The 56250-nt window shown below is 65.6% G+C and carries 56 protein-coding genes (2 of these 56 running past the window's edge); 26 read left to right on the top strand and 30 right to left on the bottom strand.

From position 1 onward, the window contains the following. The 6 genes from XI05_RS38690 to XI05_RS38665 all read right to left on the bottom strand — a co-directional run. On the bottom strand, positions 1-300 hold the beginning of the coding sequence (locus XI05_RS38690; protein WP_025035388.1) for a branched-chain amino acid ABC transporter permease. The gene continues 573 nt to the left of window position 1, outside the view; 300 of the gene's 873 nt are visible here — the first part of the coding sequence; the start codon lies at positions 298-300; the stop codon falls past the left edge of the window. 282 nt (positions 301-582) lie between these two features. Further along, positions 583-1737, bottom strand: a complete 1155-nt coding sequence (locus XI05_RS38685) for an ABC transporter substrate-binding protein (RefSeq protein ID WP_271511719.1) — start codon at positions 1735-1737, stop codon at positions 583-585. Positions 1738-1812: 75 nt separating this feature from the next. Then, positions 1813-3012, bottom strand: coding sequence for a xanthine dehydrogenase family Fe-S subunit (locus XI05_RS38680; protein ID WP_271511717.1), 1200 nt, complete (start codon positions 3010-3012; stop codon positions 1813-1815). Continuing rightward, the gene (locus XI05_RS38675; protein ID WP_271511716.1) at positions 3009-3845 is read right to left on the bottom strand and encodes an FAD binding domain-containing protein; all 837 of its coding nucleotides are present in this window, start codon (positions 3843-3845) and stop codon (positions 3009-3011) included. Before XI05_RS38675 ends, XI05_RS38680 begins: the two co-directional genes overlap by 4 nt. Further along, a complete protein-coding gene (locus tag XI05_RS38670; protein WP_271511714.1) occupies positions 3842-6235 on the bottom strand; it encodes a xanthine dehydrogenase family protein molybdopterin-binding subunit in 2394 nt (797 codons plus the stop codon). Before XI05_RS38670 ends, XI05_RS38675 begins: the two co-directional genes overlap by 4 nt. A 9-nt stretch (positions 6236-6244) precedes the next feature. After that, positions 6245-7522, bottom strand: coding sequence for an amidohydrolase/deacetylase family metallohydrolase (locus tag XI05_RS38665; protein WP_271511712.1), 1278 nt, complete (start codon positions 7520-7522; stop codon positions 6245-6247). Positions 7523-7681: 159 nt separating this feature from the next. Between XI05_RS38665 and XI05_RS38660 the strand changes: the two genes are divergently transcribed. Then, positions 7682-8176, top strand: coding sequence for a MarR family winged helix-turn-helix transcriptional regulator (locus XI05_RS38660; RefSeq protein ID WP_260375869.1), 495 nt, complete (start codon positions 7682-7684; stop codon positions 8174-8176). A gap of 265 nt (positions 8177-8441) precedes the next feature. After that, on the top strand, positions 8442-9860 hold the full coding sequence (locus tag XI05_RS38655) for a cytosine permease (RefSeq protein ID WP_271511711.1): 1419 nt from the start codon (positions 8442-8444) through the stop codon (positions 9858-9860). 20 nt (positions 9861-9880) lie between these two features. Here the strand turns inward: XI05_RS38655 and treZ are convergent, their stop codons facing one another. Beyond that, a complete protein-coding gene (gene treZ / locus XI05_RS38650) occupies positions 9881-11692 on the bottom strand; it encodes a malto-oligosyltrehalose trehalohydrolase (protein WP_271511709.1) in 1812 nt (603 codons plus the stop codon). A gap of 200 nt (positions 11693-11892) precedes the next feature. On the opposite strand from treZ, the gene XI05_RS38645 reads away from it, so the two are divergent. Both XI05_RS38645 and glgX read left to right on the top strand, forming a co-directional pair. Then, positions 11893-12126, top strand: a complete 234-nt coding sequence (locus XI05_RS38645; RefSeq protein ID WP_271511707.1) for a hypothetical protein — start codon at positions 11893-11895, stop codon at positions 12124-12126. A 19-nt stretch (positions 12127-12145) separates the two neighbouring features. Further along, complete coding sequence (glgX, locus tag XI05_RS38640) at positions 12146-14383, top strand: glycogen debranching protein GlgX (protein ID WP_271511705.1); 2238 nt, start codon at positions 12146-12148, stop codon at positions 14381-14383. A 21-nt stretch (positions 14384-14404) separates the two neighbouring features. Here the strand turns inward: glgX and XI05_RS38635 are convergent, their stop codons facing one another. Continuing rightward, positions 14405-14563 (bottom strand): hypothetical protein, encoded by a 159-nt coding sequence (locus XI05_RS38635; protein WP_271511969.1) that lies wholly within the window; start codon positions 14561-14563, stop codon positions 14405-14407. A gap of 110 nt (positions 14564-14673) precedes the next feature. On the opposite strand from XI05_RS38635, the gene XI05_RS38630 reads away from it, so the two are divergent. Then, entirely contained in the window at positions 14674-15684 is a 1011-nt protein-coding gene (locus tag XI05_RS38630) for a patatin-like phospholipase family protein (RefSeq protein ID WP_271511702.1), read from the top strand. A gap of 419 nt (positions 15685-16103) precedes the next feature. Here XI05_RS38630 and XI05_RS38625 read toward each other — a convergent pair whose 3' ends face one another. Beyond that, on the bottom strand, positions 16104-16541 hold the full coding sequence (locus tag XI05_RS38625; protein ID WP_271511699.1) for an NUDIX hydrolase: 438 nt from the start codon (positions 16539-16541) through the stop codon (positions 16104-16106). Positions 16542-16868: 327 nt separating this feature from the next. On the opposite strand from XI05_RS38625, the gene XI05_RS38620 reads away from it, so the two are divergent. After that, positions 16869-17051 carry a hypothetical protein gene (locus tag XI05_RS38620; protein ID WP_212256679.1) on the top strand — a complete coding sequence of 61 codons (183 nt, stop codon included), beginning with the start codon at positions 16869-16871 and terminating at the stop codon, positions 17049-17051. A gap of 42 nt (positions 17052-17093) precedes the next feature. Here the strand turns inward: XI05_RS38620 and XI05_RS38615 are convergent, their stop codons facing one another. The 6 genes from XI05_RS38615 to XI05_RS38590 all read right to left on the bottom strand — a co-directional run bounded on the left by XI05_RS38615 (position 17094) and on the right by XI05_RS38590 (position 21211). Further along, positions 17094-17564 carry a metallophosphoesterase family protein gene (locus XI05_RS38615; protein WP_271511697.1) on the bottom strand — a complete coding sequence of 157 codons (471 nt, stop codon included), beginning with the start codon at positions 17562-17564 and terminating at the stop codon, positions 17094-17096. 14 nt (positions 17565-17578) lie between these two features. After that, complete coding sequence (locus XI05_RS38610) at positions 17579-17797, bottom strand: DUF6894 family protein (protein ID WP_271511693.1); 219 nt, start codon at positions 17795-17797, stop codon at positions 17579-17581. A gap of 190 nt (positions 17798-17987) precedes the next feature. Continuing rightward, positions 17988-19757, bottom strand: a complete 1770-nt coding sequence (locus XI05_RS38605; protein WP_271511687.1) for an SDR family oxidoreductase — start codon at positions 19755-19757, stop codon at positions 17988-17990. Between the two features lie 88 nt (positions 19758-19845). Next, positions 19846-20766, bottom strand: coding sequence for a hypothetical protein (locus XI05_RS38600; protein ID WP_271511685.1), 921 nt, complete (start codon positions 20764-20766; stop codon positions 19846-19848). A gap of 12 nt (positions 20767-20778) precedes the next feature. Further along, positions 20779-21066: a hypothetical protein gene (locus XI05_RS38595; RefSeq protein WP_271511682.1), complete on the bottom strand. Its 288-nt coding sequence runs from the start codon at positions 21064-21066 to the stop codon at positions 20779-20781. Position 21067: 1 nt separating this feature from the next. Beyond that, positions 21068-21211, bottom strand: coding sequence for a hypothetical protein (locus XI05_RS38590; protein WP_271511679.1), 144 nt, complete (start codon positions 21209-21211; stop codon positions 21068-21070). A gap of 194 nt (positions 21212-21405) precedes the next feature. On the opposite strand from XI05_RS38590, the gene XI05_RS38585 reads away from it, so the two are divergent. From XI05_RS38585 to XI05_RS38515, 15 genes are all read left to right on the top strand, one after another. Next, the gene (locus XI05_RS38585; RefSeq protein ID WP_271511676.1) at positions 21406-22506 is read left to right on the top strand and encodes an inositol-3-phosphate synthase; all 1101 of its coding nucleotides are present in this window, start codon (positions 21406-21408) and stop codon (positions 22504-22506) included. Continuing rightward, positions 22506-23102: a histidine phosphatase family protein gene (locus XI05_RS38580; RefSeq protein WP_271511674.1), complete on the top strand. Its 597-nt coding sequence runs from the start codon at positions 22506-22508 to the stop codon at positions 23100-23102. The genes XI05_RS38585 and XI05_RS38580 overlap by 1 nt, the downstream gene beginning before the upstream one ends. Then, complete coding sequence (locus XI05_RS38575; protein ID WP_271511672.1) at positions 23099-24202, top strand: CgeB family protein; 1104 nt, start codon at positions 23099-23101, stop codon at positions 24200-24202. Before XI05_RS38580 ends, XI05_RS38575 begins: the two co-directional genes overlap by 4 nt. A gap of 2 nt (positions 24203-24204) precedes the next feature. After that, the gene (locus tag XI05_RS38570; RefSeq protein ID WP_271511668.1) at positions 24205-25005 is read left to right on the top strand and encodes a nucleotidyltransferase family protein; all 801 of its coding nucleotides are present in this window, start codon (positions 24205-24207) and stop codon (positions 25003-25005) included. Further along, positions 25002-25769 carry a TIGR04290 family methyltransferase gene (locus XI05_RS38565; RefSeq protein ID WP_271511665.1) on the top strand — a complete coding sequence of 256 codons (768 nt, stop codon included), beginning with the start codon at positions 25002-25004 and terminating at the stop codon, positions 25767-25769. Before XI05_RS38570 ends, XI05_RS38565 begins: the two co-directional genes overlap by 4 nt. Next, positions 25766-26716, top strand: coding sequence for a beta-xylosidase (locus tag XI05_RS38560; RefSeq protein ID WP_271511662.1), 951 nt, complete (start codon positions 25766-25768; stop codon positions 26714-26716). The genes XI05_RS38565 and XI05_RS38560 overlap by 4 nt, the downstream gene beginning before the upstream one ends. Continuing rightward, entirely contained in the window at positions 26704-27909 is a 1206-nt protein-coding gene (locus tag XI05_RS38555; protein ID WP_271511660.1) for a phosphopentomutase, read from the top strand. Before XI05_RS38560 ends, XI05_RS38555 begins: the two co-directional genes overlap by 13 nt. A 195-nt stretch (positions 27910-28104) precedes the next feature. Further along, positions 28105-29217, top strand: coding sequence for an SDR family NAD(P)-dependent oxidoreductase (locus XI05_RS38550; protein ID WP_271511657.1), 1113 nt, complete (start codon positions 28105-28107; stop codon positions 29215-29217). After that, complete coding sequence (locus XI05_RS38545; RefSeq protein ID WP_271511654.1) at positions 29217-30278, top strand: SDR family NAD(P)-dependent oxidoreductase; 1062 nt, start codon at positions 29217-29219, stop codon at positions 30276-30278. The genes XI05_RS38550 and XI05_RS38545 overlap by 1 nt, the downstream gene beginning before the upstream one ends. After that, positions 30275-31561 carry a TIGR04295 family B12-binding domain-containing radical SAM protein gene (locus XI05_RS38540; RefSeq protein WP_271511652.1) on the top strand — a complete coding sequence of 429 codons (1287 nt, stop codon included), beginning with the start codon at positions 30275-30277 and terminating at the stop codon, positions 31559-31561. Before XI05_RS38545 ends, XI05_RS38540 begins: the two co-directional genes overlap by 4 nt. After that, complete coding sequence (locus tag XI05_RS38535) at positions 31558-32670, top strand: glycosyltransferase family 4 protein (RefSeq protein WP_271511649.1); 1113 nt, start codon at positions 31558-31560, stop codon at positions 32668-32670. Before XI05_RS38540 ends, XI05_RS38535 begins: the two co-directional genes overlap by 4 nt. Next, the gene (locus XI05_RS38530; protein ID WP_271511646.1) at positions 32667-33797 is read left to right on the top strand and encodes a CgeB family protein; all 1131 of its coding nucleotides are present in this window, start codon (positions 32667-32669) and stop codon (positions 33795-33797) included. Before XI05_RS38535 ends, XI05_RS38530 begins: the two co-directional genes overlap by 4 nt. Then, positions 33794-34882: a CgeB family protein gene (locus tag XI05_RS38525; RefSeq protein WP_271511642.1), complete on the top strand. Its 1089-nt coding sequence runs from the start codon at positions 33794-33796 to the stop codon at positions 34880-34882. Before XI05_RS38530 ends, XI05_RS38525 begins: the two co-directional genes overlap by 4 nt. Continuing rightward, the gene (locus tag XI05_RS38520; RefSeq protein WP_271511640.1) at positions 34879-36003 is read left to right on the top strand and encodes a CgeB family protein; all 1125 of its coding nucleotides are present in this window, start codon (positions 34879-34881) and stop codon (positions 36001-36003) included. The genes XI05_RS38525 and XI05_RS38520 overlap by 4 nt, the downstream gene beginning before the upstream one ends. 11 nt (positions 36004-36014) lie before the next feature. After that, positions 36015-37079, top strand: a complete 1065-nt coding sequence (locus XI05_RS38515; RefSeq protein WP_271511637.1) for a UDP-glucuronic acid decarboxylase family protein — start codon at positions 36015-36017, stop codon at positions 37077-37079. A 44-nt stretch (positions 37080-37123) separates the two neighbouring features. Here the strand turns inward: XI05_RS38515 and XI05_RS38510 are convergent, their stop codons facing one another. Continuing rightward, on the bottom strand, positions 37124-39436 hold the full coding sequence (locus XI05_RS38510) for a TonB-dependent receptor (protein ID WP_271511634.1): 2313 nt from the start codon (positions 39434-39436) through the stop codon (positions 37124-37126). Next, on the bottom strand, positions 39417-40481 hold the full coding sequence (locus XI05_RS38505) for a HoxN/HupN/NixA family nickel/cobalt transporter (RefSeq protein ID WP_271511631.1): 1065 nt from the start codon (positions 40479-40481) through the stop codon (positions 39417-39419). Before XI05_RS38505 ends, XI05_RS38510 begins: the two co-directional genes overlap by 20 nt. Before the next feature lie 268 nt (positions 40482-40749). Here XI05_RS38505 and XI05_RS38500 point away from each other — a divergent pair, with 268 nt between their 5' ends. After that, positions 40750-40953 (top strand): hypothetical protein, encoded by a 204-nt coding sequence (locus XI05_RS38500; protein ID WP_271511629.1) that lies wholly within the window; start codon positions 40750-40752, stop codon positions 40951-40953. Between the two features lie 27 nt (positions 40954-40980). On the opposite strand, the gene XI05_RS38495 is transcribed toward XI05_RS38500, so the two are convergent. The 10 genes from XI05_RS38495 to XI05_RS38450 form a co-directional block, all read right to left on the bottom strand. Continuing rightward, positions 40981-41982, bottom strand: coding sequence for a formate dehydrogenase subunit gamma (locus XI05_RS38495; protein WP_271511626.1), 1002 nt, complete (start codon positions 41980-41982; stop codon positions 40981-40983). 39 nt (positions 41983-42021) lie between these two features. After that, the gene (fdh3B, locus tag XI05_RS38490; protein ID WP_027571966.1) at positions 42022-42618 is read right to left on the bottom strand and encodes a formate dehydrogenase FDH3 subunit beta; all 597 of its coding nucleotides are present in this window, start codon (positions 42616-42618) and stop codon (positions 42022-42024) included. 13 nt (positions 42619-42631) lie between these two features. Continuing rightward, positions 42632-45574: a formate dehydrogenase subunit alpha gene (locus tag XI05_RS38485; RefSeq protein ID WP_271511621.1), complete on the bottom strand. Its 2943-nt coding sequence runs from the start codon at positions 45572-45574 to the stop codon at positions 42632-42634. Positions 45575-45589: 15 nt separating this feature from the next. Beyond that, entirely contained in the window at positions 45590-45799 is a 210-nt protein-coding gene (locus XI05_RS38480; protein ID WP_271511618.1) for a twin-arginine translocation signal domain-containing protein, read from the bottom strand. Between the two features lie 29 nt (positions 45800-45828). Then, positions 45829-46608, bottom strand: a complete 780-nt coding sequence (locus XI05_RS38475) for a molecular chaperone TorD family protein (RefSeq protein ID WP_271511616.1) — start codon at positions 46606-46608, stop codon at positions 45829-45831. A 129-nt stretch (positions 46609-46737) separates the two neighbouring features. Next, complete coding sequence (locus XI05_RS38470; RefSeq protein WP_271511613.1) at positions 46738-47349, bottom strand: DUF3306 domain-containing protein; 612 nt, start codon at positions 47347-47349, stop codon at positions 46738-46740. Then, positions 47346-47861, bottom strand: coding sequence for a DUF3305 domain-containing protein (locus tag XI05_RS38465; RefSeq protein WP_172784435.1), 516 nt, complete (start codon positions 47859-47861; stop codon positions 47346-47348). The genes XI05_RS38470 and XI05_RS38465 overlap by 4 nt, the downstream gene beginning before the upstream one ends. Next, positions 47858-48865 (bottom strand): DUF6352 family protein, encoded by a 1008-nt coding sequence (locus XI05_RS38460; protein WP_271511610.1) that lies wholly within the window; start codon positions 48863-48865, stop codon positions 47858-47860. Before XI05_RS38460 ends, XI05_RS38465 begins: the two co-directional genes overlap by 4 nt. Continuing rightward, on the bottom strand, positions 48862-49401 hold the full coding sequence (locus XI05_RS38455; protein ID WP_271511607.1) for a DUF6505 family protein: 540 nt from the start codon (positions 49399-49401) through the stop codon (positions 48862-48864). Before XI05_RS38455 ends, XI05_RS38460 begins: the two co-directional genes overlap by 4 nt. Continuing rightward, positions 49398-50138 carry a biotin/lipoate--protein ligase family protein gene (locus XI05_RS38450; RefSeq protein ID WP_271511605.1) on the bottom strand — a complete coding sequence of 247 codons (741 nt, stop codon included), beginning with the start codon at positions 50136-50138 and terminating at the stop codon, positions 49398-49400. The genes XI05_RS38455 and XI05_RS38450 overlap by 4 nt, the downstream gene beginning before the upstream one ends. Before the next feature lie 164 nt (positions 50139-50302). Here XI05_RS38450 and XI05_RS38445 point away from each other — a divergent pair, with 164 nt between their 5' ends. After that, positions 50303-52273 (top strand): 4Fe-4S binding protein, encoded by a 1971-nt coding sequence (locus XI05_RS38445; RefSeq protein ID WP_271511601.1) that lies wholly within the window; start codon positions 50303-50305, stop codon positions 52271-52273. Between the two features lie 49 nt (positions 52274-52322). Beyond that, a complete protein-coding gene (locus XI05_RS38440; protein WP_271511597.1) occupies positions 52323-52622 on the top strand; it encodes a hypothetical protein in 300 nt (99 codons plus the stop codon). A gap of 7 nt (positions 52623-52629) precedes the next feature. Here XI05_RS38440 and XI05_RS38435 read toward each other — a convergent pair whose 3' ends face one another. Beyond that, complete coding sequence (locus tag XI05_RS38435; RefSeq protein WP_271511594.1) at positions 52630-53919, bottom strand: c-type cytochrome; 1290 nt, start codon at positions 53917-53919, stop codon at positions 52630-52632. A gap of 74 nt (positions 53920-53993) precedes the next feature. Continuing rightward, the gene (locus XI05_RS38430; protein WP_271511591.1) at positions 53994-54254 is read right to left on the bottom strand and encodes a hypothetical protein; all 261 of its coding nucleotides are present in this window, start codon (positions 54252-54254) and stop codon (positions 53994-53996) included. Positions 54255-54436: 182 nt separating this feature from the next. On the opposite strand from XI05_RS38430, the gene XI05_RS38425 reads away from it, so the two are divergent. Together XI05_RS38425 and XI05_RS38420 are read left to right on the top strand one after the other, a co-directional pair. Continuing rightward, complete coding sequence (locus XI05_RS38425) at positions 54437-54559, top strand: hypothetical protein (protein WP_271511588.1); 123 nt, start codon at positions 54437-54439, stop codon at positions 54557-54559. Positions 54560-54734: 175 nt separating this feature from the next. After that, on the top strand, positions 54735-55871 hold the full coding sequence (locus tag XI05_RS38420; protein WP_271511580.1) for a GNAT family N-acetyltransferase: 1137 nt from the start codon (positions 54735-54737) through the stop codon (positions 55869-55871). Between the two features lie 18 nt (positions 55872-55889). Here the strand turns inward: XI05_RS38420 and XI05_RS38415 are convergent, their stop codons facing one another. Continuing rightward, positions 55890-56250, bottom strand: partial view of an FAD-dependent oxidoreductase gene (locus tag XI05_RS38415; protein WP_271511577.1) — the 3' end only. It continues 857 nt past the right edge of the window; only the last 361 of its 1218 coding nucleotides appear in the window; the start codon falls outside the window, past its right edge — the gene reads right to left on this strand; it ends in the stop codon at positions 55890-55892.

Raw genomic sequence — 56250 nt, 5'->3', positions numbered from 1 at the left:
GATCATCACCAGCATGGTGGTGTCGATGTCGGAGCCGCGCAGCGGACGCAGCAAGGTCAATTCGATGGCCGCACCGAGCAGCCATCCGGCCAGCACGGCCACGGGCAATGCGAGAAAGAAGTTGAGCCCGAGCTGCTGCACCACGATGAACATGATGTAGGCGCCGAACGTGTAGAGCACGCCATGTGTGAAGTTCACGACGTTCATGATGCCGAAGATCAAGGTCAGCCCGATGCCCAGCAGCGCGTAGGTGCCGCCGAGCACGAGCATGTTGATCAGATGCTGGAGGAATTCGCTCAAGGCTGGTCCCGGATATCCTGGATGGCGGCGAGGGCCGCGGTGTGTCGCCCTCGCCCAGGATTGACTGATGTTAAAAGCGGAATGGCTTTAGGTCGGATCGATGACCGCGGCGGCTCGTTCACCTCTCCCGCTTGCGGGAGAGGTCGGCGCGAAGCGCCGGGTGAGGGCTTTCTCCTCTTGGCGACTGTCCCATTGCGGAGACACCCTCTCCCCAGCCCTCTCCCGCAAGCGGGCGAGGGAGCGCACCTCCTTCGTTGCTGCATCGAACCTGATCTCATCGCTCTAGAGCGTCTTCATCTCGACCTTGCCCTCGTTGATCTCGATGAGATAGACGTTCGGCTGGCTCTGACCGCTCTCCTTGCCTTCGGGGCCCGACTTGCGGAACACGATGTCGCCGTTCAGCCCCTTGATGTTGATGTTCCAGAGCGCCGCCTTGATCGCGGCGGGCTCGGCCTTGCCGGCCTTCTCGATCGCGGCAGCCACGGTGCGGATGCCGTCATAGCCGCGAAAGCTCTCGGTGCAGCCCGCGAACTCGAAGCCGCGCTTCTTCCATTCCGCGATGAAATAATTGGTGGCTTCCGGGTTCGGCGTCTTGTCCGGGAACCAGGGCAGGAACGTGGTGAGGTGCATGGTGCCGTTGGCGGCCGCTCCTGCTTGCGCGATGATCTGGTCCGGGTTCTGCGAGCCGCCGGTGGTGATGATGCGCTTTTTCAGGCCCAATGCCGCGGCCTGCTTGAAGATCAGGGTCAGCTGATCGACCGCGGTGGTGACGATGACGGTCTCGGAATCCGAGCTCTTGATCTTGGACAGCTGCGCGCTCATGTCCTGCGCGCCCTGATCCATGGTTTCGACGAGGCCAATGGTGATGCCCTTGTCCTTCATCATCTTGCTGAAGTCCTCGGCGGTGCCGCGGCCCCAATCGTTGTTGATGACGAGGAAGTCGACCTTCTTCAGCGCGAGCTTGTCGACGATGCCCTTGAACGCGGCCGCCTCCACCGCCGACGGCGGCGAGATGCGGAAGATGAAGGGATTGCCCGTCGTGGTGATCTTGCCGGAGGACGAGGTCTCCACCACCATCGGCGTCTCGTATTCCATCAGCTTCGGCATCACCGCGAGCGTCAGGCTCGAGCCCCAGGCGCCCATCAGGACCGGCACCTTGTCGCTGGTGATGAGTTTTTCGGCAACGGCGGCGGCCTCCGTCGGGTTGCTCTTGTTGTCCTCGATAACGAGCTCGATCTTCTTGCCGAGCACGCCGCCCTTGGCGTTGATCTCGTCGGCGGCGATCTTGGCACCGTTGACGACGTAAGTGCCGGACGCGGCGAAAGCGCCGGTGAGCGGCTCGTTGACGCCGATCTTGATGGTCTGCGCCCCCGCGGCGCCGCCGAACAAGGCCGTCGCCAGCGCGATAGCCGGAACCAGTCCGAGTGTTCGTGTCATGCTGTCTCTCCAAATTCCACGCTGTTGATGTCTAGGCAGTCCAGGCTTCGTCACTCCGCGGCGCCGGCGCGCCGGTCATTCCGCGCCACCTTTTCGGTTGAAGGCGCGGCCAAACATGCGTGCGAGCCGGGCTCGCAAAACATCCGAGACAATCGACCAGCCACTGAGCTCTGCCGCGGCCGCCTGCCCGGACGGCATGCCGGACATGTGGCGGTCGAGATTGGCGGCGAAGTCCGCGACCAGGCGTCGGGCGAGATCGCGCACCAAGCCGGGGCGGCCGACCTGGGCCAGCATTCCCGTGAGTGTGTAGCCGATCGACAGCTCGACGGCCGTCGCCGCGCCGCCTTCGAGCGGCAGCAGGCGATAGCGGATCTCACCTTGCGTTGCCGAATGGCTGCGCTGGTCGGTGCCGATGCCGACGATGCGGCCAGACAGCGTTGCGGGATCGCGCTCGACGCGAGCGGCGCCCTCGAAGCTTGCTGCGATCGGCCCGAGCCTGACGCGGATCAAGCCTTCCACGCGCTCCGGCCTTGGCAGCGATTTCAGCGATACGCCGGGCAGGCAGGCCGCGATGCCTGCGATGTCGTCGAACATCGCGAACACCTTGGCCGGCGGATGCGGCAGCGTGAAACGCTGATCGAGAACGGTCGCCGGCGTGAAGACGGGGATGCTGCCCGGCGCGGCACTCTCCAATGCCGTAACCGGCGCCTGCCGCGCAGGCCGCAGCTCGCTTTTGCTGGATGCCGCTCGCCCCGAGCCGGCAGGACCAAGGACTGTCCGGCCGCCATCCGCCACCGGCGCGATGTCGCGCGCGCGCCTCGCTTCGATCACGGCCTGCACCGCACGCACGATTCCGACATAGCCGGTGCAGCGGCAGAGATTGCCGCTGAGGCCGACGCGGATGCGGCGCTCGTCGGCGTCGGACAGACGCAGCACCAGGTCGCGCGCCGAGACCAGCATGCCGGGCGTGCAATAGCCGCATTGCAGGGCATGCTCGCGGGTGAAGGCGGCACGCAGCTCGGTCGTGACCTCGTCCTCGTCGAGACCTTCGATGGTGGTGACATCGGCGCCCTCGCAGGCTGCCGCATAGGTGATGCAGGAGCGCGCCGGCACGCCGTCGAGCAGCACGGTGCAGGCGCCGCAGACCCCGTGCTCGCAGCCGAGATGCGTGCCGGTGAGATCGAGCTTGTCGCGGACGAAATCAGCCAAGCTGGTGCGCGGCTCGGCGGACAGCTCCACCGCGCGGCGATTGACCTGAAGCGCGATCGTGGTCATGCCGCGGCCTCCTGGACAGCGCGCTTGAGCACGCTGACATGGATGTGGCGCTGCGCGGCGTCATCTATGCCGGCGCTTGCGAGCAGGACATCGGCGGCACGGACATCGAAACGCTGCTTGTAGTCGGTGGCGATCCGGCCGCCGAACAGCTCCGCGGCATCGGTGACCACGAGGGGGGCGGTATCGATCGCACCGATCACGACACGAGCGGTTGCGCCGGCTGGATCGACCAGCACCGCGCCGATGGCATGGGCGAATTCGCCGGTCTTGCGGCAGCTCTTGGCATAGCCCCAATGCGCCGAGGCCGATCGCGCCGGCACATGGATCGCCTCCACGATTTCGCCGGCATGCAGCGCAGATTCCAGCGCACCGACCACAAACGCTTCGACGGCCATCGATCGCGCGCCAACAAGGCTGCGCAGCGTCACGCGCGCGCCCAGGGCCGCCAGCGCCGAAATCCAGTCCGCGGCGGGATCGGCATGGCTGAGCGAGCCGCCGATGGTGCCGCGGTTGCGCACGGCGCGATAGGCGATGTTGGCAGCGACGGCCCGCATGGCGCCGCGGGTCACGTCGGCGGTGCGGCCGTCCTCGATGTCCGCATGGGTGACCAAGGCGCCGAGCACGAGCTCATCGCCAGAGACCTCTGCGCGCTTGAGCTCGGCCAGGCCCGAGATGTCGATGATCAGCTCCGGCTGCACCAGCCGCAGATTGAGCATGGGACCGAGCGACTGTCCGCCCGCGATGATTTTGGCCGATCCATTGCTTGCGGCCAGCATCGACAGCGCGGCTCCGAGATCGCGCGGGCGTTCGTAAGCGAAGGGCGCCGGTTTCATGCCGTGCTCCTTTCCGTCGCGCGCGCGGCCAGCACCGCCGCGACGATGCGATGCGGCGTGATCGGCGACTGCATCAGCTCGACGCCGAGCGGGCGCAGCGCGTCGTTGACGGCGTTGGCGATCGCGGCCGGCGGCGCGATCGCACCGCCCTCGCCGATGCCCTTCACGCCGAACTGCGTATAGGGCGACGGCGTCTCCATGTGGTCGAGGCGCGCGGCCGGAACTTCCGTCGGTCCCGGCAGCAGATAATCGGCGAGCGTCGTCGCCAGCGGCTGGCCGGAGGCGTCGAACGGCATTTCCTCGTAGAGCGCGGTGCCGATGCCCTGGGCGAGGCCGCCATAGATCTGGCCGTCGACGACCAGCGGATTGACCAGCACGCCGCCGTCCTCGACGATCACATAGTCGAGAATTTCCACCTCGCCGAGATCAGGTTCGACCGCAACCACGGCCGCATGCGCGGCGTAGCTGAAGGTGCCGCTGTCGCGTACCGGCTTGTAGCCTTGCGTCACCTCCAGCCCGCCGGGATCGACATCGGCGGGCAGGTCCTGCGGACGGCGGTACCAGGTGTGGGCGATCGCCTTCACGCTGACGCTGCCATTGACGCCGCGCACCTCGCCGTTCTGCAACACCACGGCGGCCGGATCGTGTTGCAACAGTTTTGCGCCGATGCGCCTGGCACGCTCGCCGAGCTCGCGGCAGGCGGTAGCGACCGCGCCGCCCGCCATCACCATCGAGCGCGAGCCCCAGGTGCCGGTCGAATAGGGCGTCATGGCGGTGTCGCCGAGGATGATGCGGACCTTGGCAACATCCACGCCGAGGATCTCGTGCGCGACCTGGGCGAGCGTGGTCTCCATGCCCTGCCCGTGCGAATGCACGCCGACGCGCAGTTCGAGGCCGCCGTCCGGCGTCAGGCGCGCCGAGGCCTGCTCGTGGCCCGGCACCATCGGGATGCCCCAGCCGGAATAGACCGAGGTGCCGTGCGCGGCCTGCTCGCAATAGATGGAAACGCCGACGCCGATGCGGCGGCCGTCAGCCTCGCCCTGCTCTTGCCTGGCGCGGATGGCGTCGATATCGATGGCCGCGAGCGCGCGGCCCATCGCTTCCGGATAATCGCCGCTGTCGAAATGCTTCTTGGTGATGTTGTCGAACGGCATCTGCTCGGGGCGCACCAGATTGCGCAGCCGCACCTCGCCGGGCTCGATACCGGCTTCCGCCGCTACGAGGTCCAGCATCAATTCCAGCGCAAAGCAGACGCCGGTGCGCGCGACGCCGCGATAAGGCAGGATCGGGCATTTGTTGGTGGCGACCGAGAAGGTGCGGCAGCGATAGGCCGGCATCTTGTAGGGACCGGGCAGGATACTGGCGACCTGCGCGGCCTCCAGGCAGGCCGAGAAGGGATAGGACGAGTAGGCGCCGGAATCCACGGTCGCTTCACAGTCGATGCCGCGTAGCGTGCCGTCGCGGTCGGCATAGACCGTGATCCTGTAATGGTGCTCGCGGCAATTTGAGCTGGCGACGAGATGCTCGCGGCGATCCTCGAGCCAGCGTACCGGATGACCGCAGCGCATCGTCAGCCAGGACAGGCAGACCTCTTCCGGCAGCAGAATGCCCTTGTGGCCAAAACCGCCGCCGACATCCGGCGAGATCACGCGGATCTGCCCCTCCTCCATGCCGAGACACTCGGCAAGGCCGCTGCGGGTGATGTGCGGCATCTGGGCCGCCGAGTGCAGCGTGAGCTGGTCGAGCCTCGGATCGAAGGTCGCGACCACGCCGCGGCCTTCCAGCGGCGACATGCATTGCCGCGCGGTCGAGATCTCGCGCGTCACCTTGATCGGCGCGTCCAGCGCGGCGGAGATGTCGACTTCGTAGTTGGTCTCCAGGAAGACGTTGTCGCCCCAATGCTCGTGCACCAGCGCCGAGCCGGGCTCGCGCGCCTTCAGCATGTCATGGATTGCCGGCAGCTCCTCCAGATCGAGCGTCACGGAGGCCGCGATGTCCTCGGCCTCGGCCCGCGTCGGCGCGAGGCACATCGCGACGAGCTCGCCGACCTGGCGCACCTTGCCGGTCGCCAGCACCGGCTGCTCGGAGATCTTGAAGCCCGGAAGCCCCGACACCGCGCGGATCGGCTTGATGCCGACGAGATCGGCTGCCGTGAACACACTGCCGCGATAACGTTCGGGCACATGGATGCCGTGGATGCGCGCATGCGCCAGCGGGCTGCGCACGAAGGCGACGTCCTGAAGGCCGGCGAGCCTGACGTCTCCCACATACTGGCCGCGGCCGCGCATCAGCCGGTCGTCTTCCTTGCGTGGCAGCCGCGCGCCAACGCCCTGTCCAGTCTTTCCGTGCGGAAACTCTCGCTCGTTGCGCAACTCGGCGTTCTCCTTCACCGCCCGGCCTTATGCCGCGACGGCCTGCGGCAGGATCGGTGCGACCGCGTCGAAGCGCGTGCCGGCGCGCAGGCAGAAGGCCGGCTGCAGCAGGCGCTCGGCGATCACCTCGTTCTTCTCGTTGTCCTTGAGGACGAAGCGGCCGTTTCTCTCCGTGAGCACGGAGACGTCGGCGTCCATGCCGACCTTGAGCGCGCCGATCTCTCCGCTGCGGCCGAGCATCTTCGCGGGATTGGCGGTGACCATCGGCACGACCTGCTCCAACGATAGGCCGAGCGCCATCATCGAGCTCATCGCCTGCACCAGGCTGAACTTGGCCTGGCCGGCGAAGGGATGGTTCTCGTCGTCCTCGTGCTGGTCGGGCGTTCCGGCCGGCGCCGGCACATGGGTGTTGTAGCCGTGGATGTCGGCGCCGAGCGTGGTCGGAATGATGCCGGCGGCGATCGCCTTCTTCGCGAGCCGATAGGAGAAATGGCTGCCATGGCCGACATCGACCTTGAGGCCGCGGTCGAGCGCGGCCTGGATCACCGGATGCACCTCGCCCTCGCGGTTGACGAAGCCGCCGGGATGGCGCGTGAAGGGATGAGCGAGGATGTCGCCTTCGCGCAGCAGCGGGATCACGCGGGTGAGGATGGTGTCGGCATCCTCGCCATTGGCGCCGCTCTCGGGCAGGCCCCAGAGCTGACCGAAATGAACATAGACCGGCAGGTCGGCGCGCTTGCCGATCTCGGCTGCCATCTCGATGACGCGAATGCCCCAGCGCGCGAAGCCGCCGATCTCGGCGTGAGCCTTGATGCCACGCACGAGATCGAGATTGGCGGTCGCCGCCTTGACGGTCGCATCGATGTCGACGCCGTCGGGGCTGTAGAGCTGCGGATAGAAATGTCCCTCGAGACCGCCGACGAGATAGGCGGAGATAAACGCATAGACGCGCGAGGCCGAGGCTTCCGCGATGAAATGGCGGAAGCCCGGCAGCGTCATGCAGGACGGACCGCCCTGATCGACCAGCGTCGTCACGCCGGACTGCACGCCGACCATGTCGGGGTTCATGCCGAAGCGTCCGGAGACATATTGATAGACGTGGGCGTGGGTGTCGATCAACCCGGGCAGCACGAGCTTGCCGCTGACATCGACGATCTCCTTCGCGCTGGTCGGCAGAATGTCGGATGCAACCGCCGCGACCTTGCCATTGCGGATGGCGACGTCCTTGAGCCCATCGACCCCGGAGGCCGGACAGATCACGCGGCCACCTCGCAGCAGAAGATCGAAGCTGGCAGTGACGGACATGGCGCTCTCCTTGGCTCTTGCGCAGGCGGTTGCCCCGCTCTCGAATTACGAAGCATGCTTCGCATTTGGATAAAAGCAAGCTTCGTGCCATGATCCTGTTGTGGCGAGCGTGTTCGAATCGAGCTAAGCGCGAAAGGTCTGGGGTTGGGAGAGCGTGCATTGCGGCAAGCCAGGAAAAGTCGCAGCGGGGGCAAGCACCGCCCCTGGCCATTGTCGGAACGGCCCGGCTATCTGATCCGCCGGCTGCACCAGATTCACGTCGCGCTGTTTCAGGAAGCCTGCGGCGAATTCGAGGTCACCCCGCTGCAATACAGCCTGCTCTCGGCGCTGGCGGTGCGCGAAACCGCCGACCAGACCACTTTGGCGGCCGATATCGCGCTCGATCGCACCACGACGACAGGCGCATTGAAGCGGCTCGCCGCGCGGAACCTGGTCGAGCGCGCGGTGAACAAGGACGATCGGCGCGCGCGATTGTGCCGCCTGACGCCCGCCGGCGCCGCGCTGCTGGTGAGAATCGAGGGCGCAGCACGGCGGGCGCACCGCGCAACGCTTGGCGATTTGAGCCAGCGGGAACAGGCGCTCTTCATCGAGATGATGCAGCGCATCGTGGCCGGCAATCCCAGTCGCGACAGCGCCGCTGCCCTATTCGACTAGAGGCGCGTGCTGCGCTTTTGAGTTGGGCTGCTCAATTTATCATCGTACCGCTGCCCGGCCGTGCATCGATCGCGGCCATCAGGCGGCAGGTCCGGTGTGCCGCGGCAGCCCGGCGCATCAGCATCGCCCGCGCTTGAAAACGCAGTCGCATCCGAGGCGCGCCTCGTTGCATCCGGCATCCAACGTGCCCGGCCCGGCTGCTCCGCAACCCATGGCACGATTTATGCTGCGATGATGCGAAGCGTGCTTCGTATTGGGGGATGTCATGACGGATTCCGAACTTCGCGCTGATATTCACAGCATCGAGCCAATTCCCGACGCAGACCGGGACTCGACCGGGCCGCAGCAGATGTGGATCTGGGCCGGCGCCAACATCGCGCCGGTGAACTGGGCGCTCGGCGCGCTCGGCATCATCCTCAAGCTCGGCCTGATGGAGACGATCGCCGTCATCGTGATCGGCAACATCGTGGGCTGCGCGATCTTCGCCACCTTCACGGTGATGGGGCACAAGACCGGCGTCAACCAGATGGTGCTGAGCCGGTCCGCCTTCGGCGTCCGCGGCGCCTACCTGCCGAGCATCCTGATGTTCCTGATGACGCTGGGCTGGATCGGCGTGAACACCTATTTCCCGGTGAAGGTCTCGATGGGCATCCTCGGCCAGTTCGGCGTGCCCGACACCTGGCCGGTCGAGATGATCGTCATCACGCTGGTGATGGCGGTGCAGGTGCTGATCGGCGTCTACGGCTTCTACGCGATCCGCACCTTCGAGAAATACACGGTGCCGCCGACCATCGCCATCATGGTGCTGATGAGCATCCTGGCCTGGACCCGGCCCGGCGTCGTCAACTGGAGCCTGACCACCTCGCTGCCGCCCGGCGCGCATCTGGCGATGCTGACGCTGCTGATGACCGCGATCGGCGTCGGCTGGGGCATTTCGTGGGTCACCTGGGCCTCCGACTATTCGCGCTTCGTGCCGCGCTCCACGCCGTCGAAAGCCGTGTTCTGGTACAGCTATGTCGGCATGTTCGTGCCGACGGTGTGGCTCGGCATTCTCGGCGCGACCATCGCCTCGACCACGCTGGATACCGATCCCGCCAAGATGGTGAGCGCGGTGTTCGGCGGTCCGGTCAGCATCCTCGTGCTCTTGATGGTGCTGCATGGCCCGATCGCCACCAACATTCTCAACGTCTATTCGGCGACCTTGGCGGCGCTGAGCGCGGGGCTGAAACTCTCGCGCTTCTGGCTTACCGTCATCGTCGGCATCGCCGGCTATCTGGGCACCCTCTACTTCATCTTCGCGCCGTCCTTTGCGAAGGCGTTCGACAATTGGATGATCAGCCTGCTGTTGTGGATGAGCCCGTGGGCCGGCGTGGTGCTCGCCGACTTCTTCATCAAGCGCAAGGGCAAGATCGAGGTGGCCGAGCTCTATCGCTCGCCGGAGACCAGCGCCTATGGCGATATCAACTGGGCCGGCATGATCGCGTTCTTCGCCGGCCTCATTGCCGGCTGGCTGGTGCAGGACGGCCTCGTCGGCGCGCTGCAGGGACCGATCTCGATCAATCTGCTCGGCGGCGCCGATCTGAGCTGGCTGTTCGGGATCGGTGTGGCCGGCCTCGTCTACCTCGGGCTCGGCAAGTTCGCGACCTCGCCCACACCGGCGGTCGCGAGCCGGGCCGGCGGGTAGCCCGCGCACTTCGTCTCTGGTCAGCGATTGCGGCCAAGCCTCACCATCATGTCGCCGGGCCCAACTCCTCCGGCGACATGAGAGCGCAATCGCCACAGGCTCTCGCCGTCGACCAGCGAGGGCATCGGGAGTTCGTGGTCGGCGAAATTGGCGACGATCTGCAGCACGTCGCCCTGCTCGGTCTGCCAGCGTACATCTACGCCGCCGAAGCGGGGATCGGTGCCCAGCAGCTGTCGCTGCGCCGAAACGAACCCGCGTTTGATCAGCGGCACGATCTTCTCGCGCCGCATCGTCAGTAACTGGGCCGTCAGCGCCCGGAACCTTGTGCCGGCAGGCGATTGGTCAATGCTGGTCCAGTCCAGCTTGGAGGCGAGGAAGGTTCTTTCGTCGCACGGGTCGGGGATCCCGGCGCGCGTTTCGGGCGTCGCGAACGCCTTGAAGTGCGAAAACTCCTTGCGGCGGCCCTCCCGTGTCAGTTCGGCAGCTTCGCCGGTCCAGTCGGCGAAGAACAGGAAGGGCGTTTGGGCTGCCGCTTCCTCGCCCATGAACAGCATCGGAATATGCGGGCTGAGCAGAACCAGGGCGAGGGCCAGCTCCAGCTTGTCCGGACCGACCAACCAGGACAGCCGTTCCCCGAAGGCGCGGTTGCCGACCTGGTCGTGGTTCTGGGCGAAGAAGATGGTCGCTTCGGGCGGCAGGTGCGCGCTCGGCTCACCGCGCGGCGCCTGGTGCAGCGGAAAGACCTCGCCCTGATAGGCAAAGCCCTCGGTCAGGGATCGCGCGAGATGCTCGAGCGGCTTGTCTGCAAACGCCCGGTAATAACCTTCGTCCTCGCCCGTGAGCAGAACGTGAAGCGCGTTGTGGAAATCGTCGCCCCATTGCGCGTCGTAGTAAGTCGCGCGTCCCTGTGAACGCGCGAGCAGGTGCGCCTGATTGGCCTCGTTCTCCAGCATCAGATGGACGCGCCGGCCCGCCAGCTGACTGCGCAGGGTCTCGGCGAGCTCGACCAGGAAATGACGCTTCGAATCGTCCTTCAGCGCATGAACGGCATCGAACCGCACTCCGTCGAACCCATAGTCGCGCAGCCACATCAGCGCATTCTCGATCAGAAATCCGCGCACGAACGCGCCGTCGGCTCCTTCGAGGTTGACGGCGGGGCCCCATCCAGTGGTGTGGCGCGGATTGAAGAAATTCTCCGCATAGAGATGCAGATAGTTCAGCTGCGGCCCGAAATGGTTATAGACGGCGTCGAGATAGACCATGATGTCGAGCGCATGCGCGGCCCGCAGCAGCCGCTTGAGATCCTCCGGCCGGCCGTAGCGGGCATTCGGCGCGTTCAGGAGCACGCCGTCATAGCCCCAATTGTGCCGTCCGGGGACGTCGTTGAGCGGCATCAGCTCGATGGCGGTGATGCCGATGTCGCGGAGATAGGGCAACTTCTTCTCGACGCCGGCATAGGTCCCCTCCTCGCTGAACGTGCCGACATGCAGCTCGTAGATCACGGCTTCCGCCCAGGGACGGCCCGGATAGAGCACCGAATCCCTCAACGCGGCCGTATCGACCACCTCGCTCGGCGCGCCGACGTCGTCCGGCTGGAAGCACGAGGCGGGATCAGGGACGAGGAGATCTTCGTCGATCCTGAACTGATAGCGCGTGCCGGCGCGCGCGGTCCGGCTGAGCAGCTGACACCAGCCGTCCGCATCGCGCGGCATCTTCCGTGGCGGCTGGCCGATCTCAAGCAGCTCGACGGATCGCGCCGTCGGCGCCCACAGGTTGAACGAGACCCCTTGATCGACGATCTGAGGACCATGGCGCCGACTTTGCTCGGCCATTCCCAGTCTTTGATTCAAGCCCGTCGCCTTTCGCCCGCATGCCCCGCCTCGGCACGCTTCAAGATCGCTTGCGTGCGTCGGGGCGACAAAGCGGAGCCGCGTGCGTTCGTTCCTCCACGGCGCCGACGCCGGACATTTGCAGCGCGACGGGAACGGAATCAGCAGCGCGACGGTTACCGTTCCAGACAGGAGCTGTCGCCATGCGCCGCCCGAAGCCGCAACCGATCCGTAACAAGCTCGACCTGGCCGACCGCACCCAGGTACGCCTCGTCAAGAAACGGCTTGGACTGTCGGACGCCGAGCTGATCGCGATTGTCGGGCGCATCGGCAACTCCATTCCGGCCATCAGCAAGGAGGCGGCTCTGCAGAAAGCCAACGTGCTGTCCAAGCCGGCTGACGTGGAGCCCATTGCCGCGACTGCGCCGACATCCTGACGGGCAATCGGGGGCAGAGATGGACCAGCCAGCACATTCAGACGAGGCCCTGACGCGGACGGCCTCGCGCCTGCGCCGCACCCGGATCACCGAAGGCAGACCCTTCCCGCTCGGCGCCACCTGGGATGGCCTCGGCGTCAACTTCGCGTTGTTCTCCGCCCATGCCACCAAGGTCGAGCTCTGCCTGTTCGACGATGCCGGCGAAACCGAGCTCGAGCGCATCGAGCTTCCCGAATATACCGATGAGGTCTGGCACGGCTATCTGCCCTCCGCCCGCCCCGGCACCGTCTACGGCTATCGCGTCCACGGCCCTTACGAGCCCGACGCCGGCCACCGCTTCAATCCCAACAAGCTCGTGCTCGATCCCTACGCCAGGCAGCTGGTCGGCCAGCTCCGCTGGGGACCGGAGCTGTTCGGCTACCGGCTGGATCACGCCGACAAGGACCTCTCCTACGACGAAGGCGACAGCGCGCCCTTGATGCAGAAGTGCCGCGTCATCGATCCCGCCTTTACCTGGGGCATGGCGCGCAAGCCGGAAGTGCCGTGGGAACGCACGATCGTCTACGAGATGCACGTCAAGGGCTTCACCCAGCTGCATCCGCTGGTGCCGGAAGCCGACCGCGGCACGTTCTCGGGCCTCGCACATTCGGAAATCCCGGCTTACTTGCGCTCGCTTGGCATCACCAGCGCCGAGCTGCTGCCGATCCATGCCTTCGTCGACGACAGCTATCTGGTCGAGAAAGGCCTGCGCAATTACTGGGGCTACAATTCCATCGCCTTCTTCGCTCCTGATCCGCGCTACCTGAAGGCGACGTCTGCGAACGAGTTCAAGGCCACCGTCAACCAGTTTCATGCCCATGGCATCGAGATCATTCTCGACGTCGTCTACAATCACACCGCCGAAGGCAACGAGCTCGGCCCGACCCTGTCGTTCAAGGGCATCGACAACGCCAGCTATTACCGCCTGCTGCCGGACAAGATGCGCTACTACATCAACGACACCGGCACCGGAAACACGGTCAATCTCTCGCATCAGCGGGTGCTGCAACTCGTCGCCGATTCCCTGCGCTACTGGGCGACCGAGATGCGGGTCGACGGCTTCCGTTTCGATCTCGCCACCATCCTGGCGCGCGAACCCTATGGCTTCGACGAAGGCGGCGGCTTCCTCGACGCCTGCCGCCAGGATCCCATGCTCTCCAGCGTCAAGCTGATCGCAGAACCCTGGGACATCGGGCCCGGTGGCTACCAGGTCGGTCAGTTTCCGCCGGGCTGGGCCGAGTGGAACGACAAGTTCAGGGATACCGCGCGCGCCTTCTGGAAGGGCGATCCGGGCACGCTGGCCGACTTTGCCAAGCGCGTCTCGGGCTCCGGCGACCTCTTCAACAAGCGCGGACGCCGGCCTTGGGCCAGCGTCAACTTCGTCACCGCCCATGACGGCTTCAACCTCAACGACCTCGTCTCGTACAACGACAAGCACAACGAGGCGAATGGCGAGGACAATCGCGACGGTCACAGCAACAACCATTCCTGGAATTGTGGCGTCGAAGGGCCGACCACCGACCCGGAGATCACCGCCTTGCGCGAGCGCCAGAAGCGGAATCTGCTGGCAACGATGCTGCTGTCCCACGGCACGCCCATGCTGCTCGCGGGCGACGAGTTCGGGCACACCCAGAACGGCAACAACAACGCATACGCCCAGGACAACGAGACCACCTGGCTCAACTGGATGGGCATCACCGCGAACGGCCGCAGCCTGCGCGAGTTCGTGCGCAAGCTGATCGCCACCCGCAAGGCGTTTCCGATCCTCTACCGCAGCCGCTTCCTGGTCGGCTCGCACAACGAGGAGCTCGACGTCAAGGACGTGACCTGGCTGTCTCCATCCGGCGAGGAGATGACGACGGAGCAATGGCAGGACGGCAATGCCAAATGCTTCGGCATGCTGCTCGACGGCCGCGCGCAGGAGACCGGGATCAAGCGCCGCGGCTCGGATGCAACCATGCTGCTGGTCTACAACGCGCACCACGACGTCGTGAACTTCACCCTGCCGGAGGTCACCGATGGACGCAGCTGGCTCGGCCTGATCGACACCAATCGCCCCGACGCGCCTATGGCCGAGTTCGAGTTCGGGCATGCTTACGCGGTGACCGCGCGCTCGCTGGTGGTGTTTGGCCTTGCGAACGACAGCATCGCGACGCGGCGCCTCCGCCAAGGCCTCGGCGCGCTGATGGACATCGCCGACACGCCCCTGCCCGAGTAGCCGGGTGCCGTTCGCTCGCGATCAGCGATCGACTTCGCCGAAAACGATGTCCAGCAAGCCAAGAATGGCCGAGACGTCCGCCAGCAAATGCCCCTTGCAGAGGAAAATCCATCGCTTGAGCCTTTGGAACACCGCATCAAGAGCCGCGTTCAATGTCGAAATTGGAGACTTGAGATGAATGTCGATTGCTCGCCGCCGCTCTCGCGATCAATCCCCGCTACGCCTGCGCGCGCCGTTACAGGAGTTACCGGTGATCGGCCCGACCAACCGACCGGCAACTGGCGCTCGTCTTGACCGACCGTGCAGCTGGACCGGGCGGTGCGAGCGCAGCCGAGCGCCCTCTCACCGCCGTCGCGTTCTCGGGCGGTCTCGGCCTCGGCGCCTATCATGGCGGTGTGTTTGAAGCACTCACTTCGCTTCGGCTGCCGATCGACTGGGTGACCGGTTCGTCGGCAGGGGCCATCACGACCGCGCTGATCGCGGGGAGCCCGCGCGACGATCGGCTGCGGAATTTACGCAGCTATTGGCATGCGCCAAGCAGTCCAACCGACGTGCCGAACGCGAGCCGCCACACCTTCGCGTGGCTGAGCTCGATCAGTACGCGCGTGCTGGGTCATTCGGGTTTCTTCCATCCCCGCCTTCCCATTCCCGCTTCTCACTACGGCGGCCTCTACGATCTCGGCCCGACCCGCGAACGCCTGCAGCGATCGATCGATTTCGGACGTCTGAACGGCGGCGATCCGCGCGTCACGATCTGCGTCACCGACGTCGAGAGCGGCGATGCCGTGTTGTTCGACACCGCGTCGGAGCGGATCGAGATGGACCATATCCTGGCCAGCTGCGGTTTCCTCCCCGAATTCGCTCCGGTGCAAATCGCCGGCCGCTGGCTCGTCGACGGCGGGTTCTCGCTGAACGCGCCGTTCGACCCGATCCTCGAAACTGCAGGCCCGCTCCGCCTCTATGTGATCGATCTGTTTCCGCGCGACGGCAAGGTCCCCGACGGGCTCGAGGCCGCGTCCGAGCGCAAGAGCGACCTGACCTTCGGCAATCAGACCTTCCAGCGTCTCGGCTACGCTCTGGAAGCCCGTCAGCTCCGCGCCGAGCTTCAGGACCTCCACTACGACGACGAAGTCTATCTTCTCAGCTACCGCCCGGGCCGCGAGGAAGCCGGGCCGGAAAAATCCTTCGATCTGTCTGAGACAGCCATGGCGCAGCGCTGGCGCGCCGGCTTTCTGGACATGCAATATGCCGCAAGCCTCACGCCAGCCCCGAACGAGATCTGCAGCGTGCGGCGGCCCTAAAGCGGAATCGCTTTAGGTTGAATCGTTGCCACGGGCTCGGTGCAACCTCTCCCGCTTGCGGGAGAGGTCGCGCCGAAGGGGCGGGTGAGGGTTTTCTCCTCTAGGGGGCTATCCCATTGCGGAAACACCCTCTCCCCAGCCGTCTCCCGCAAGCGGGAGAGGGAGTGCACTTACCTTGTAGCGATCAAACCTGATCTCATCACGCTTTTAGTGATGTCTGTCGGTATTAGACACGAGCTACGCGCTGTCTTGCTGTCGAGCTGCTCGCGAATGTCGCGCAGCAGCCGCGTGAGACCGTCATCGGCAGCCATGCCGTCAGGCGGGGCGATGGTGGTAATGCCCTGGCCGCTCCTCCGGCCGTTTGTTGGTCCATCAAGCTTGAATGACCGGGCAGGCTTTCCTAGGGCGGCTGCGCCCCCTCACCGGCTCGGGGGCGAGGATGCCTCGCGCACCGTCTGCGCTGCGAAGCGGGCGATCAGGCGCCGCAGCTGCGCCTTGTGCACCAGGCGCGCAGCAGTCTTGGGCGAGACCCAGATGGCTTCCCGCTCTCCCTTCTCGGGCCACCAGCGCTCCCGCCCGTGCACCTTCATGGGGAAGACGGCAACGTTCATGGTCCGCTTGCGATCGCCCTTTCGCTTGCGGTGCTTGAAGCTGCCCAAGGCGCGCGTTGCCACGACACCGACCAGGCCCGCCTCCTCATAGGCCTCGAGCGCTGCCGTCAGATGCGGCTCCTTGTTGCGCATCGGCGATCCCTTCGGGACGCTCCACCTGCGCTTGCGCCTGGTCGTGATCAGCATCACCCGCAGCTCGGACTTGTCCAGACGAAACGGCAGAGCGGCAAATTGCTTCTTTCCCATCAAGCGCCTCCAACTCGCGTTCGATAAGCGAGCGCCGCAGCCATGGTTCCTGTTTTGCCCAGCGGCGCCTCGCCCGCGATCCGAACTTCCGCTCGACCATCTTGAGCCGCAGGGTGGAAATGGCTTCTCCGGGATTGAGGCCTCTTGGGCATGCTTCGCGCAATTGTGTCGATGTTCGCAAGCTCGAAATGAGCAATGAGCTGGCACAGGGGTCGTCCTGAGCCGATCGCCGCAGTGCGAGCCTGAGCAAGGGCCGCAAGGAACACCCTGCCGCCGCCTGGGTTATTTGAAGGGCGGTGGCACAACGCTTTGTTGACAGGAAGGCATATGCCAAAGGCAACTGAAAACGACCCGCGAGAGACACCGCTTGACGATCCGCGCCAGCAGACGGACATGCCGACGCACCGGCAAACGAACAAGCCGTGGCAAGGCAATCCCGAGAAGGACCAGATCGATCCGAAACGGCCGCCGGTGGATCTGGAGCGTTGGCAGAAATCGAAGACGCACTAGGCAGCGGCCGCTGGCTGGCGGTCACATCCGGTCGAGATGCGGTCACATCCCGTCGAGATCATGAATGACGGGCCGCAGCGGCCCGGCGGAATCGAGGTCGAGCGTTGCCAGCGTAATCGGCAGCTTGAAGCGTCGCTTCCCAGCACTGCCCGGATTGAGGTAAAGCACGCCTTCCCTGGTCTCGATCCGCACGCGGTGGGAATGCCCTGAGACCACGACGTCGATGCCGAGCTCGGCAGGATTGATCGCCAGCTCGTTGAGGTCGTGCAGAACGTAGAAGCCGCGGCCGCCGAGGCGCAGCGTTTGCGTTTCAGGAAAGCGTTCAGCCCACGTGCCCCGGTCCACGTTTCCTCTGATCGCGGTGACGGGGGCGATGCGGCCAAGCCCGTCCATCACAGCCTGGGCGCCGATGTCGCCGGCGTGGATGATGTGCGAGACGCCGGCGAGGCAGCGCTCCGCCTCGGGCCTCAGCAGCCCATGCGTGTCGGAGATCACCCCAATCCTGAACGTCATGTCAGATCATCGCTTCAGTGCAATACGTCCAACGGCACCCGGCCGATTTCCTCACCATCTTCGTTCGTGACGAGGATCGCGAAATGACGGCCCTTGAGCTCGGGACGCTGCGCAAGCAGACGCCGCGCAATTTCTTCGGCGACGTCCAGGGCCTGGATGTCATCCGGCAACTCGGCCCCTCCTTCGTCTGCCACGGTTGTAGAATCCACCAAATCAAAATGATAGCGCGGCACGTCTGGCCCTCAGCTTTTCCCGCAGGAACGCCCGGTCTCGAAGCTTCGTTCCGGCGTGGGAACCATCTGCGGTCCAGCAGATAATACGTCGTGACGGTAGACGGAGGCCACGGCTCGCTCGGCACCAGGCTCGGCGACTATGTCAGGGCTTACGTGCTGCCGGAGCGACGACAATAGACCAGCGGCGGCCTCACGCGCGGCGCCGCCGCGTCCGCGCGCGGTGTCCGGACGGACGGCCGGCCCTCGATGCCGCGAACGCCAGGCCGGCAGCAATCCCGAGCAGCACGAGCCCCTTGCTGAGCACAGCGGCGGGCGGAACTTGCTTCCGCGCCAGCCAGCCGCCATCCACGGACGTACCCTGCGGACCCGCTTGGAGCAAGGTGCCTTCGTTCCTTGCGGCGGGACGCGCGCGCGACAGCAGCCAGCGGAACGCTCCTCCCAGGATATTCTCGGTGATCCCAGGGGCAATCGCATAGGCGAATTGCCCGGCGCGCGCCGGCCACCCCACCGCCACCTCGTCACGAGGCGCGTGGGCGAGGCGCAGGAAGGTCTCGGCCACGTCCTCGGATTGATAAAGCAGCGGGCCAGGATCGAGCCTTCGTCCGGAGGCGTTGGCGCCGTGGACGAAGCCCGGCGTATCGACGATGGACGGGAAGACGCCGCAGACATGAATGTCGGGACGAGCCCGGAGCTCCTGACGCAAGCTTGCGGTGAAGCCGCGCAGGCCGAACTTGCTGGCGGTATAGGCTGCGGCGAAGGGTGTCGGCGCCCAGCCGCCGAGCGAGATGTTGTTGATCAGGACACCGCGGTTCTGGCGGAGGAAGATCGGAAGCACCGCGAACGCGCCATGCATGGTGCCGAGCAGATTGACCTCGATGGTGCGGCGATGGAGCGCGATATCCGCATCCTGATAGGCCCCGAACACGCCTGTGCCGGCGTTGTTGATCCAGACGTCGATGCCGCCGAAGGCCTCGTCCGCCGCACCGGCGAGACGCTGCATCGCCTGCGCGTCAGTGACGTCGGTCGGCACGGCCAGGGCCCGGCCTCCGAGCGCCTCACATTCGGCAGCAAGGCGCATCAAGACCTCGCCGCGGCGCGCCGCGAGGACCACGCTCGCGCCCTCGCGGGCAAAAGCCAGCGCCGCGGCACGCCCGATTCCACTGGAAGCGCCGGTGATGACGACGCGGGTGCCGACCATCTGCCGCTGCTCGCGTGCCGAGACCTCCGCCGGAAGCAGCCAGCGCAGGGATCGCCGCAGGCGCGCCGTTCCCTGCGTTTCGAACCAGTCGCCATGCGCAAAGATCACCCGCTCCGGAGCCAGCTTCACCAGCCGCTGGGCCGCAGCCTGCGCCGAACGGCCGCCGAGACGCAGCAGCAGCCGCAGATAGACCGGGGCCTTGCCGTCCGGCTTGGCAATGCCGAGCAGGTTCGCCGCCGCCGCATTCGAGGCGCTGAGGTGGTGGGGATCGAGGTTCTGCACGATATCGGTCAGAACCAGCGTCCGGCTCCGCCGGTCGAACAGCTCGACCTCGGAGAACATCGGAGCATTCACCGACAATGTTTGGAGGTCGGCGGCCCATTCCTCCGGCGTCGTGTCTCCGATTTCGCGATCGATACGGACGCCGGCCGCCCGCACCTGCCCGCGGGCCGCAAGGCCGCGCGCGGCAAAAATCGCGGCCTGTGGCAGCTGCCTTTGCCATTCAGGCAGGAACATCCAGTGGGCAATATTCGGCGCCAGCAGGTACCTGATCGAGCCCAGCCGCTCCAGCTCCTGGCGCAGAGCGGGCGAATATCGCACCGGCGAATGCAGCACGAGGTCGCCATTCGACAAGCGGATGACGGTCATCCGCACGGGCAGCTGCAGGCCGGCGGCGCTGATCGGCTTGTCATCCAGGATCCAGATATCGTCCGTCACCCGCGACAGGCTGGCGGTCGACACAGCGGCGTCGGAACTTTGCATGAGCGTCTTTCCCTCGCGAGGACGTTGCTCCAAACCGCTTGAGCGACGCTCGTTCCTCAGCAATGCCTTGGAAATAACGGTCTGGAAATCACGTCGCCGCAGTGGCTCGACCTGCTTCGAGGCGCGCCCGCAGCGCGTCGCGGATTTCGGTGACGACATGGTCCCAATCGCCCGGCCGTCTTTGGTGAAACAGGCGCAGGTTCGGATACCAGAACGAGCGCGCGCCGGATGGAGGCCAGCGCCAGTCGCAATCGGCATGCAGCAAGACCCAGGCCTCGCATCCGAGCGCGCCCGCAAGGTGCGCGACCATGGTGTCGACGCAGACGACGAGATCGAGCTGCCGCAGGCGATGGCCGAGAGCTGAGATGTCGGGCGTGCTGATGTCCCGCGCCCCGATCGCCGCGAGCTCTTCGGTGCTGGCGCCGCGCTGGAGCGAATGGAGCGTCACGCCGTCTCCCGCGAGATTGCGCAACAAGACGGCCGGCACCTCCCGCCGCTTGTCCCACTCACCGACTTTCCAGACTAGGCCGACGGCCACACCTTGTTCACGTCGGGGCGGCGGAACGGCAGTTGGAGGCAGCGCCAGGTAAGGACCGCGCATCTCGACCTGGTCCCGGCGCGCTCTGATGGCGTGCGGCACCTCCATGATCTCGATGTCGACCTCGAAAGCGATCTCGGGCGCACCATCATGCAGCGGGATCGCACGATCGACGCCCGCGGCGCCCGCGACCAGCGGCAGCAGCTCGGGTTGACACCACAGGGTCACGCTGCGCGCGATCTCGCGAAGCGGACCCATGAAGCGCAGGAACTGGATGGTATCGCCGAGCCCGTGATAGCAGCGCACCAGCACGTGCTTATCCCTGAGGTCCTCGCCGCGCCAGATCCGCTGCAGATGGCGCGGGCCGGTGTGCTTGGGCGGATGCGCGATCTCCAGCAGATCACGATCGTTGACCATCCAGGCCCGCGCGAAATCGCCCGCCCTGATCGCCTCGGCCCAGCTGCCGGCCATCTCGCGCCGTCGCTAGTGTCGCACGAATTTGTGGAAGCGGCTGAGCTTGCCGTCCTTGGTTCGGTCCTGGTGCAGGAACGCAATGCCGGCGTCATCGAACGTTTCGAAGAACTCGTCCCAGCTGATGCGGTCCAGCCCCTCGTCCGGCGGATCGAAATCAATGCGCAGGATGCCGGCGTGGCCATCCTCCTCCGTCGCCTTCACGGTCGCGGGTTTCCCGCCGCGCTCTTCGACCCATTTCCGGATGACGGTGTGATCGGTGGTCTGCTGGGCTTCGCTGTTTTGCGCCTTGGACGTCATACTACACCTCGTTGATTGTTTGGGCGATGAGCCCCCGCACCGCATCGAGCCATTGGCCGAGAAACGCGGGCCGGAGTGATTTGTTCTTCGCGGTAGATACGAAGCGGGCGCGCGACGCGAGCATCATCTTCTTCATCTTCATCATGAAAGCCGTTCGTTCCCGGCTGGCGGTTCGGGATTTTATCCCATGTTAAGCGCGTCGCATTTTATCGCGATGAATCGCTCTCGGCGTGCCGCTCGCATCTTCTTTCCAGGAACGAACATACCTTCCGCACGTTCGCCGACGTACTTCCACCGACTCTTGCACCGACGCCGCGTGTTTCCGGAGGGCTTCATTCCATGCATTCTCGTCTTCAAGACAGGCGCCGCGTGCGCGTTGGACTCGTCGGCGTCGGCAATTGCGCGAGCTCCTTCGTCCAGGGCCTCACCTACTACCGTAACGCCAAGTCGAACGAGCCGGTGCCGGGATTGATGAATGCGGATCTCGGCGGTTACCATATCAGCGACATCCAGATCGCCTCGGCCTTCGACGTCAACGCCTACAAGGTTGGCCGCGACGTCGCCGATGCGATCTTCGCCCCGCCCAACAACACGCACCGCTTCTCGGACGTCGCCCCGACAGGGGTGATCGTGCAGCGCGGTCCGGTCCTGGACGGCATCGGCCAATATCTCACCGACGACGTTCCGGTTGCGAACGTTCCGGAGGCCGACGTGTCCGAAGTGCTGGCGATGTCCCGCACCGACGTTCTGGTGTCCTATCTTCCGGTCGGCTCGCAGCGCGCCAGCGAATGGTATGCGGCGCGCGCCATCGAGGCCGGCTGCGGCTACGTCAATTGCATTCCGGTCTTCATCGCCTCCAATCCGGAGTGGCGGCGCCGCTTCGAGGAGGCCGGCCTGCCGATCGTCGGCGACGACATCAAGAGCCAGGTCGGTGCCACCATCCTGCATCGCGTGCTCGCCAATCTGTTCCGTGACCGTGGCGTGCGGCTCGACCGCACCTACCAGCTCAATGTCGGCGGCAACACCGATTTCAAGAACATGCTCGAGCGGGAGCGGCTGGCCTCGAAAAAGATCTCCAAGACCCAGGCCGTGACCAGCCAGTTCGACGTCCCCATGGACCCCGACAACATCCATGTCGGACCGAGCGACCACGTGCCGTGGCTCACCGATCGCAAGCTCGCCTTCATTCGCCTCGAGGGAACGACGTTCGGCGGTGTTCCCCTGAGCGCCGAGGTCAAGCTCGAGGTCTGGGACTCCCCGAACTCGGCAGGCGTCGTGATCGACGCGGTGCGCTGTGCCAAGCTCGCCATGGACCGCGGCCAGGCTGGAGCGCTGACCGGCCCTTCCAGCTATTTCATGAAATCGCCGCCGCAGCAGTTCACCGACGAAGAGGCCGGACGGCGGACACGCGCCTTCATCGACGACAAGGCGCTTGCGTGATGGCTGGGATCATCCATCTCGTCCGGCACGGTCACCATGCCTTGCTCGGCCGCATCCTGTGCGGCCGGATGAAAGGCGTCGAGCTCAGCGATCTCGGCTGTGAGGAGATGGCACGCTGTGCCGGCACCATCGCGCCGCGGCCATCGCTCATTCAGTCCAGCCCGCAACGGCGCTGCACGCAGTCGGCCTGCATCCTCGCCGCGCATTTTAGGCTGCCGGTCGAGATCGTACCCGCCCTCGACGAGCTCGATTATGGCGAATGGACCGGACGATCGTTCGACGACCTGGCGCCGGATCCCCGATGGTCGCGCTGGAACGGGCGACGCGGCACGAGCCGCCCGCCCGGCGGCGAGAGCATGCGGTCGCTTCAGAGCCGCGTGGTCGCTCATCTGGAGCAGCTGCGTGGCGATCGCAATCTCGGCGCCGTCGTCCTCGTCAGCCACGCCGAGCCGATCCGCGCCGCGCTCCTGCACTATTCGCGCACGCCGCTCGACCAGTTTCTTTCGATCGAGATCGATCCTGCCAGCATCAGCACGCTCAGCGTCGACAGCCGCGGCATGAAGGTCACCGGGATCAACCAGCGGGTGCCGGCGTGAAGATCGTCATCTTCGGCCTGACAATCTCCTCGTCCTGGGGCAACGGGCATGCCACCTTGTGGCGCGGCCTCTGCAAGCATCTCGCGCGCTCGGGGCACAGTATCGTCTTCTTCGAGCGGGACGTTCCCTATTATGCCGGTGCCCGGGATCTCCATGAACTGCCGGGCGGCGCGCTCCGGCTGTTCGCGAGCTGGGACGATGTGCGGCAGGCGGCAAGCGCCGAAATCCGAGATGCCGACGTTGCGATCGTGACCTCCTATTGTCCCGATGCGATTGCCGCGACCGAGCTGATCCTCTCCGAAGGTCGTGCTGTTCCCGTGTTCTACGACCTCGATACGCCGGTCACGCTGGCAAAGCTCATCGCCGGCGAATCTGTCCCCTATATCGGCCCGCGCGGCCTGCAGGATTTTGAGCTGGTGCTCAGCTTTACCGGCGGACCTCACGTCGAGGATGAATTCCGCAATCGGCTCGGGGCGCGGGATACTCGGGCGCTTTATGGGCATGTCGACACAGACATCCACCATCCGGTCATGCCGCAGCCGCACTATCGCGCCGATTTGTCCTATCTCGGCACCTACTCCGAAGACCGCCAGCGCACGCTCGAGGCGCTTTTCGTCGCGTCCGCGCGGGCGCGCCAGGATCTCCGCTTCCTGATCGGCGGCGCGCAATATCCGGACGATTTCCCGTGGTCGCCCAACATCTATTTCGTGCGGCACCTGCCGCCGTCCGAGCACGCGCCGTTCTTTGCCTCGTCGCGGCTGACGCTCAACGTCACCCGCCGGGCCATGGCGGAGATGGGCTGGTGCCCGTCCGGCCGGCTGTTCGAGGCCGCGGCTTGCGGCGCCCCGCTGCTGAGCGACGACTGGCCCGGTATAGCGGACTTCTTCGCGCCCGGAGAGGAGATCCTGATCGCACGCGACGAGCACGAGGCGCTCGCCGCGCTCGCGATGCCGGATGTCGAGCTCCGGCGCATGGCCCGGCGCGCTTATGATCGCACCATGGACCAGCACACATCCGACAAGCGCGCGCGTGAACTGATCGCGATGCTCGAGCAGACAAAGTCGGGCCGCGTCAGCCGGCAACAAATCGAGGAGGCCTGATCATGTGGGGCATCGTACCGGCCGCGGGCCGCGGCAGCCGTATTCAGCCGCTTGCCTTCTCGAAGGAATTGCTGCCGGTCGGCAGCCGGCGCGACGACGGTACGGACCGCCCCTGCGCGGTCTCCGAATATCTGCTGGAGCGCCTCATCCTCGGCGGCGCCGACAAGATCTGCTTCGTGATCTCGCCCGGCAAGTCCGACATCCTCGAATATTTCGGGGACCATTACGGCAGCGCCGAGCTCGCCTATGTGGTGCAGCCCGAGGCCTCCGGCCTGTGCGATGCCGTGTTCAGGGCAAGCACCGTCGTCGGGCAGCATGAGGATGTCATGGTCGGCCTGCCCGACACGGTCTGGTTTCCCAAGGCGGCCCTGCAGTCCCTGCCCGATGCAGACCTCTCGTTCCTGCTGTTCCCGGTCGAGCATCCCGAATTCTTCGATGCGGTCGTGCTGGACGGCGAGCAGGTGACGGAGATCCAGGTCAAGCAGCCGAATGCAAGCTCGCGCTGGATCTGGGGTGCTTTCAAGATGTCGGCGCACGGCTTCCGCCAGCTGCAGTCGCTGTGGCACGCACGCGAACGCCGCGACGAATATTTCGGGACGCTGGTCAATGCCTATCTTGCGGCCGGCGGCAACGGCATCGGCGTCAGGGCCGGCGAATCCTACGTCGATGTCGGCACCATCGACGGCTATCGCACGGCAATGGCCTTGCTCGCCGAGAGCGCCGAGGGCCGTTCCAAGTCGCGGGCCCGCGCCTCATCGGACGGAGCCCGGCCGGTCACTGTGAACAACGGAGCGATTGCATGACCACAGGCGCCCTCTCCCGCGAGGAAATCCGCCAGCGCGTCGATGCGCTGGGGCCATGGTTTCACAATCTCGACCTCCAGGGCGTGCCGACCGCGCCGTCGCACTTTCTCGGCGACTATCCCAATGTGAAGTGGCAGCGCTTCTCCGGAATCATTCCGGACCGGCTCGAGGGCAAGACCGTGCTCGATATCGGCTGCAATGCCGGCTTCTACGCCATGGAGATGAAACGGCGCGGCGCCGAACGCGTGCTCGGCCTCGACACCGACGAGGAATATCTGGCCCAGGCCCGCTTCGCCGCCGAGGTCAACGGACTCAGGATCGAATTTCGCAAGATGTCGGCCTATGATGTCGGGCAGCTTCGTGAACAATTCGACCTCGTGATCTTCATGGGCGTGCTCTATCATCTGCGACACCCGCTGCTGGCGCTGGACCTGATCCATGAGCACGTCGCCGGCGATCTCCTGCTGTTCCAGTCGATGCAGCGCGGCGACAGCCACGTCGATGCGATCGAGAAGAACTACGACTTCTGGACCACCGACCAGTTCGGTTCCTCCGGCTACCCGAAGCTGCACTTCATCGAGCACAAATATGCCGACGACCCCACCAATTGGTGGGTGCCCAATCGCGCCTGCGTCGAGGCCATGCTGCGCAGCGCCGGCTTTGCCATCGCGGCCCATCCCGAGGAGGAAGTCTATCTGTGCAAGCGCACGGCGCGGCCGCAGGCTGACGGGCCGGTCTATCCGTCACGGGAGGCGGGCCGATGATCGAGGCGGCCAAGATCTGGAACGAGCCCAACAACAAGTCGCATTGGGACATCCTGATCGACCCGGACTGGGCGATGTTCGCAAACCTGGCGCTCGCGGCCGGAAAGGCCATCCGCAGCGCGCATTCGACCTTGCCGCGCGTGCTCGGCGGCATCTCGCCGATCGACCCATCCTTCATGCGCAACATGCAGTCGCGCGGCGTGTTCGATCACGTCGACGCCGTCGCCGTGCACGGCTTTCCGCTCGACTGGAATTTATGGCAGATCGGAGAATGGCCGGCCAAGATCGAGGAGATCAGGGCCGTCACCGCGTTACCAGTCTGGGTGACCGAGGTCGGCGTCTCCTCGTTCGGCGCCGAGGAGGTGCAGGCCTGGGGCCTGTCGCGCACCGCCGACCTTCTGATCGGCCGCGCGCCGCGCATCCATTGGTACAGCCTCTATGACCTGCCTTCGGCCTGGGAGGCGACCACCCGGCACAAGGAGGCGGAGGGATCTTCCTACTACCGGCATTTCCACATGGGCCTGCTGCGCGAGGATGGAACGCCGAAAGCCGCAGCGGAGCTGTTCGGGCAATATGCCGCCGACATGGGCCTGTGCCAGTGGTTTCACTTCGAGGACCATCGCCTCGATGACGCCGTACGCTGGATGCGCCGCTTCGGCGTGAGACACCTGAGGACAGGCCTGTCATGGGCCGACAGCTTCCGTCCCAACGCGCTGGACTGGTTCGACCGCCAGATGGATGCGCTGGCCGAATTCGAGGTCACCGTGACGTTCTGCTTCACGCCGGAACACCGCGGTCTCGAACCGCATCACACCAGCCCGCCGCTCGACGTCAACGAGTTCGCCGACTTCTGCGCGCAGATGATCGAGCGCTATTGCACCAAGACCGGTCTCGCCGACTCCATTGGCGCCTCTCCACCGATCAGGGAGCCGACATGCGTGCCCTGATCCTGGTGATGGATTCCGTCGGAATCGGCGCGGCGCCCGACGCTGTCAATTACGGCGACGAGGGTGCTGACACTGTCGGCCACATCGCGGATGCGTGCATGGCCGGCCGTGCCAATGGTCCGCAACGGGAGGGCCCGCTGCGCCTGCCCAATCTCGTGGCGCTGGGCCTTGGCGAGGCGTGCCGCCTCTCCACGGGCCGGATCCCGCCCGGGCTCGACGGCCGGACACAACATGCGCGCTATGGCTGCGCCAGCGAGATCTCGAGGGGCAAGGACACGCCATCAGGCCATTGGGAAATCGCCGGCGTGCCTGTGGCGTTCGATTGGGGCTATTTTCCTAAGATCCAACCCTGCTTCCCGCCCGCTCTCGTAACGAAGCTGTGCGAACAAGGCGGACTGCTCGGCATCCTCGGCAATTGCCACGCTTCCGGCACCGACATCATCGCCGAATTCGGCGAGCGCCACATGCGCGGTGGCGAGCCGATCTGCTACACCTCGGCCGACAGCGTGTTCCAGATCGCGGCGCACGAGGAGACGTTCGGGCTCGAGCGGCTCTACGACGTCTGCACCGTCGCGAGGCGGCTGGTCGATCCTCTCAACATCGGCCGCGTCATCGCGCGTCCGTTCGTCGGAACGAACCCGGACAACTTCAAGCGCAGCTCGCACCGGCGCGATTTCTCGGTCCCGCCGCCCGAGCGAACCATCCTCGACCTTGCAGAGAGTGCCGGCCGCGAGATCGTGACGATCGGCAAGATCGACGACATCTTCGCTCATCGCGGCACCGGGCGAAACCTGCGCGGCGACGGCAATGCGGCGCTTTTCGACGCCACGCTCGATGGGCTGGCAGGCCTTGCCGAGGGCGGGCTTTTGTTCGCGAACTTCATCGATTTCGACACGCTCTACGGCCACCGTCGCGACGTAACGGGCTACGCTGCGGCGCTTGAAGCCTTCGACGCCCATCTGCCCGAGCTGCTGAACCGGCTGCGAAGCGACGATCTCCTGATCATCACCGCCGATCATGGCTGCGATCCGACCTGGAGCGGCACCGATCACACGCGTGAGCAGGTCCCGATCCTGACGTGGGCCGCACAATCGACGTCTCCGATCGGCCGGCGCGCCGGCTTCGCCGACATCGGCGCGACCGTTGCAAGACATCTCGACCTGCCGGCGCCGCTTCATGGCGCGCGTTTCTAGCCGGGATTCACCTGGGTTATTGATCCAGGTTAGAGAACTTTTCGTTTGTAGGTTTCGCAGGAACGAACATTCCTTGCACCGCTTCTAATTCCCAGACGTGACTGGCGCGCAGGTCGCCCGACCGAGCAAAGCGCGCTTCAACTCTCATCATCGGCCGGTCCGAACGGATCGGTCCCATGCGGCACGGAGCGGTGAATGACGCGAGTATTGATCACTGGGGGCGCGGGATTCATCGGTTCGCATACGGCGGACGTGCTGCTTGCGGCCGGCTACGAGGTCCGCCTTCTCGACAATCTCTCTCCGCAGGTGCACGGCGGCAACCGTCAGCGCCCCGCCTATGTTGCCGACGACGCCGAGCTCGTGGTCGGCGACGTCACCGATGCCGCCGCGGTCGAACAGGCCTTGCGCGGCGCCGACATGGTCCTGCATCTCGCCTCCGCCGTCGGCGTCGGCCAGAGCATGTACGACATCGAGCCCTATGTCAGGACGAACGAGCTCGGCACCGCCGTGCTGCTGCAGGCGCTCGCCAAGCGACCGGTCGCACGGCTGGTGGTGGCATCCTCGATGAGTATCTACGGCGAAGGTCTGTATCGTGATGCCGTGGGAAGCGTCGTCGCCGGCGACGAACGACCGATCGAGCAGCTTCGCAAGGGCGAGTGGGAATTACGGGATCATGCAGGCCATGCGCTCGATCCCGTGCCCACCCCTGAGACCAAGCAGCCGTCGCTGAGCTCGATCTACGCCCTGAACAAATATGCGCAGGAGCGCATGTGCCTGATCACAGGCAAGGCCTACGGCATTCCGACCGTCGGCATGCGCTTCTTCAACGTGTTCGGTCCGCGGCAAGCGCTGTCGAATCCGTATACCGGCGTGCTGGCCATCTTCGCCGCGCGGCTGCTCAACGGCCGGCCGCCGCTCGTCTTCGAAGACGGCCTGCAGCGGCGCGATTTCGTCCACGTGCACGACGTCGCCCGCGCCTGCAGCATGGCGCTCGAATCCGACCACGCCCAGGACGTCTTCAACGTCGGTTCGGGCCAGAGCCGCACCATTCTGTCGGTGGCCGAGGATCTGGCGCAGGTGATGGGACGGCGCGAGATCGATCCAGAGATCACACGAAAATACCGTGCCGGCGACATCCGGCACTGCTTCGCCGATATCGGCAAATCACGCGACCTGCTCGGCTTCGAGCCGCATGTCGCGTTCAAGGACGGCCTTGAAGAGCTCGCCGGCTACCTCGCTGACCAGATCGCCGACGATCAGGCAGAACGGGCGACCCGTGAGCTGCTGCAACGAGGGTTGGTCGCGTGATGAGTGAGCAAGACAACAGACCCGTCCTGGTCACCGGCGGCTGCGGCTTCATCGGCTGCAATCTCGCCGACCGTCTCGCCGAGCGGGGCGATCGCGTTCTGGTGCTGGACAATCTCGCCCGCGCCGGCGTGCGCGAGAATGCGCAATGGCTGAAATCCCGGCATGGCGACCGCGTCACGATCAGTGTGGCCGATATCCGCGACCCGATCCCGGTGATCGACGCCGTGCGCGAGGCGCGGGCCGTACTGCACCTCGCAGCCCAGGTCGCGGTGACCGACAGCGTCAGCGATCCCTCGGCCGACTTCGAGATCAATGCGCGCGGCACGCTGAACGTGCTGGAAGCCGTTCGCCTGCACAACGCTTCGGCTCCGGTGATCTTTGCCTCGACCAACAAGGTCTATGGGCGCCTGATCGAGGACAGCGAGATCGCGCTCACCGACCGCCGCTACACGCCGGTCAATGATTTGCTCGCCGGGGGCATTTCGGAGAACGCGCCGCTGGATTTCTACAGCCCCTATGGTTGCTCCAAGGGCACCGCCGATCAATACGTGCACGACTATGCCCGGGTGTTCGGGCTGCAGACCGTGGTGATGCGCATGAGCTGCATCTACGGGCCGCGGCAATTCGGCACCGAGGACCAGGGCTGGATCGCACACTTCCTGCTCAGCGCCATCAGCGGCAATCCGCTGACGATCTACGGTGACGGCAAGCAGGTCCGTGACGCGCTGCACGTGTCGGACGCGGTGAGCGCCTGGCTCGCGGCGCTCGACCACATCGCGCTGGCCCGCGGGCGCGTCTTCAATCTCGGCGGCGGTCCGGCGAATGCGGTCAGCCTGCTCGAGTTGATCGACCAAATCACCGAGCTGACGGGCCGCAAGGTGAGCTATCGCTTTGCGGACTGGCGACCGGGCGATCAGCCCTGGTACGTGACCGACACGCGCGCGCTCGCCACCGCGCTCGGCTGGACGCCGCAAATGCCCCTCGCCGACGGCCTGCGCTCACTCCACACCTGGCTTGACAGTCGCTTCGGATCACAGGACAGAAGCGAGGCCCTGGCATGACGCGGGTCGCCCTCATCAATCCCAACTGGGATTTTTCGGGCAGCATCTATTTCGGCTGCCGCTCGCCTCACCTGCCACTCGAGCTCGGCATCTCCGAGCATTATCTGAAGGCGGCGGGCCACGACACGCTGCTGCTCGATGCGCATATGTTCGATCTCTCCCTCCCTGAGATCGAGGCCGAGCTGCGCGCCTTTCGTCCCGACCAGATCGTCTTCACCACCGCACCGACATATCTGTTCTGGCGCTGCGCCCCGCCCGAGCTGCGCGTGCCGCAGCAGCTCGCGATCGCGATGCGGCACCTCGCGCCGACCCTGATCGCGGTCGGCCCGCATGGTTCGACCACGCCGAAGACCGCGCTGAAGAAGCTCGGCGTCGACATCGTGGTGATGGGCGAGTGCGAGGCATCCCTGCTGCGTCTCGCCAATGGCGAACGGGACTTTCCCGGCCTGTGCTTCGCCGACGGTGCTTCGCTCCGGGTCAATGGCGGCCCCCAGGCGGTCGCGTTCAACGATCAGCCCGCGCTCGATTGGCCGGACGAGATGATCCGGCGTCACCATCACCATCATCACCGCTTCGAGGCCGCGCCGACGGCGCCGGGCGCCGAGGCGGAGGCCTCGCGCGGCTGTCCGTACAATTGCACGTTCTGCGCCAAGGAGAATTTCCGCAACGCCTACCGCAAGCGGCCGCCCGCGGTCATTCTCGACGAGATCGATCGTCTGCGCCGTCACGGCATCGAGTACGTCTACTTCATCGACGAGATCTTTCTTCCCAACCGCGAGCTCCTGGAGGGCTTGACCACGCGCGGGCTGAAGTTCGGCGTGCAGACGCGGATCGATTTGTGGAAGCCCGACATGCTCGCCCTGCTCGGGCGAGCCGGCTGCGTCTCGATCGAAGCCGGCATCGAGAGCCTCACCGTGGAAGGGCGCGCGGCCCTCGCCAAGAACTGCAAGATGACCACGGATCAGCTCGCCGACCGGCTGGTCGAAGCCCGCCGCCATGTCCCCTTCGTGCAGGCCAATCTGATCGAGGTGCCCGAGGACGACGATCCCGTCGTGCAGCGCTGGCGCCGCACCATGCAGGATGCCGGCGTCTGGGCCAACGATCCGGTGCCGCTCTATCCCTATCCCGGCTCGCCCGACTACCGGAAGCTCTGGGGCGAGCCCGACGATGTCGCCTGGGAGCGCGCGCACCGGCACTATCTCGCGATGTTCGACCAGTTCAGCGACGTGCAAAACGATCGTCCGGTCCCGCTCGACACCCTCGAACTCCAGGTGGTCTCATGAGCCGTGGCGCCGACATCAGGATCATGATGACGACCGACACGGTCGGCGGCGTCTGGACCTATTCCTGCGCCCTCGCCGCCAGTCTCGCCGCGTCCGGGGCCGACGTCACGCTCGTGACGCTGGGCCCGCGGGCGCGTGTCGATCAGCGTCAGATGCTGCGTGAGACCAGCGTTCACCTGATCGAGACGAACCTCGCACTCGAATGGCAGGACCCGGAGGGGCGGAACGTTTCCGACGCAAGGCGCGTGCTTGCAAACCTCGAAGCCAGATTGGTGCCGGATGTCGTGCATCTGAACAGCTTTCGCGAGGCGACCTTTGCCTGGCACGCCCCGACCGTGCTGGTGGCGCATTCCTGCGTGAACTCGTGGGCACTCGCCTGCCGCGATACGGCCTGGCTTGGCGAGCCGAGATGGCGCCGCTACAGCGAGCGGGTCGCCGCGGCACTCGACATCACGCAGGCGTGGGTCTGTCCGAGCCGGGCCTTCCACGACGACATCACCGCGATCTACCAGCCGCGATCGCGCGGCGCGGTGATCTGGAACGGAATAGCGTCACGCGCCCCGTCTGGACGGAAGCAGGGCGTGATTTTCGCGGCAGGACGGCTGTGGGATCGTGCCAAGAACATCGCAGCGCTCGCCACCGCCGCGCCCGGGCTGGATTGGCCGGTCGAGGTGGCCGGTCCTAGCGACGCACGTCTGCCAGCTGACGTCACCTGGCTCGGAGAGCTGCCGCACGGGGCGCTGGAGGCGCGCTTGCAGCATGCAGCGATCTTCGTCAGCCCCGCACTCTATGAACCGTTCGGCCTCTCGGTGCTGGAAGCCGCCGCCGCGGGCTGCGCGCTGGTCCTCTCCAACATCTCGACGTTCCGGGAATTGTGGCGCGGCGCCGCCTTGTTCGTCGATCCCGCCGACAGCGACGCGCTGCATCGGACTCTGGCAGAGCTTTGCGCTGACGATACGGGTCGAGCAAAGCTGCAGCGCGCCGCCTACGAGCAATCCCTGACCTATTCGTTGAGGCGCATGACGAGCGCCTATCTCGGTCTCTACCAGGACCTGATCGCATCGAGCCGGACGAGCGCGGCGGCCGGCCAGATCGAGGTGCGCGCATGAAATGCGTCCTGTTCTACCATGCCTTCACCTCCTGCTGGAACAACGGCAATGCGCATTTCCTGCGTGGCTATGCGCGCGAGCTCCATGCGCTCGGGCACGAGGTCGTCGTGTTCGAACCCATCGACGGCTGGAGCCGGCTGAACGCGATCCGCGAAGGCGGCAGTCATGCCATGGACGACATTCCGGCGCTCTTTTCCGGCATCGACATCCGCCGTTACGATACCAGCCTCGATCTCGCGCGGGCGCTTGATGGCGCCGATCTCGTCATCGTGCATGAATGGAATTCACCCGATCTGATCGCGCAGATCGGGCGCAGGCGGGCGCAAGGCGCGTCCTTCACCCTGCTGTTTCACGACACCCATCACCGCGCGGTCAGCGCACCCGAGGAGCTTGCGCAATTCGATCTCGACGGATTCGATGGCGTGCTCGCTTTCGGCGAGGTGCTCCGGCAGATCTATCTGAAGCTCGGCTGGGCCGACCGGGTCTTCACCTGGCACGAGGCCGCCGATGTCGCGTTGTATCATCCGCTGCCGCAGGTCGAGCGGACCGACGATCTGGTCTGGATCGGCAATTGGGGCGACGGCGAGCGCAGCGCCGAGCTGAATGAGTTCCTGGTCACGCCCGTGGCGGAGCTGAAGCTGCGCGCGAGCGTCCATGGCGTCCGTTATTCAGATGGCGCACTTCACACCATCAGGAGCGCAGGCATCCGCTACGGCGGCTGGCTGCCGGCGCACTGGGCCCCCGTCGCCTTCGCCGGTGCGCGTGCGACCATCCATGTGCCGCGCGGGCCTTACGTCGCCCTGCTTCCCGGCATCCCGACCATCCGCGTCTTCGAGGCGCTGGCCTGCGGCATCCCCCTGGTCTCGGCGCCCTGGTCGGATACGGAAGGCCTGTTCCCCGAGGGCGCCTATCTCAGCGTTGCCGATGGCGCGCAGATGAAGCAGGCGCTTCGGACTGTCATCGACGATCCGGAATTCTCTGCCGCGATGGTGCAGACCGGCCTGAAGGTCATCAGGGATCGTCATACCTGCCGCCACCGCGCCGAGCAGCTCATCGACATCGTCACCGACCTCAGGGATTCAGGCCGTTCGGGACGGCCTCAGCACGACATCGGAGCCGTTGCATGAATATCTGCTTCTTCGGATCCAGCCTCGTCTCGTCCTATTGGAATGGCGCCGCCACATACTACCGCGGTATGCTGAAGGAGATCGCGGCGCTCGGCCACGAGGTCATCTTCTACGAACCCGACGCCTTCGAGCGCCAGTCGCATCGCGATATCGACGAGCCGGATTGGGCCAGGGTGGTCGTCTATCCCGCGACCGCGGACGGCTGGCGTCGCTCGCTCGACAGCGCCGCACAATCGGCCGACATGCTGGTCAAGGCCAGCGGCGTCGGCGTCTTTGATCTCGAACTGGAGAACGCCGTCGCGGAGCTGCCCTCGCGGCTGACGCGGATCTATTGGGACGTCGATGCTCCCGCCACGCTCGAGGCAATGGAAAGCGATCCGCAGCATCATCTGCGCCGCGCGATCCCGTGCTACGACATGGTCCTGACCTATGGCGGTGGCGAGGGCGTCGTCTCCGCGTATCGATCGGTGGGCGCGCGAGACTGCGTGCCGATCTACAACGCGCTCGATCCGGCCACGCATTTTCCGTCGCCGCCCAATCCACGCTTCGCCTGCGATCTCAGCCTGCTGGCGAACCGCCTGCCTGACCGCGAGAAGCGCGTCGAGCATTTCTTCCTCGACGTCGCGCGCCGCCTGCCTGAAAAGTCCTTCGTGCTCGGCGGCTCCGGCTGGGACGACAAGGACGCCTCCGCCAATCTGCGCAAGGTCGGCCATGTCGGCACCGCCGACCACAACGCGTTTTTCGGCTCCGGGCTCGCCACGCTCAACGTCAATCGCGACAGCATGGCGCGCTACGGCTTCTCCCCGCCAACGCGGGTGTTCGAAGCGATCGGCGCCGGCGCCTGCCTGATCACCGATCAATGGGCCGGCATCGATCATTTCCTCGATCCCGGCCGCGAGGTGCTTGTTGCCGCTGACGGGGGCGAGGTGGCAGAGCACCTCGCCGCGCTCAATCCGGAGCGGGCCCGGTCGATCGCCCGGCGCGCCCGCGCACGCATCCTCAGCCAGCACACCTATCGGCAGCGCGCCCGTCAGTTCAACGATCTCTTCGTCGCGAACAGCTCCCGAATCGAGGCAGCAGAATGAACCTCTCCATCGTCGTCATCGGTCTTTCGGTCACTTCGTCCTGGGGCAACGGTCATGCCACGACCTACCGCGCCCTGATCGAAGCGCTGGCGCGACGAGGTCACCGGGTCACGTTCCTTGAGCGGGACGTGCCCTGGTATCGGGATCACCGCGACCTGACCAAGCCCTCTGCCTGGACGGTCGAGCTGTACCAATCCTTGAAGGATGTTCCGCGCCAGTTCGGCAAGCTGATCCGCGATGCCGATCTGGTGATCATCGGCTCATACGTTCCTGACGGCATCGCGATCGCCGAATGGACCACGACCCACGCGAGGGGCGTCACGGCGTTCTACGACATCGACACGCCTGTTACCCTGGCGCGGCTGGAGCAGGGCCTCGACTATCTCTCGGCGGCAATGATCCCGCGCTTCGATCTCTATCTCTCCTTCACCGGCGGACCGGTGCCCGGCATGATCGAGCAGAGCTACGGCAGTCCGCTCGCGCGCGTGCTTTATTGCAGCGCGGATGCGGAGATTTGCGGTCCGGACCAGGAGCAGCCGAAATGGGCGCTCGGCTATCTCGGGACCTACAGCGAGGACCGGCAGCCCGTTCTCGGCGAGCTGCTGCTTGCACCGGCGCGCACTCTGCCGTCGGATCAATTCGTCGTCGCCGGCGCACAATATCCGGACGATATCGCCTGGCCCGCCAACGTCGCCCGGATCGAGCACCTCGCGCCCAAGCAACACCCGGAGTTCTACGCGGCGCAGCGTTTCACGCTGAACGCCACCCGCGCCGACATGAAGGCGCTGGGCTTCTCCCCGAGCGTCCGGCTGTTCGAAGCCGCGGCCTGCGGCACGCCCGTGATCTCGGACCGCTGGCCGGGGATCGAGACGATCTTCGCGCCGTCGAAGGAAATCCTGCTGGCAACCAGCCCGCGCGAGGTCGTCGAGATCCTGCGCGACATGCCGGAGGAGCAACGGCGCACGATCGCGCACAATGCGCGGCGGCGGGTTCTGGCCGATCACACCCCCGATCATCGCGCGCGGCAGCTGGAGACCTATTACGCCGAGGCAGCCGCGCGGCGCCGCCGCAAGACGGCGCCACTCCCCGTCGTTCGCCCCATGCAGGTCGCCCAACTCTGAAAGGCCACATCATGACGCTCCAGACCCGCATCCACGCGTCCCGCCGCTCGCCGACGGTCCTGGTCGCCGGCGGCGCCGGCTTCATCGGATCGCATCTCTGCGACGCGCTCCTGCAACGCGGCAGCATGGTGATCTGCCTGGACAATCTGTTCACGGGAACCACCGACAACATCCGGCCCCTGCTCAACCACCCGAATTTCCGCTTCATCGAGCATGACGTGCGCGATCCCATCAAGATCGAGGGCGAGATCGACCGGATCTACAGCCTCGCCTGCCCGGCTTCGCCCCGCCACTATCAAGTCGATCCGGTCGCGACGATGAAGACCTGTGTGCTCGGCTCGATCAACCTGCTCGAACTGGCGCGGCAGAAGGGCTCCCGGATCCTTCAGGCCTCAACCAGCGAGGTCTACGGCGACCCGGAAGTGCATCCGCAGCCGGAATCCTATCTCGGCAACGTCAACCCGATCGGGCCGCGGGCCTGCTACGACGAGGGCAAGCGCGCCGCGGAGACGCTGATGTTCGACTACCGGCGCATGCACGGGACGGAGATCAAGGTCGCGCGCATCTTCAACACCTACGGGCCGCGCATGCTCGAGAATGACGGCCGCGTCGTCTCCAACTTCATCGTGCAGGCGCTGCGCGGCGAACCGATCACGATCTACGGCCAGGGCACGCAAACCCGCAGCTTCTGCTTCGTCGACGACCTGGTGCGGGGGCTTCAGCTCTTGATGGAGAGCTCCGCCTCGGTCAGCGGTCCGTGCAATCTCGGCAATCCGCACGAGGTCACGATCGAGGCGATCGCCCGTGAGGTGCTGGCATGCACCGAATCGGCTTCCCCGCTGCGCTTCGAGCCCCTGCCGAAGGACGATCCCAGGCGGCGCAAGCCCGTGATCGATGCCGCCGAGAAGATCCTGGGATGGCGTCCGAAGGTGGCGCTGAAGGACGGGCTTCAAGCGACCATTGCCTATTTTGCGCTCCGCCTCGCCGGGGAATCGCCCACGCTCGTGCCGGCCATCGCCGCGCGCAGGACGCGCCATCCAGCACGCGGCCGGCTGACGATGTCCGAGCAAGGGTAAAGGCTCATCATTGGCGGGTCGCCCAGTGCGCTCGCGCAATAGGCCTAAAACGTCCCGGCCAAAGTGACCCGAAACGTCATCGGCTCGACCGGGTGCAGCACATAGTCCATGACGCCGTTCCGGCAGACCGCGGCCGGTGCGGCATTGGCGGCGCAGAGATTGTAGAGCGTGTCGGTCTTCAACAGCGAGCCATAGGCATAGGTGATCTGGTTCGCGTTGCTGTTGAAGAGATTGAGGACGTCGAACTGGATGCGCCAACCGTTCCCGGTGCGGTAGCCGAGCCGCGCGTTGACGATGCTGGTCGGCCGCGAGCGGAACGCATTGTCCTCCGTCAGCGGGCTGGAGCCGATGTAGCGCCAGCGCGCGCTGCCGAACCAGCCCGTGTTCTCGCCAAGCGTAATTCCGGCCGATGCCACCATTGCTGGGGCGTTGGGAATGTAGTTGCCGGGCGCATTGCCGATCTGCGCCTCGGGATAGCCGGCGAGCGAGGCATAGACCGCGGCCTGCTCGCCGTCATGGCCGCGGAAGCGCGCATGCGTCATTGCGAGATCCGCATCGATATCGATCCAGGACCGCGGCCGGTAATGGTTGGTCCACTCGAAACCGTAGCGGCGGCTGGCGCGGGTTGCCGAGGTATCGCCGGCATCGCCGGAGAACAGGATCTCGGAATCCTGGTCCAGGATGAAGAGGCTGAGAGAGCTGTCGAGGCCAGGAACGATCCGGCTGCGAACACCGACCTCCGCGCCTCTGGTGCGCACCAGGAGCGGCGACGGCGTGAGCCTTGTCGCGGGATCGGTGGGATCCTCCGTCGTGGTCGCGCCGCGGGCATCGTTCGAGTGCATGCCGTAGCCGGCGCCGAGAAAGAATTCCGTATGATTGAACGGACCAAGCACCATCCTGAATTTCGGGCTACCGAGCGCGACATCGGCGCGGCCGGAATTTGCGGCGTTGAATAGAGAGGTGACGTAGGCGGCGTAATAATCGCCGCGCCAGCCCAATGTCGTCCTGAGCCAGTCGGTCCAGCGCACCGTGTTTTCGGCATAGACCCCGACGCTGCCCTCTCCGACCTTGTCGCTGCGGATATTGCCAATGAAGCCGCGATGGAAGGTATTGGTGAGCGCGAGGCCAATCGCATCATAGCGCGATTGCAGGCCGAAGGTGGTCTGCATCGGCAGGCCGGCAAAGGAGCCGTTCAGTGTGCGCGAGACGTTGGCGCCCGCCATCAAACGGTCGTCGTGCTGGTGGAACTGGTCGCCCAGCACGGGATCGTCGAGGACGTAAGTGAAGTTGTTGAAGAGGTCGAGCTGGCTCTTCACCAGATAGGCATTAGCTTTCCATAAACCGATATCATCGGTCTGCGCGATGCGACCGGAGAGCGCGAAACGGTTGGCATGGCCACCGTCGCTCGGATCTTCCGAACCGTACCGGCCAAGCAGGCCGCCGGTGATGGCGCGCTGCGGCACCTGGTCGGTCGAATTCCAGGTGTTGACGTAGGCCATGCCGGTGAGCGACACGCCGTCGGTCGCGGTGCCCTGGCTGTAGCGCACGAGGCCGTTGAGCTTTCGCACCTTGTCCGGATTGTCCCACGGGCCGTTATAGGTACCGATCTCGCCGGCCACCAGCAGCGAACCGTCGCCGACCTTCGCGGAATCCATGCCGAGCAAACGGCGGTAACCGAAACTGCCGGCGCTCACCTGCGCCAGCCGCCGGGTGCGGTCGATCAGGCCGATATGAACGCTTCCGACCGAGGCGAAGTCGCCTTCGTCGGCGAAGTAAGGTCCCTTGCGCACGTCCATCGCGGCGATGGTTTCCGGGATCAGCCAGTTGAGATCGGCATAACCCTGGCCATGCGCGTGGGTGCGCATGTTGACGGAGACGCCGTCGACGATGATCGCCAGATCGGTGCCGTGGTCGAGATTGTAACCGCGCAGGAAATACTGGTTGGCTTTGCCCTCGCCGGAATGCTGCGTCACGATCAGTCCCGGCACGGCTTCGAGTGCCTCGCCCGGCCGCGTGAAAGGGCGCGCGTTGATCTCGTCGCCGGAGACGGTGATCTCGCTGGCCATGCCGGCTGCGGCCTTTGCACCCGAGCCGGCACTGCGCGGATCCGCCGCCTGCGTCGTTGCGGGAGACACGAAGACGCGGCGCCCGTCCCCGAGCGGTCTGGCGGCACGGCGCGATGCGGCCGGCGTCTTGCGCCCGGGCGCGGCGCCGCCACTGACCTCGACCGGCGGCAGTTCGCGCGAGGCGCCATTGCTCTGCGCGAGGGCGCGGCCGTCATCCGCGAGCAGCGCCAAGACCGAGAGTGCCGTCAAAGCGCCGCCGCGACGACCGTGCTCAGGCCACCTCGGTCGCATCGGCGCATTCCAAAACTTTCGCGCCGGCGCGGCGACGGCCGCTCGCGAACATGCGGCGATAGAGCACGACCGAGACGAGCCATGCGGCCGCGAACAGCGCGATCACGACAAAGCCGACATTGGCAAGCGACTCGTTGAGGTCCTCGACCAGCGCCCATGCGCCGCCGGAGAGGCCGAGCCGATCGCTGATCAGGCCGAGCGCCTCGATGCCGCCGATGAACAGCGCGACCGCGACGGAGGCGCCGGTGATCGTGAGATTGTACCAGAGCTTGCGCAAGGGATCGACGAAGGCCCAGCGATAGGCGCTCACCATCAGCGCCGAATCGGCCGTGTCGACCAGCGCCATGCCTGCAGCGAACAGCGCGGGGAAAACCAGCACATCGGCGAGCGAGGCGCCGCGCGCGGCTTCGCTGGCGGAGATGCTGAGCAGGCTGATCTCGGTCGCGGTGTCGAAGCCGAGGCCGAACAGGAAGCCGAGCGGGTACATGTGCCACGGCTTCGTCACCAGGCGGAACATCGGGCCGAGCAGCCGCGCCAGCACGCCGCGGCCGGCAAGCAGCGCATCGAGCTGCGCAGCGTCGTGAACGCCCTGCTCCCGCGCCGCGCGAAACGTCCGCCACAGGCCGGCGAAAATGACGAGATTGATCGCGGCGACCGCGAGCAGGAACAGCGCCGAGACCGAGGTGCCGATGAGGCCGCCGACCTCCTTGAGCAGGCTGTCGCCACCAAGACTCACGACGCCCAGTGCCAGCAACATGGTCGCCACCACGACCACGGTGGAATGGCCGAGCGCGAAATAGAGGCCGACGCTGCGCGGCGTCTCACTCCCATGCATCAGCTTGCGCACGACGTTGTCGATCGCGGCAATGTGGTCGGCATCGACGGCGTGACGCAGGCCGAATACCCAGGCCAGCAACGCGGTCGCCATCACCGTCGGCCGCTCGCCGAACAGCGTGAAGGCCCAGGCCCATGCGGCGAGGTTGGCGGCGACGAGCCCGCCGAGCAGCGCCACCGTTCCGGGCTCGACCGCCCGCAAAGTCCGCATCGCTGCTCGTTCCATTCGCCCGCCTTTACGGTATGAGGTTTATCAAAATCTCTCATACTGGCAAGAGCAAGAGCCGGACCAGTTTCGCGCTGACGCCTGACGCGCCGACGGAATGGGAGCCAAATGGCTGGCCTGATGGAAGAATTGGCTTCCAGAACAGGCTCCGTCTCCACGCAAGTGGAACCGATCGTTGTGAAGCGGCTCACATCGGGTTTGACGATCCCGATGTATTCATCGTGGCGGGTGGAGATGGCAGACGGAGACGCGCATGAAACTCGTCATGCTCTCGCTTATTGCAGCCATGCTTCTCGCCGGTGTGGCCAATAACATGTTCAGGCCGCAGGCCGTGCCTCATTTCGACCAGCACGGCATGGCGTCCATTCAAGACATGCAGACGGGCCAGGCCGACAAGCTTCCCGAGCAGGAGCTGCAGGACCGCTCCGTCTTGTTTGTGAAAGAGCCGGCGCGCTAAAGCCCGGCCCGTCCGCGCAAGAACCGCCTATTCGGCCGCCGCGGGCGCGGGTTGCGGCTGCCCGTCGTTCGGCCCCGTTCGCGCCTTCTGCTCGTCGAGCCAGAGGCTGTGGTGCTCGCGCGCCCAGTTGACGTCGACTTCGCCCGAGCCCATGGCCTCGAACGCGCCTTCCATGCCGATCGTGCCGATATAGATGTGCCCGATCATCGCCGCGACGAACAGGACCGCCACGATCGAATGAACGATCTGGGCCATTTGCATGCCCTCGATCCCCGTGCCGTAGAACGGGAACATCAGCGCGTAGCCCGACGCTGCGACCAGTGCGCCGCCGATCACGACGATCCAGTAGATCATCTTCTGGCCGCCGTTGAAGCGGTAGGCCGGCGGATGGTCATGCCCGATCATGCCGCCGCCGCGCTTGGCCCATTCGATATCGACCTTGTTCGGGATATTGCCGCCGATCCACATCAGGAAGATCAGGACGACGCCGAGCGTGAACGGGAAGCTCAGATAATTGTGCGCGTACTTGGCCCATTGCGACCATTCCGAGAACGCTTCGAAACCAATCAGCGGCAGCAAGAGCGGCCGGCCGAACGTGATGTTCAGCCCGGAAATGGCCAGCACGATGAAGCAGGTCGCCGTCAGCCAGTGCACGAAGCGCTCGAAGGCGTTGAAGCGCACGATGGTGCGGCCGGACCGTCCGGCTTCGAGACGCACCATCCCGACGGTGAGATAGAAGATCACGACGGCCGCGATGGCGCCGAGGATGGCGATGCCGCCGATCCAGCGCAGCGTCACATTGCGGAATTCCCGCCACTCCCGGCCCTGCGGCTGCTCCAGCACGCCGGAGCGCTGATCGGGAATGCTGACGCGGCCCTGGATCCGGTTGAGCTCCTGCAGGAGCTGCTGCTCCTTGACCGCGCTCGCGGTCGGGTTGACCTGCTGAGCACTCGCCGGCGCCACGCTCACCAAAAGAAGCAGCGCCCAGGCGGCCAACGCCAGACGAACGAACCTTCCAAACGACGCCATCACGTCCTCCCCGGTCTTGCGCGCCCTCGGCTGCCCACGTCAGGACTCGATTGTCTCGCGATATGCGGTCTTCCAGCCCCACGCACCCGAGCCGTAGCCGCGCTTCATGACGCGCTCCTTGTAGATCTGCGCGATGATCTCGCCGTCGCCGGCAAGCAAGGACTTGGTCGAGCACATCTCGGCACACAGCGGCAGCTTGCCTTCGGCCAGCCGGTTCGCACCGTATTTCTCGTATTCCTCCTTGCTGCCGTCGGCCTCCGGGCCACCGGCGCAATAGGTGCATTTGTCCATCTTGCCGCGCGAGCCGAAGTTTCCGACCTTCGGATATTGCGGCGCGCCGAACGGACAGGCGTAGAAGCAATAGCCGCAACCGATGCAGAGGTCCTTGGAGTGCAGCACCACCGCATCGGCCGTGGTGTAGAAGCAGTTCACCGGACACACCGCCGCGCAGGGCGCGTCCGTGCAGTGCATGCAGGCCATCGAGATCGAGCGCTCGCCCGGCTTGCCGTCGTTGATGGTGACGACGCGCCGCCGGTTGATGCCCCAGGGCACCTCGTGCTCGTTCTTGCAGGCGGTGACGCAGGCGTTGCACTCGATGCAGCGATCAGCGTCGCAGAGAAATTTCATCCGAGCCATGTGCGTGCTCCTCTCAGGCTGCGACGATCTGACAAAGCGTGACCTTCGGCTCCTGCATGCCCGTTGCAGGATCGTAGCCGTAGCTCGTGATCGTGTTGGCGCTCTCGCCCAGCACGATCGGATCGGTGCCAGCGGGATAGTTCTTGCGCAGGTCGTTGCCGCCGAGCCAGCCGCCGAAATGGAACGGCATCCAGGCGACGCCCTTGCCGACGCGTTCAGTCACCAGCGCCTTCATCCGGGCACGGGAATTGTTCTCGGCGCCGCTCACCCAGACCCAGCCGCCGTCCTTGATGCCGCGATCGGCGGCATCGGCCGGGCTGATCTCGATGAACATGTCCTGCTGCAATTCGGCGAGCCACGGATTGGTGCGGGTCTCCTCGCCGCCGCCTTCGTATTCGACGAGACGCCCGGAGGAGAGGATCAGCGGGAACTGCTTGGCGATCCCCTTCTCCACCGCCGCCTTCTGCACCGAGAAGCCGATGTTGGGCAGGCGGAACTGCTTGGCATCGGGCAAGGTCGGATATTTCTCGACGAGGTCGACGCGCGGCGTGTAGATCGGCTCGCGATGCACCGGGATCGGATCCGGCAGACCGAACGCATTCATGCGCGCCTTGCCGTTGCCGAACGGCACGCAGCCATGCTTCAGCGCGACGCGCTGGATGCCGCCGGAGAGGTCGAGCGCCCAGGACACCGCATCCGGATTGGCCGGATTGACCCGCTGGATCGTCGCCATTTCAGCCTCGGTGAGATCCTTGTCCCAGCCGAGCTTCTTCAGGCTTGCCAGCGTGAACTCGGGATAGCCGTCCTCGATCTCCGAGCCCTTGGAGAAGGACTTGTCGGCGAGCAGGCTCACCTTGCGCGTCGTGCCGTCCGGCAGCTTCTCCTCGCGTTCGATGCCGAAGCGCGGGCGGAATGCGCCGCCGCCGTCCATGACGTGCAGATCGTTGTTGTAGAGCAGCGGCGAGCCGGGATGCTTCACCTCGGGCGAGCCCCAACACGGCCAAGGCAGGCCGTAATAATCGCCGCCGACTTCCGGATCGTCCTTGGGCGCGCGCATCGTCACCAGGTCGAACTTGTGCTGGTTCTTCATGTGCGCCTTGATGCGCTCCGGCGACTGGCCGCAATAACCGGTCGACCAGCTTCCACGGTTGATCTCGCGCAGCACGTCCTCGGCGACCGGGAGATTGTTCTCGACCTTGATGTTCTTGAACATCTTGTCGGCGAAGCCGAACTTCTTCGCCATCAAATAGATGATCTCGAGGTCGTCCTTGGATTCGAAGATCGGCTTGACGATCTGCTCGCCCCACTGCATCGAGCGGTTGGAGGCGACGCGCGATCCAGTGCATTCGAACTGCGTGGCCACGGGCAGGATATAGACGCCGTCCTTGCGCCCCGCCTCGACCGCCAGGGCCGCCCAGGTGGTCGGGTGCGGATCCGCGATCACCAGCAGCTCCAGCGCCTTCAGGCCCTTCAGCGATTCGGGAATGCGCGTGATGCTGTTGCTGGCGTGGCCTTGCACGAACACCGCCTTGACGTTGTCCTTCTGCGCGACGTCGGCCTTGGGCAACAGCGCGGCATCGAACCACCGCGTCAGCGGGATGCCTGGCGTCTCCATCTGCTTCTTCTCGTCGAAGCGCGAGACGAGATAGTCGTAGTCGACCTCCCAGACCCGGGACCAGTGCTTCCAGGCGCCCTCCGCGAGGCCGTAGTAGAACGGCAAGGTCACGATATCGAGACCGACGTCGGTCGCGCCCTGCACGTTGTCATGGCCGCGCAGAATGTTGGCGCCGGCCCCGGCCTTGCCGACGTTGCCCGTCATCAGCAGCGCGATGCAGCTCGCCCTCACGTTGGCGGTGCCGACCGTGTGCTGGGTCTGGCCCATGCACCAGATGATGGTCGCGGGCTTGACCGTCGCGAACGTCTTGGCGACGCGCTCGAGCTGCGCGGCGGGCACACCGGTGACGCGCTCGACCTCCTGCGGATTCCATTTCTCGACCTCCTTGCGCAGGTCGTCGAAACCGTAGACGCGCTGGGCAATGAATTCCTTGTCCTCCCAGCCGTTCTTCAGGATGTGCCACATCATGCCGTAGAGCACGGGAATGTCGGTGCCGGGACGGATCCGGACATATTCGGTGGCATGTGCCGCGGTGCGCGTCAGACGCGGATCGAAGACGATGAAATTCGCCTTGTTGATCTCTTTGGATTCGAGCAGGTGCTGCATGCTGACGGGATGCGCTTCCGCCGCGTTGCTGCCGATGAACAGCATCGTCTTGGAGTTGCGCATGTCGTTGATGCTGTTCGTCATCGCGCCATAGCCCCAGGTATTGGCGACGCCGGTGACGGTGGTGGAGTGGCAAATCCGCGCCTGGTGATCGGTGTTGTTGGTGCCCCAGAACGCGCCGAACTTGCGGAACAGGTAGGCCCCTTCGTTGGTCATCTTGGCCGAGCCCAGCCAATAGACGGAATCGCTGCCCGACTTCTCGCGAACCTGCAGCAGCTTGTCGCCGATCTCGTTTACCGCCGTGTCCCACGACACGCGCGTCCACTGCCCGTTCACCAGCTTCATCGGATAGCGCAGGCGGCGATCGCTGTGCACGAGCTCGCGCACTGAGGCGCCCTTGGCGCAATGCGAGCCGCGGTTGATCGGCGAATCCCAGCTCGGCTCCTGCCCGATCCAGACGCCGTTGAGCACTTCCGCCGTCACCGTGCAGCCCACGGCGCAATGGGTACAGATGCTCTTCTTGACGGTGGCGCCGGCCGCGAGCGGGCCGGCTGCGGCCGCCTCCGCCTTGCGCACGTTGCCGACCGGCATGGCCCCGAGCGCGGCGAGCGCGCCGCCGGCAAGGCCCGACTTGCGCAGGAATGTGCGGCGATCAAGTCCCCCGCCTTGGCCCGCAAGGGATTCGGCCACGGAACCTCGGCGATCGGAACGCTGGTGTGTTCGCTTGATAAGCACGGGCAGCCTCCCCTCTCAAGCCGGATAACGGTTGACGCGGTAGAACGTCTTGACGTGATCGGATTCCTTGTAGCGCGCCTTGCGCTTGTCATCGTTGTTTTCGCTGTCGGCCTGGGCGGCACCAACCAAGGGCGTCGCAAGCGTCGCGCCGACACCGGCCGTGCCCAAGCCGACCTTGCGAAGGAAATCGCGGCGTCCGACCTTTGCTTTCGTCTCGTCACTCATCGCATCTCTCCCGGACCGAGGCGCCTCGGTCAGCTGGCGAATGTGAATGCTTCCGTCTCGATTTCGATGAAGGTGCGGCCGAGCGCACCGACTGCGCGATAGAAACGGGCATCTCCCGAGTTCTCCATTTCGGCGAACAGCCGCCCCATCCAGGGCGAAACATGCTTTTCGAAGAAGGCACGCTGCGCCTCGGGCGAGGCATCGAAGCGGCCATCGGCAAGGCCCGACATGATCTCGCACAGGATGGCGGCGTGATCTTCGGGTTCGGAATTGTTGGCGATACGCTCGATGCCGAGCGTCATCAGGTCGCCGCGCAAGCGCGACAAGGGCCGTTCGTTGAGAAAGCCCGTGAGGTAATAGGAGGCATAGGGCAGCAATTCGCCACGACCGAGCCCGACGAACAGGTCGAAATATTCCCGCTCGACGTTGGCCGGGACCGCACTCGAGGCGACGTCGGCGAGCGCCGCATGCGCGCGCCCGAGCGGCGTCGCGTCACCGCTCAACGCGGCGAGTTGATCGAGCAGGCGCTTCGACGGAGGCGCAGACAGCAGCACCGCCAGCAGCGCGTATTCGCGCGCGCGCGCCGCGTCGATGGGATCGACGAGCTCGGCGGAGCCGGCTTGCTCGCCGTAAAGATCGGGCCGCAGATCGTTTCGGGAAACGCCGGTCGCCATCTCGACCGCAACCACCCGTTGTGCGGGCACACGGGTCCAATTCGACACGGACGGCTGACTGATGCCTATTTTGCGTGCAAGCTGAGCGATGCCGCCCGCAGCATCGATCGCGCGATCAAGTCCGTCATCACGCACGTGGACCTCCCATCCAAGTCCCGTCTGCTTGATTATCGCTTTTGTTACAAAGCAGTAGGCAGCGTAATCTCGGTTCCAGCAACGGTCAATCGCCTGCCATAGCCTGTACCTATAGCCTTTGGTCGTGGTTCAGCGCGGCAGTGCACCGCCATGCGTGCGGGACCTGACGGGTTCCGCAGAAATCGCAGATGTTTCACCCACTGGCGGTTGCACTGCAGCAGCGATTGCCTGCTGCTCCGTCTCATCCGGCGGCTCAACGACATTGGCAGCAAGTCCCGCATCGGCTTGACGCGATTCCGCCGGAGAATTTCCCGTTTCGATCGATGCCTCGGCGAGAGACTGGGCCGCCTCCCGCACGCCGCCGACAATCCGATCGACCAGTGCTGCCAGCTCCTCCGAGGAGCAATCCAGCGGGCCAAAGCCCGGCATCGCCGTCGGGTCGTTGAAGTCCCATGCATTCTCCGCAAGCCCGACGAAGTCGCGAATCGCGGGATCGGTCGCCCAAGCGCGGCGAAGAGCCGCACGGCTCAAGTCGCGAGGAATCCCCTTGGCGAGGAAGGCCGTGATGTCGGTGGCGGCATTGATTTCGTCGATCGACGGCAGACTCGACAGATCGAGTTCCGTCTCGTCCTTTTTGGTTTCCGATGGCGACGCAGGCTGCGCCGCGGCAGGCTTCGCCGGCTCCGCTCGCGATTGCTGTTTGCGGCGGGACCAACGCGCAAGGAAGTCCTCCTCACTCATTCCTGTCCGCCTTCATGTTCGCGCCGCGCCAGCGCCTCCGGGTCGGCACGGCGCCGCTTGCGCTTGACGAATTCCCGCTCGACATGGTGCTCGGCCACGAAGCTTTCAATCGCTTCGCGCAGCACCTCCGGCATCGGCACGGCCTCGACGAGATTGTCGGCGGCTTCGGTATAGCCTTCGCCCTCGGCGGGATCGGCGGTCACTGCGGTGACGGCATAGGGCCAGGCGCCCTCCGAGGGTGACAGCACGATCCAGATGCTCGGACGGCCGGAGGCGAGATTGTCGCGATAGCGCGCCGTTTCCGACGGATAGAGATCGATGGTCGCGCTTCCGGCATAGAACAGGGTCGTGCCGTCCTGCTCGCGAAGCACGGTCCAGGGTTGCGTCGACGGCTCGTCCGGCAGGACGGCAATTCCGCGCCAGATGAAGTCGACCCAAGGCGAGTCGGCCTTGCGCCGCTCGACCACGACGCCGACGGCAATCGAGAGGGACGGCAATGCCGCAGGGCTCATGTCGCCATCTCCCGGCGCTTCACCGGCAGCCCGGTCAGCAGATTCTGTGGCTTCATCCGGAGCTTCTGATCCGCCGTCATCGACAGGATCAGGTAGACCGGTTCATCCCCGACCTCGTCGAGGGCACGGCCGGAATCCGCAAACGTCAGCCGGAACAGCGCGAGCACACGATCGGCGTCGCGCTCGCCGAGCTCTTCGCCGTGCCACAGACGGTCGCCGAGCCTCGTGGCATCGGCATCGAGCCCGACATACCAGGTCAGCTTTGCCTCGCGCAGCGCCCGTAGCGGCTCGATCACGACGTCGATGCCGAGCAGATGGGAGACCCAGCGCGTCATCGCCTGCGCCAGCGCCAAAGGTCCGCGGCCGTCCGCGGTCAGGTCGAGAGCCATGTCGAACTGGTCGCTGCGGTGCCAATAGGCCTCGGCATTCTCCTCGCCCAACACCTCCACCACCGCATCAGTGGTGGCGCCGAGCATCGACATCAGCGAGAGCACCGGGGTCGGGCTCCGGCCGCCGACGACCTCCTCGTCGCCCAGCAACAAAGCGTGCTCATGTGGCAGGATGCGCTGGGTCCGAAAGAACAGTTCGGCCGCGCGCAGCACGAAGGGGTCGTCGCAGCCATCGAGCGCGTTGCGCAGGATGACGTGCACGAGCTGGTTGACGAACAGCGGCGGCAGATCGTTCGCCCCTGAGCGCACCCAGGCAAGATAGGCGGCTTCGAGCGTCGGATGCCGCAGCAGAAGATCGCGGAACGCCAGCACGAACTGCCAATTCTCCCGGGCATCCGCATCGAGGATCGCGGCGATCTCGCCGGAGCTGACCGCCTGGCGCGGGTCGGCGAGCAATTCGCGATGCAGCCGGCGTTCGACCGGGCACGCCTCGTCCGGCGGCATCAGCTCGGGACGGGCAAAATAGGCTTTGAGAAATTCGTCCGTGACACGCAGCCCGCCGCCCTCGTCGCGATCGAGCAGGTGATGACCACAGGCGATCCAGAAATCGTTCATCTGTCGGTCGGCTCCCGGCCCAGATCCGCAAGCCTGAGATCGCCGTCCGGCTGGACGTCGTCCTCCATCTCCATGAACGAGAACGCCTTGCTATGCCCCTGCCCCTCCCGGAGCTGCAGCCGGCGGAACGACTCGCGGACCTCACCGTCGCTTGACGTGCGGTGCACTGCAATAAGCGAGCTGATGGGATGGCTGCAGAGCGACTGCGCGAAAGCGACCTCCTCTTCCGCAGCCGTTTTCGCCGCCGCCATGTCCGGCGCGCCGAAACGGTCGACGAGTTGCCTCGCCAGGAGATCGACCAGGCCGTGGTAATCGTCTGCCGTCGCCGGAACGATCTGCGCCAGCGTCGACCAGCCCCAGGATTGTACCCCGAGGAAACCGCCGCGAAACGCCGCGCGTGCCTTGCCCTCGAGCTTCGCGCCATCGCAATCCCAGAAGCGGAAAGCGCCGGAGACGGCCCATTCGCCCGGCTCTGCCGCCACGTCGAACACGAAGGTGTCGGAGGGATCGAGCGCGATGGTACGCAGGAGCTTCACAGGCGCGGTCCTCCGAGGGCCGGATCGAGCCAGGACGGGGCCGCGAGCGCCCGGACGAGGTCGCTCCGTTCGATCCTCTCCGTCCCGATGCGGCGCGTCAGGAGGTCGCCGCGATCATCGATGCGCTGCACCGTCTGCCTTTCACGCGGCATCCGGGTGAGATAGTCGCGTGCGACACTGTCAAAGCCGTCGACCCGCCAGCCGTCCAGCGCCAGCATCAGGTGCCGGGCGAAGCTCTCGGTGATCTGCGCCGCGCCCGCCTCGCCAAAGCCTTCCTGGTCGAGCGCCGAGGCCAGCGGATGGACGCCTGGATCGTCATCGTTCATGGCAACCGTTCGTATCATGGCGCCGAACACCAACCAGGGCGGCGGCGCGTCCTCGTCAGCTCCGGAAAGCCAGCCCAACCGTCCGCCGCCGACCAGCCCCCCGTCGATCCTGACCGCATCCGGCCAGCCGATCGTGATCGGCTTGCTCGGCGGTGCATAGGCGCGAAGCGCATCGGTCAGCGCGACCATGCCGGCGTAGAACGCGCGCCGCGCGCTGCGCAACGGCTCGGCCGGCTCGAGCACCACGGCGAACTCGGCGAGGTCAAAGCGGCCGACATAGACGAGCGTTCCGGCGCCGCTCTCCGGTGCGATGCGGCATGCATGGGCAAAAGCATCGCCGCTCTCGCGCAACCGCACCAATGTGAAAGGCGGCGGCAGGTGGATCGGTTCCGCCGCGGAAACATGGCTCACTGGGATCGACGGCAGGCCGTCCTCCGCTTTCCTTTTCTTCCCGATGGATAATGTCTATACGAGGCGAAGGGCCGGCGCGAGTCCGTCGTCGGCGTCCGAATGGCGGAGGGGTTAACCTGGAGCAGCCGTCGAAGACCGTCCTGATCTGTTCGTGCGAAGACACGATGCCCCTCGACGTGGCTGCGATCCGGCGCGGATGCCCGAATTGTGAGGTCAAGAGCTTTCGCCACCTCTGCGGAGCGGAGCTCGAATCATTCCGCAAGATGGCCGCGACAGAAGGCGTGTTGACGGTCGCCTGCACGCAGCAGGCAGCGCAGTTTTCGGACGAGGCCGGCGAGCGGCCTGACGCGATCAGCTTCGTCAATATCCGCGAAACGGCCGGCTGGTCCCGCGACGGCGCGCGCGCCGGGCCAAAAATGGCTGCCCTGCTCGCATCCGCCGCCATCCCCGCCCCGGACTATCCGCTTGTCACCTTGTCGAGCGAGGGCGTCATCCTGATCTACGGGCGCGATGAGGCCGCGATCGAGGCCGGCCGCCTGCTTGCCGATCACCTCGACGTCACGGTGATGCTGAAGCAGCTCGATGACACAGTTCCGCCGACGGCAACGGTGTTCCCGATCGTGAAGGGCACGATCCGCTCCGCGAAGGGACATTTCGGCGCGTTCGAGCTTGCAATCGACGACTATGCGCGTCCCCGCCCCTCCTCGCGCGATCGCTTCGTATTCGAACCGCCGCGAAGCGGCGTCACTTCGCGCTGCGATATCGTGCTCGATCTTTCCGGCGGTCCGCCACTGTTTCCCGCCCACGACCTGCGTGACGGCTATCTCCGCGCCGACGCGAAAGATCCCGCCGCGGTGCTGCGCGCCGTGCTGACCGCGCGCGATCTCGTCGGCAGCTTCGACAAGCCCAGATATGTTGAGGTTGCGCCTGCACTTTGCGCCCATTCGCGCTCGAAGCGCACGGGCTGCCATCGCTGTCTCGATCTTTGCCCGACCGGGGCGATCACGCCGGTCGGCGATCATGTCGCCATCGATCCGAACATCTGCGCGGGCTGCGGCCAATGCGCGGCGGCCTGCCCGACCAGCGCGGTCTCCTACGCGCTGCCGCCCGCCGATACGCAGCTCCAGAGACTTCGCGCCATGCTGCTCACCTATCGCGAGGCCGGTGGCGCGGATGCGGTGCTGCTCTTTCATGACAGCCCGCACGGCACGCCGCTGATCGACGCACTGGCGCGGCATGGCGACGGCCTGCCGGCGAACGTGCTTCCCTTTGCGGTCAACGAGCTCACGCAGGTCGGGCTGGAGGCGATCGTCGGCGCCTTCGCGTATGGCGTCTCCGCCGTGCGCTTCCTGCTCCGTGGCAAGCCGCGCCACGACGTGACCGGATTGACGCAGACGATCGCGATGGCCGATGCGATCCTCGGCGGCCTTGGATTTGCGGGCCGCCGCCTCGCCACCATCGAAACCGATGATCCCGACGCGCTCGGCCAGCATTTGAAGGATATCGGCGCGCTCGCCGCGGTCCCGACGCCGGCAACCTTCAAGACCGTCGGCAAGCGGCGCGATCTGTTGCGGTTCGCCCTGAGCGAGCTGCATCGGCTGGCGCCGCAGCCGGTCGACGTCATCGCGCTGCCGCAAGGTGCGCCGGTTGGCGCAATTGCCGTCGACACCGATGGCTGCACGCTGTGCCTCTCCTGCGTCTCGGCCTGCCCGACCGGCGCACTGCGCGACGATCCCGAGCGGCCGGTGCTGAAATTCGTCGAGGACGCCTGCGTGCAGTGCGGCCTGTGCCAGAGCACCTGTCCGGAAAAGGTCATCAGCCTCAAGCCGCAGATCGATTTCCGCGCGGCGCGCGCGCCCGCCGCTGTGATCAAGGAAGAGGAGCCCGCGCTCTGTGTCCGCTGCGGCACGCCCTTCGGCGTCAAGAGCACGATCGACCGCATCGCGGCCAAGCTCGAAGGCCGGCACTGGATGTACCCGGCCGGCGACATGCGGATCGAGGCGCTCAGGATGTGCGCGGACTGCCGCGTCGTGGTCATGAGCGAACAGCAATTCGATCCGTTCAAGGGCGTTCCGGAGCGAACGCCGCCGCGAACGACGGATGATTATCGCCGCGAACGCAACGGCAAGGACTAAACAAGACGAACAGACATCTTCGCAGGGTCGGAAACCAGGAAGCATCACCATGTCTCGTTTGATCACAGCTCTGTCGACGTCCATGATCTTCATCGCCATCGCCGGCGGAGCGGCCGAAGCTGCCGCGCCGCCGCTGACCAAGGCGCAGAAAGTGGCCGTGAAGCAGGCGATCGTCGCCTGCAAGGCCGAAGCCAAGGGCAAGAAGATCGCGTGGCTGTCGCGCCGGAAATACGTCAACCATTGCGTGGCGGAAGCGCTCAGGGAGCACCCCACGATCGACGTCATTCAGATCCTCAAGGAGCATCCGGAAATGAGGGATTTCCCGATGGACAATTGGGACTCGATCTGAGCGGATGTTAGCGCGAGGTCGCGCGGCCCAGAAACTCGGTGAGCGCGCGTCGGTCCTCGGCCGAGCCGATCCGCTGCTCCGGCATCTTCGTGCCGGGGGTGTAGGCATTCGGCCCGATTTCGAACAATCGTGCGACCGTTTCCGGCGTCCAGACGATGTCCATCGTCTTCAGCGCATCGGAGAAGCGATATCCCGGCAGCGAAGCAATCTTGCGGCCGTAGAGTCCCGCAAGCGTGGGACCCGCACGCTGAACCTCCTTGTCCGAGAGCGTGTGGCAGGCAACACATGCCCGAAACACATCGGCGCCATGATCGCCGGCGTAGGCGGCGAGCGGATCGGCCGGTGTGCCGATCAGACTTGAACCGATGGGATCGCCGGTGCGCGCATTCCAGCGCCTGATCCTGCCGTCCGCACCACCCGTCATCAGTGTCTCGCGATCGGGGAGGAAGGCGACCGCCCACACCGGCAGCCCGGGCCCAACCAGCGTGCGCAGCAGCTTGCGCGACTTGCGATCGATGATCGCCACTGTGCCGCCGATGCCGGCCGCAGCGATCAGCGCGCCATCCGCCGACATGGCCAAGGCCACCACCGGTGTCGGACCGGCCACGACCTCGCCGCTGACCTTGCCGTCCGCAGTCAGCATGCGCAGCTTGCCATCGACGGCGCCTGTGACGATTTCGCCATCCGGCGCGACGGCCACGGCGTTCAGCGGCGCCGGCAACGTCACGATGTCAGGCCGGCCATCCGGCAAACGCCAGATGCGCAGCGCAAGATCGTAGCCGACGCTGGCGGGCCTGCCGTCGGGCAGGAAAGCGACGCCGTTGACGTTCTGCGTATGCCCTTCGAGCACGCGGGATGTGCCGTCCGACAGCGACCAGAGCCGCACTGTCCGGTCCCATGACGCCGATGCGAGAAGCGTCCCATCGGGCGATACCGCGAGCGCCGCGAGGGGTGCGACATGTCCCTCCAGCACCCGGTCCGGCTCCGGCCGGCCCGCCGTCCATACCGCAATGCGCGCATCGGCACCGGCCGTGATCATGCGGCCGTCTTTGAGAAACGCGACGGCATTGACGCTGTCGGCATGATACCGCAGCACTTGCTCGGCAGTATCCGTCTTGAGCGACCAGCGGATCACGGCCGTGTCGAAGCTGCCGGACAGAAGGCTGTCGCCATCGGGTGAAATGGCGAGAGACCGTATCGGGCCGCCGTGTCCGACCATGTCGGCCCGCACCGACGATGCGGCAAAGAGGGCCCACAGCACTGCGGCCACCTTCGTGCACAGAGCTGATCTGTTCATTCCTGGCCGCCTGCTGACATTCACCCTTTCGAGATTGCCAGAAGAGGCACCGGAAATGAATATCCTGAAACGGTCTACTTGGCCGGTGCCGTCGTGGTCTTGGACGAGCCCTCCGGCGCAGCCTGCATTCCAGGGGGACTCTGGCCCTGGGGACTTTCGGGCGGCGCACCGCCCGAGCCGGTATTGATCGGGCCCGTCCAACCTTGCGGCTGGAGCTTGCCCTTGTCTTCGGGAGGCGTTTGCGTCGCCGACGAGTTGGTTTGGGCGGGCTGGGCCAGCGCACCCTCGACAAAACAAAGTGCTGCGAAGCACAGGATCGTTCTCGGTAATTTCACGCAAGGCCTCCGATGCGCTCACCAGGCTTGCAGAGAACTTGCAAGACCTGCATCCGTTCCGAATCGTGCAGCGCAACAGCGAGCTCGCGGAATCCTCCGCTCCAACGGCGATCGCCGCGACCGGCTTGCTCGCCGCAAGCCCTGTCGTATAGATGGCCTGGTCCAACCGAGGGAGGCTGAGGATGAAGGCTTTTTTGCTTGGCTGCGTCGCGGCCGTCGTGATCGCGCTTGCCGGGATGGTGATCCTCAATCGCATGCAGGAGCCCGCCGCGCAGGCGTTTGCGACCACCGGGGTGCGCCTCTGAGCAGCCCTCGCTCGCGCTTGAGCGGGATCATTTAGGAATTTGGTAACCTTACCAGCATGGTTGAACGCATTGGCGCAAATCGCGTAGTGCCGGTGTCTGACCTGTAACGCCCTTGCTATAAGCGCAGCTACGGTTCGAGCAACGCTCGCGAATGACCCGGTTTTCTTGATTGCTCATGAACAAGCTCAGCAACACCTTCGACATCGCCATCGAGCCGTCGTTCGACTTTCTGTCTCCGGACTATGCCGAGCTGTTCGATCGCTCGGCTGCCACTGCGTTCCAGCATCCGCTCTGGTTGCATAGCCTCTACGCCAGGCTCGCGCCCGAAGCGGGCGCAACAGCTCTGGCCGTCGTGGTGCGCCACCGCGACACCGGCGCCCTTGCCATGGTGCTGCCCCTGCTTCGGATCCGGCGCGGTCCGATACGAACCGTCGAGTTCGCCGATCTCCGCGTTTCCGACTATCTGGCACCGGTTTGTAGCCCGGACGTGTTCTCACGATTGCTCCACGATGCGGCTGCATGCGCGCAGATTCGCCGCCTTGTCCGCCCCTTCGATCTGCTCCGAATGGCCAAGCTGCCCGACGGACGGCTCCCGATCGAAGATCTCCTGGCGACGTCCCGCCGCGTCTCGATGAACACCAATGCCTACGCCACGGTTCTGGTCGCGCCGTACGAGCAATGGCGGGCCAGTGCGATGGATCGCTCCTACCAGAAGGAGCTCGCAAAGAAATCTCGTCAGCTGCAGAAGAAGGGCGCGCTGAGCTTCGCATGCTGCGGCGACAGCGCCGCCGTGCTCGAGGCGATGGACGTGATGAGGAAGTTTCGCGGCCCGCGCTTTCATGCACAAGGCGACGGAGACCTGCTGCAGCGTCCCGAATATTACGGCTTCTATTCCGACGTCGCCCTTCGCGGCCTCGGCTCCTTCGTCCGCCTCTATGCCATGAAGATGGACGGCGAAGTGATCGCCGCCGTGCTCGGATTGTGCCACCGCGGCAGCTTCCTCGTCATCATGAGCGCCTTCGACATTGCCGGTTACAAGAGCCAGTCCATCGGCGCGCTGATGTTCGAACAGGTGGCGCGGGATTGTATCGAGCGCGGAGATCAGATGCTCGACTTCACCATCGGCGACGAGCCATACAAGAAATCGTTCGGCGCACAGCCTTCGCCGGTGTGGGAAGTCACGCAGGCCGGCAGCGCCGTAGGCGCCATCGCACTCTTCGGGCTGAAGCAGGCGCCCTGGCTCAAGCTGGCGGCCAAGCGGCTCTCGGATCTGAAGGTTCAGCCTGCCCACACTCCGAGGCCGACGCGCTGACGGACGGGGTCGCAGAGCTCAGGCGCGCAACGCGCCGCGGACACGCCCAAGCCAGCCCGGGTGCATCTGATCGACGCGGTGTGCAAGACTGCGCCGCAGGAAGTGCAACCGTCGCCGCACGTCCCAGCCGATATCGTTGCGCGAAGTCAGCGCCTGGCGGAAGCGTGCCATTTTCAGCGACTGCTGATCCGCCGCGATCTTGTCGCGATCGGAATAGAACTGCGAGATCTTGTCCAGGCCCATGCCTGCGGTCATGAGCCATTGCGGCACATATTCGGTGCAAAGACGATCGACGTCCACCAGCAGGCGGGCGACACCTGTTCCAGCCGCGGGACAATTGGTCTGGAACGCATCGCCGATGAGCACGATTCCGGGCTGG

Origin of the sequence: Bradyrhizobium sp. CCBAU 11357, from assembly GCF_028128865.1 — a bacterium.
Classification (GTDB): Bacteria; Pseudomonadota; Alphaproteobacteria; order Rhizobiales; family Xanthobacteraceae; genus Bradyrhizobium.
This window is presented reverse-complemented; position numbering and strand designations above follow the sequence as displayed.

What these genes read in the sequence shown, in the direction of transcription:
- XI05_RS38655 (WP_271511711.1), top strand. Translation starts at nt 8,442, where the DNA reads ATGACGGATTCCGAACTTCGCGCTGATATTCACAGCATCGAGCCAATT.
- XI05_RS38550 (WP_271511657.1), top strand. Translation starts at nt 28,105, where the DNA reads ATGACGCGAGTATTGATCACTGGGGGCGCGGGATTCATCGGTTCGCAT.
- XI05_RS38580 (WP_271511674.1), top strand. Translation starts at nt 22,506, where the DNA reads ATGGCTGGGATCATCCATCTCGTCCGGCACGGTCACCATGCCTTGCTC.
- XI05_RS38495 (WP_271511626.1), bottom strand. Translation starts at nt 41,982, where the DNA reads ATGGCGTCGTTTGGAAGGTTCGTTCGTCTGGCGTTGGCCGCCTGGGCG.
- XI05_RS38420 (WP_271511580.1), top strand. Translation starts at nt 54,735, where the DNA reads ATGAACAAGCTCAGCAACACCTTCGACATCGCCATCGAGCCGTCGTTC.
- XI05_RS38465 (WP_172784435.1), bottom strand. Translation starts at nt 47,861, where the DNA reads ATGAGCCCTGCGGCATTGCCGTCCCTCTCGATTGCCGTCGGCGTCGTG.
- XI05_RS38425 (WP_271511588.1), top strand. Translation starts at nt 54,437, where the DNA reads ATGAAGGCTTTTTTGCTTGGCTGCGTCGCGGCCGTCGTGATCGCGCTT.
- XI05_RS38590 (WP_271511679.1), bottom strand. Translation starts at nt 21,211, where the DNA reads ATGATGAAGATGAAGAAGATGATGCTCGCGTCGCGCGCCCGCTTCGTA.
- XI05_RS38515 (WP_271511637.1), top strand. Translation starts at nt 36,015, where the DNA reads ATGACGCTCCAGACCCGCATCCACGCGTCCCGCCGCTCGCCGACGGTC.
- fdh3B (WP_027571966.1), bottom strand. Translation starts at nt 42,618, where the DNA reads ATGGCTCGGATGAAATTTCTCTGCGACGCTGATCGCTGCATCGAGTGC.
- XI05_RS38585 (WP_271511676.1), top strand. Translation starts at nt 21,406, where the DNA reads ATGCATTCTCGTCTTCAAGACAGGCGCCGCGTGCGCGTTGGACTCGTC.
- XI05_RS38680 (WP_271511717.1), bottom strand. Translation starts at nt 3,012, where the DNA reads ATGACCACGATCGCGCTTCAGGTCAATCGCCGCGCGGTGGAGCTGTCC.
- XI05_RS38625 (WP_271511699.1), bottom strand. Translation starts at nt 16,541, where the DNA reads ATGGGAAAGAAGCAATTTGCCGCTCTGCCGTTTCGTCTGGACAAGTCC.
- XI05_RS38605 (WP_271511687.1), bottom strand. Translation starts at nt 19,757, where the DNA reads ATGCAAAGTTCCGACGCCGCTGTGTCGACCGCCAGCCTGTCGCGGGTG.
- XI05_RS38480 (WP_271511618.1), bottom strand. Translation starts at nt 45,799, where the DNA reads ATGAGTGACGAGACGAAAGCAAAGGTCGGACGCCGCGATTTCCTTCGC.
- XI05_RS38675 (WP_271511716.1), bottom strand. Translation starts at nt 3,845, where the DNA reads ATGAAACCGGCGCCCTTCGCTTACGAACGCCCGCGCGATCTCGGAGCC.
- XI05_RS38460 (WP_271511610.1), bottom strand. Translation starts at nt 48,865, where the DNA reads ATGAACGATTTCTGGATCGCCTGTGGTCATCACCTGCTCGATCGCGAC.
- XI05_RS38530 (WP_271511646.1), top strand. Translation starts at nt 32,667, where the DNA reads ATGAAATGCGTCCTGTTCTACCATGCCTTCACCTCCTGCTGGAACAAC.
- XI05_RS38555 (WP_271511660.1), top strand. Translation starts at nt 26,704, where the DNA reads ATGCGTGCCCTGATCCTGGTGATGGATTCCGTCGGAATCGGCGCGGCG.
- XI05_RS38435 (WP_271511594.1), bottom strand. Translation starts at nt 53,919, where the DNA reads ATGAACAGATCAGCTCTGTGCACGAAGGTGGCCGCAGTGCTGTGGGCC.
- XI05_RS38470 (WP_271511613.1), bottom strand. Translation starts at nt 47,349, where the DNA reads ATGAGTGAGGAGGACTTCCTTGCGCGTTGGTCCCGCCGCAAACAGCAA.
- XI05_RS38645 (WP_271511707.1), top strand. Translation starts at nt 11,893, where the DNA reads ATGCGCCGCCCGAAGCCGCAACCGATCCGTAACAAGCTCGACCTGGCC.
- XI05_RS38545 (WP_271511654.1), top strand. Translation starts at nt 29,217, where the DNA reads ATGAGTGAGCAAGACAACAGACCCGTCCTGGTCACCGGCGGCTGCGGC.
- XI05_RS38565 (WP_271511665.1), top strand. Translation starts at nt 25,002, where the DNA reads ATGACCACAGGCGCCCTCTCCCGCGAGGAAATCCGCCAGCGCGTCGAT.
- XI05_RS38525 (WP_271511642.1), top strand. Translation starts at nt 33,794, where the DNA reads ATGAATATCTGCTTCTTCGGATCCAGCCTCGTCTCGTCCTATTGGAAT.
- XI05_RS38595 (WP_271511682.1), bottom strand. Translation starts at nt 21,066, where the DNA reads ATGACGTCCAAGGCGCAAAACAGCGAAGCCCAGCAGACCACCGATCAC.
- XI05_RS38440 (WP_271511597.1), top strand. Translation starts at nt 52,323, where the DNA reads ATGTCTCGTTTGATCACAGCTCTGTCGACGTCCATGATCTTCATCGCC.
- XI05_RS38505 (WP_271511631.1), bottom strand. Translation starts at nt 40,481, where the DNA reads ATGCGGACTTTGCGGGCGGTCGAGCCCGGAACGGTGGCGCTGCTCGGC.
- XI05_RS38665 (WP_271511712.1), bottom strand. Translation starts at nt 7,522, where the DNA reads ATGTCCGTCACTGCCAGCTTCGATCTTCTGCTGCGAGGTGGCCGCGTG.
- XI05_RS38510 (WP_271511634.1), bottom strand. Translation starts at nt 39,436, where the DNA reads ATGCGACCGAGGTGGCCTGAGCACGGTCGTCGCGGCGGCGCTTTGACG.
- XI05_RS38600 (WP_271511685.1), bottom strand. Translation starts at nt 20,766, where the DNA reads ATGGCCGGCAGCTGGGCCGAGGCGATCAGGGCGGGCGATTTCGCGCGG.
- XI05_RS38520 (WP_271511640.1), top strand. Translation starts at nt 34,879, where the DNA reads ATGAACCTCTCCATCGTCGTCATCGGTCTTTCGGTCACTTCGTCCTGG.
- XI05_RS38445 (WP_271511601.1), top strand. Translation starts at nt 50,303, where the DNA reads ATGCCCCTCGACGTGGCTGCGATCCGGCGCGGATGCCCGAATTGTGAG.
- XI05_RS38535 (WP_271511649.1), top strand. Translation starts at nt 31,558, where the DNA reads ATGAGCCGTGGCGCCGACATCAGGATCATGATGACGACCGACACGGTC.
- XI05_RS38615 (WP_271511697.1), bottom strand. Translation starts at nt 17,564, where the DNA reads ATGACGTTCAGGATTGGGGTGATCTCCGACACGCATGGGCTGCTGAGG.
- treZ (WP_271511709.1), bottom strand. Translation starts at nt 11,692, where the DNA reads ATGGCCGAGCAAAGTCGGCGCCATGGTCCTCAGATCGTCGATCAAGGG.
- XI05_RS38500 (WP_271511629.1), top strand. Translation starts at nt 40,750, where the DNA reads ATGAAACTCGTCATGCTCTCGCTTATTGCAGCCATGCTTCTCGCCGGT.
- XI05_RS38685 (WP_271511719.1), bottom strand. Translation starts at nt 1,737, where the DNA reads ATGACACGAACACTCGGACTGGTTCCGGCTATCGCGCTGGCGACGGCC.
- XI05_RS38620 (WP_212256679.1), top strand. Translation starts at nt 16,869, where the DNA reads ATGCCAAAGGCAACTGAAAACGACCCGCGAGAGACACCGCTTGACGAT.
- XI05_RS38570 (WP_271511668.1), top strand. Translation starts at nt 24,205, where the DNA reads ATGTGGGGCATCGTACCGGCCGCGGGCCGCGGCAGCCGTATTCAGCCG.
- XI05_RS38540 (WP_271511652.1), top strand. Translation starts at nt 30,275, where the DNA reads ATGACGCGGGTCGCCCTCATCAATCCCAACTGGGATTTTTCGGGCAGC.
- XI05_RS38560 (WP_271511662.1), top strand. Translation starts at nt 25,766, where the DNA reads ATGATCGAGGCGGCCAAGATCTGGAACGAGCCCAACAACAAGTCGCAT.
- glgX (WP_271511705.1), top strand. Translation starts at nt 12,146, where the DNA reads ATGGACCAGCCAGCACATTCAGACGAGGCCCTGACGCGGACGGCCTCG.